Annotated in this window: 49 protein-coding genes, 1 tRNA gene, 2 pseudogenes and 1 riboswitch (1 of these 53 running past the window's edge); of the genes and pseudogenes, 14 read left to right on the plus strand and 38 right to left on the minus strand. The window is 44.8% G+C overall.

Going from position 1 to position 57,671, the window contains the following annotated elements; genetic code table 11:
* Nucleotides 1–431: 431 nt before the first annotated feature.
* From ptsG to yceD, 14 genes are all read right to left on the minus strand, one after another.
* Nucleotides 432–1,862, minus strand: a complete 1,431-nt coding sequence (gene ptsG, locus Q1A70_RS05905; RefSeq protein WP_299688091.1) for a PTS glucose transporter subunit IIBC — start codon at nucleotides 1,860–1,862, stop codon at nucleotides 432–434.
* A 447-nt stretch (nucleotides 1,863–2,309) separates the two neighbouring features.
* Nucleotides 2,310–3,074, minus strand: a complete 765-nt coding sequence (locus Q1A70_RS05910) for a YchF/TatD family DNA exonuclease (protein WP_299688088.1) — start codon at nucleotides 3,072–3,074, stop codon at nucleotides 2,310–2,312.
* A complete protein-coding gene (locus tag Q1A70_RS05915; RefSeq protein ID WP_299688085.1) occupies nucleotides 3,065–4,030 on the minus strand; it encodes a DNA polymerase III subunit delta' in 966 nt (321 codons plus the stop codon). The genes Q1A70_RS05910 and Q1A70_RS05915 overlap by 10 nt, the downstream gene beginning before the upstream one ends.
* Before the next feature lie 6 nt (nucleotides 4,031–4,036).
* Complete coding sequence (gene tmk, locus Q1A70_RS05920) at nucleotides 4,037–4,669, minus strand: dTMP kinase (protein WP_299688083.1); 633 nt, start codon at nucleotides 4,667–4,669, stop codon at nucleotides 4,037–4,039.
* Nucleotides 4,670–4,679: 10 nt separating this feature from the next.
* A complete protein-coding gene (mltG, locus tag Q1A70_RS05925) occupies nucleotides 4,680–5,696 on the minus strand; it encodes an endolytic transglycosylase MltG (protein ID WP_299688080.1) in 1,017 nt (338 codons plus the stop codon).
* Nucleotides 5,693–6,553, minus strand: coding sequence for an aminodeoxychorismate lyase (gene pabC / locus Q1A70_RS05930; protein WP_299688077.1), 861 nt, complete (start codon nucleotides 6,551–6,553; stop codon nucleotides 5,693–5,695). Before pabC ends, mltG begins: the two co-directional genes overlap by 4 nt.
* A gap of 104 nt (nucleotides 6,554–6,657) precedes the next feature.
* Nucleotides 6,658–7,902: a beta-ketoacyl-ACP synthase II gene (gene fabF, locus Q1A70_RS05935; RefSeq protein ID WP_299688074.1), complete on the minus strand. Its 1,245-nt coding sequence runs from the start codon at nucleotides 7,900–7,902 to the stop codon at nucleotides 6,658–6,660.
* A 93-nt stretch (nucleotides 7,903–7,995) separates the two neighbouring features.
* Nucleotides 7,996–8,229: an acyl carrier protein gene (acpP, locus tag Q1A70_RS05940; protein WP_004737381.1), complete on the minus strand. Its 234-nt coding sequence runs from the start codon at nucleotides 8,227–8,229 to the stop codon at nucleotides 7,996–7,998.
* Between the two features lie 166 nt (nucleotides 8,230–8,395).
* Nucleotides 8,396–9,130 carry a 3-oxoacyl-ACP reductase FabG gene (gene fabG / locus Q1A70_RS05945; RefSeq protein ID WP_299688097.1) on the minus strand — a complete coding sequence of 245 codons (735 nt, stop codon included), beginning with the start codon at nucleotides 9,128–9,130 and terminating at the stop codon, nucleotides 8,396–8,398.
* A 25-nt stretch (nucleotides 9,131–9,155) separates the two neighbouring features.
* Entirely contained in the window at nucleotides 9,156–10,079 is a 924-nt protein-coding gene (gene fabD / locus Q1A70_RS05950; protein ID WP_299688070.1) for an ACP S-malonyltransferase, read from the minus strand.
* Between the two features lie 79 nt (nucleotides 10,080–10,158).
* Nucleotides 10,159–11,109 carry a beta-ketoacyl-ACP synthase III gene (locus Q1A70_RS05955; protein WP_299688067.1) on the minus strand — a complete coding sequence of 317 codons (951 nt, stop codon included), beginning with the start codon at nucleotides 11,107–11,109 and terminating at the stop codon, nucleotides 10,159–10,161.
* 5 nt (nucleotides 11,110–11,114) lie between these two features.
* Nucleotides 11,115–12,140: a phosphate acyltransferase PlsX gene (plsX, locus tag Q1A70_RS05960; protein WP_299688064.1), complete on the minus strand. Its 1,026-nt coding sequence runs from the start codon at nucleotides 12,138–12,140 to the stop codon at nucleotides 11,115–11,117.
* 9 nt (nucleotides 12,141–12,149) lie between these two features.
* Nucleotides 12,150–12,320 carry a 50S ribosomal protein L32 gene (rpmF, locus tag Q1A70_RS05965; RefSeq protein WP_004737376.1) on the minus strand — a complete coding sequence of 57 codons (171 nt, stop codon included), beginning with the start codon at nucleotides 12,318–12,320 and terminating at the stop codon, nucleotides 12,150–12,152.
* Nucleotides 12,321–12,364: 44 nt separating this feature from the next.
* A complete protein-coding gene (gene yceD, locus Q1A70_RS05970; protein ID WP_299688060.1) occupies nucleotides 12,365–12,892 on the minus strand; it encodes a 23S rRNA accumulation protein YceD in 528 nt (175 codons plus the stop codon).
* A 149-nt stretch (nucleotides 12,893–13,041) separates the two neighbouring features.
* Between yceD and Q1A70_RS05975 the strand changes: the two genes are divergently transcribed.
* On the plus strand, nucleotides 13,042–13,623 hold the full coding sequence (locus Q1A70_RS05975) for a nucleoside triphosphate pyrophosphatase (protein ID WP_299688057.1): 582 nt from the start codon (nucleotides 13,042–13,044) through the stop codon (nucleotides 13,621–13,623).
* Nucleotides 13,624–13,780: 157 nt separating this feature from the next.
* On the opposite strand, the gene rluC is transcribed toward Q1A70_RS05975, so the two are convergent.
* Complete coding sequence (gene rluC, locus Q1A70_RS05980; RefSeq protein WP_299688054.1) at nucleotides 13,781–14,725, minus strand: 23S rRNA pseudouridine(955/2504/2580) synthase RluC; 945 nt, start codon at nucleotides 14,723–14,725, stop codon at nucleotides 13,781–13,783.
* Between the two features lie 618 nt (nucleotides 14,726–15,343).
* Between rluC and rne the strand changes: the two genes are divergently transcribed.
* The gene (gene rne, locus Q1A70_RS05985) at nucleotides 15,344–18,526 is read left to right on the plus strand and encodes a ribonuclease E (protein ID WP_299688051.1); all 3,183 of its coding nucleotides are present in this window, start codon (nucleotides 15,344–15,346) and stop codon (nucleotides 18,524–18,526) included.
* 257 nt (nucleotides 18,527–18,783) lie between these two features.
* Nucleotides 18,784–20,331: a SulP family inorganic anion transporter gene (locus Q1A70_RS05990; RefSeq protein WP_299688048.1), complete on the plus strand. Its 1,548-nt coding sequence runs from the start codon at nucleotides 18,784–18,786 to the stop codon at nucleotides 20,329–20,331.
* Between the two features lie 106 nt (nucleotides 20,332–20,437).
* Here Q1A70_RS05990 and Q1A70_RS05995 read toward each other — a convergent pair whose 3' ends face one another.
* Nucleotides 20,438–20,893, minus strand: coding sequence for a low molecular weight protein-tyrosine-phosphatase (locus Q1A70_RS05995; protein ID WP_299688045.1), 456 nt, complete (start codon nucleotides 20,891–20,893; stop codon nucleotides 20,438–20,440).
* Between the two features lie 84 nt (nucleotides 20,894–20,977).
* On the opposite strand from Q1A70_RS05995, the gene cobO reads away from it, so the two are divergent.
* Nucleotides 20,978–21,583, plus strand: a complete 606-nt coding sequence (cobO, locus tag Q1A70_RS06000; protein ID WP_299688042.1) for a cob(I)yrinic acid a,c-diamide adenosyltransferase — start codon at nucleotides 20,978–20,980, stop codon at nucleotides 21,581–21,583.
* Nucleotides 21,584–21,916: 333 nt separating this feature from the next.
* Here the strand turns inward: cobO and Q1A70_RS06005 are convergent.
* From Q1A70_RS06005 to apbC, 4 genes and pseudogenes are all read right to left on the minus strand, one after another.
* Nucleotides 21,917–23,431: pseudogene (locus Q1A70_RS06005) on the minus strand (AsmA family protein); the annotation flags it as partial.
* Nucleotides 23,420–24,292: pseudogene (locus Q1A70_RS06010) on the minus strand (AsmA family protein); the annotation flags it as partial. The pseudogenes Q1A70_RS06005 and Q1A70_RS06010, both read right to left, overlap by 12 nt.
* Nucleotides 24,293–24,392: 100 nt before the next feature.
* Nucleotides 24,393–25,034 (minus strand): uridine kinase, encoded by a 642-nt coding sequence (udk, locus tag Q1A70_RS06015; RefSeq protein ID WP_299688039.1) that lies wholly within the window; start codon nucleotides 25,032–25,034, stop codon nucleotides 24,393–24,395.
* A gap of 193 nt (nucleotides 25,035–25,227) precedes the next feature.
* Entirely contained in the window at nucleotides 25,228–26,304 is a 1,077-nt protein-coding gene (gene apbC, locus Q1A70_RS06020) for an iron-sulfur cluster carrier protein ApbC (protein WP_299688036.1), read from the minus strand.
* A gap of 156 nt (nucleotides 26,305–26,460) precedes the next feature.
* On the opposite strand from apbC, the gene metG reads away from it, so the two are divergent.
* Both metG and Q1A70_RS06030 read left to right on the plus strand, forming a co-directional pair.
* A complete protein-coding gene (gene metG, locus Q1A70_RS06025; protein WP_299688033.1) occupies nucleotides 26,461–28,521 on the plus strand; it encodes a methionine--tRNA ligase in 2,061 nt (686 codons plus the stop codon).
* A gap of 285 nt (nucleotides 28,522–28,806) precedes the next feature.
* A complete protein-coding gene (locus Q1A70_RS06030; protein ID WP_299688030.1) occupies nucleotides 28,807–29,286 on the plus strand; it encodes a DUF1456 family protein in 480 nt (159 codons plus the stop codon).
* Nucleotides 29,287–29,406: 120 nt separating this feature from the next.
* On the opposite strand, the gene fadR is transcribed toward Q1A70_RS06030, so the two are convergent.
* Nucleotides 29,407–30,246 (minus strand): fatty acid metabolism transcriptional regulator FadR, encoded by an 840-nt coding sequence (gene fadR / locus Q1A70_RS06035; RefSeq protein WP_299688027.1) that lies wholly within the window; start codon nucleotides 30,244–30,246, stop codon nucleotides 29,407–29,409.
* A 628-nt stretch (nucleotides 30,247–30,874) separates the two neighbouring features.
* On the opposite strand from fadR, the gene nhaB reads away from it, so the two are divergent.
* Nucleotides 30,875–32,467 carry a Na(+)/H(+) antiporter NhaB gene (nhaB, locus tag Q1A70_RS06040; RefSeq protein ID WP_299688024.1) on the plus strand — a complete coding sequence of 531 codons (1,593 nt, stop codon included), beginning with the start codon at nucleotides 30,875–30,877 and terminating at the stop codon, nucleotides 32,465–32,467.
* A gap of 138 nt (nucleotides 32,468–32,605) precedes the next feature.
* Nucleotides 32,606–33,115 (plus strand): disulfide bond formation protein DsbB, encoded by a 510-nt coding sequence (dsbB, locus tag Q1A70_RS06045; protein ID WP_299688094.1) that lies wholly within the window; start codon nucleotides 32,606–32,608, stop codon nucleotides 33,113–33,115.
* 77 nt (nucleotides 33,116–33,192) lie between these two features.
* On the opposite strand, the gene Q1A70_RS06050 is transcribed toward dsbB, so the two are convergent.
* Nucleotides 33,193–33,822 (minus strand): YecA family protein, encoded by a 630-nt coding sequence (locus Q1A70_RS06050; RefSeq protein ID WP_299688021.1) that lies wholly within the window; start codon nucleotides 33,820–33,822, stop codon nucleotides 33,193–33,195.
* 208 nt (nucleotides 33,823–34,030) lie between these two features.
* Here Q1A70_RS06050 and dusC point away from each other — a divergent pair, with 208 nt between their 5' ends.
* Nucleotides 34,031–34,987 carry a tRNA dihydrouridine(16) synthase DusC gene (gene dusC / locus Q1A70_RS06055; protein ID WP_299688018.1) on the plus strand — a complete coding sequence of 319 codons (957 nt, stop codon included), beginning with the start codon at nucleotides 34,031–34,033 and terminating at the stop codon, nucleotides 34,985–34,987.
* 64 nt (nucleotides 34,988–35,051) lie between these two features.
* Here dusC and Q1A70_RS06060 read toward each other — a convergent pair whose 3' ends face one another.
* Nucleotides 35,052–36,017 (minus strand): ABC transporter substrate binding protein, encoded by a 966-nt coding sequence (locus Q1A70_RS06060; protein ID WP_299688015.1) that lies wholly within the window; start codon nucleotides 36,015–36,017, stop codon nucleotides 35,052–35,054.
* Nucleotides 36,018–36,351: 334 nt separating this feature from the next.
* Nucleotides 36,352–36,804 carry a terminus macrodomain insulation protein YfbV gene (yfbV, locus tag Q1A70_RS06065; RefSeq protein ID WP_299688012.1) on the minus strand — a complete coding sequence of 151 codons (453 nt, stop codon included), beginning with the start codon at nucleotides 36,802–36,804 and terminating at the stop codon, nucleotides 36,352–36,354.
* Between the two features lie 339 nt (nucleotides 36,805–37,143).
* Between yfbV and Q1A70_RS06070 the strand changes: the two genes are divergently transcribed.
* Together Q1A70_RS06070 and pta are read left to right on the plus strand one after the other, a co-directional pair.
* A complete protein-coding gene (locus tag Q1A70_RS06070) occupies nucleotides 37,144–38,340 on the plus strand; it encodes an acetate kinase (protein ID WP_299688009.1) in 1,197 nt (398 codons plus the stop codon).
* 94 nt (nucleotides 38,341–38,434) lie between these two features.
* Entirely contained in the window at nucleotides 38,435–40,600 is a 2,166-nt protein-coding gene (pta, locus tag Q1A70_RS06075; protein ID WP_017632510.1) for a phosphate acetyltransferase, read from the plus strand.
* Between the two features lie 82 nt (nucleotides 40,601–40,682).
* Here pta and Q1A70_RS06080 read toward each other — a convergent pair whose 3' ends face one another.
* The 11 genes from Q1A70_RS06080 to moaA form a co-directional block, all read right to left on the minus strand.
* Nucleotides 40,683–41,621 carry a glutathione S-transferase family protein gene (locus Q1A70_RS06080; protein ID WP_299688005.1) on the minus strand — a complete coding sequence of 313 codons (939 nt, stop codon included), beginning with the start codon at nucleotides 41,619–41,621 and terminating at the stop codon, nucleotides 40,683–40,685.
* Nucleotides 41,622–41,988: 367 nt separating this feature from the next.
* A complete protein-coding gene (gene oppF, locus Q1A70_RS06085) occupies nucleotides 41,989–42,981 on the minus strand; it encodes a murein tripeptide/oligopeptide ABC transporter ATP binding protein OppF (protein ID WP_299688002.1) in 993 nt (330 codons plus the stop codon).
* On the minus strand, nucleotides 42,978–43,952 hold the full coding sequence (locus Q1A70_RS06090; protein ID WP_299687999.1) for an ABC transporter ATP-binding protein: 975 nt from the start codon (nucleotides 43,950–43,952) through the stop codon (nucleotides 42,978–42,980). Before Q1A70_RS06090 ends, oppF begins: the two co-directional genes overlap by 4 nt.
* Nucleotides 43,953–43,993: 41 nt before the next feature.
* On the minus strand, nucleotides 43,994–44,896 hold the full coding sequence (oppC, locus tag Q1A70_RS06095; RefSeq protein ID WP_299687996.1) for an oligopeptide ABC transporter permease OppC: 903 nt from the start codon (nucleotides 44,894–44,896) through the stop codon (nucleotides 43,994–43,996).
* 15 nt (nucleotides 44,897–44,911) lie between these two features.
* Nucleotides 44,912–45,832: an oligopeptide ABC transporter permease OppB gene (gene oppB / locus Q1A70_RS06100; protein ID WP_299687993.1), complete on the minus strand. Its 921-nt coding sequence runs from the start codon at nucleotides 45,830–45,832 to the stop codon at nucleotides 44,912–44,914.
* Nucleotides 45,833–45,929: 97 nt separating this feature from the next.
* Nucleotides 45,930–47,561 carry an ABC transporter substrate-binding protein gene (locus Q1A70_RS06105; protein ID WP_299687990.1) on the minus strand — a complete coding sequence of 544 codons (1,632 nt, stop codon included), beginning with the start codon at nucleotides 47,559–47,561 and terminating at the stop codon, nucleotides 45,930–45,932.
* Nucleotides 47,562–48,229: 668 nt separating this feature from the next.
* Nucleotides 48,230–48,685 (minus strand): molybdopterin synthase catalytic subunit MoaE, encoded by a 456-nt coding sequence (moaE, locus tag Q1A70_RS06110; RefSeq protein WP_299687987.1) that lies wholly within the window; start codon nucleotides 48,683–48,685, stop codon nucleotides 48,230–48,232.
* A gap of 2 nt (nucleotides 48,686–48,687) precedes the next feature.
* Entirely contained in the window at nucleotides 48,688–48,933 is a 246-nt protein-coding gene (gene moaD / locus Q1A70_RS06115) for a molybdopterin synthase sulfur carrier subunit (RefSeq protein WP_055319720.1), read from the minus strand.
* Nucleotides 48,930–49,409 carry a cyclic pyranopterin monophosphate synthase MoaC gene (gene moaC / locus Q1A70_RS06120; RefSeq protein WP_299687980.1) on the minus strand — a complete coding sequence of 160 codons (480 nt, stop codon included), beginning with the start codon at nucleotides 49,407–49,409 and terminating at the stop codon, nucleotides 48,930–48,932. The genes moaD and moaC overlap by 4 nt, the downstream gene beginning before the upstream one ends.
* Before the next feature lie 12 nt (nucleotides 49,410–49,421).
* Nucleotides 49,422–49,934, minus strand: a complete 513-nt coding sequence (gene moaB / locus Q1A70_RS06125; RefSeq protein ID WP_299687978.1) for a molybdenum cofactor biosynthesis protein B — start codon at nucleotides 49,932–49,934, stop codon at nucleotides 49,422–49,424.
* An 86-nt stretch (nucleotides 49,935–50,020) separates the two neighbouring features.
* The gene (gene moaA, locus Q1A70_RS06130; RefSeq protein ID WP_299687976.1) at nucleotides 50,021–51,010 is read right to left on the minus strand and encodes a GTP 3',8-cyclase MoaA; all 990 of its coding nucleotides are present in this window, start codon (nucleotides 51,008–51,010) and stop codon (nucleotides 50,021–50,023) included.
* Nucleotides 50,999–51,151: riboswitch (molybdenum cofactor riboswitch) on the minus strand. (Overlaps the previous gene by 12 nt.)
* A gap of 194 nt (nucleotides 51,152–51,345) precedes the next feature.
* Between moaA and Q1A70_RS06135 the strand changes: the two genes are divergently transcribed.
* Nucleotides 51,346–52,233, plus strand: a complete 888-nt coding sequence (locus tag Q1A70_RS06135) for a YvcK family protein (protein WP_299687974.1) — start codon at nucleotides 51,346–51,348, stop codon at nucleotides 52,231–52,233.
* A gap of 93 nt (nucleotides 52,234–52,326) precedes the next feature.
* Here the strand turns inward: Q1A70_RS06135 and luxU are convergent, their stop codons facing one another.
* From luxU to uvrB, 3 genes are all read right to left on the minus strand, one after another.
* Nucleotides 52,327–52,671, minus strand: coding sequence for a quorum-sensing phosphorelay protein LuxU (luxU, locus tag Q1A70_RS06140; RefSeq protein WP_299687972.1), 345 nt, complete (start codon nucleotides 52,669–52,671; stop codon nucleotides 52,327–52,329).
* Between the two features lie 19 nt (nucleotides 52,672–52,690).
* Nucleotides 52,691–54,079 carry a quorum-sensing sigma-54 dependent transcriptional regulator LuxO gene (luxO, locus tag Q1A70_RS06145; RefSeq protein ID WP_299687970.1) on the minus strand — a complete coding sequence of 463 codons (1,389 nt, stop codon included), beginning with the start codon at nucleotides 54,077–54,079 and terminating at the stop codon, nucleotides 52,691–52,693.
* Between the two features lie 353 nt (nucleotides 54,080–54,432).
* Complete coding sequence (gene uvrB / locus Q1A70_RS06150) at nucleotides 54,433–56,463, minus strand: excinuclease ABC subunit UvrB (protein ID WP_299687967.1); 2,031 nt, start codon at nucleotides 56,461–56,463, stop codon at nucleotides 54,433–54,435.
* Between the two features lie 509 nt (nucleotides 56,464–56,972).
* Here uvrB and Q1A70_RS06155 point away from each other — a divergent pair.
* Nucleotides 56,973–57,048: transfer RNA gene (locus Q1A70_RS06155), tRNA-Asn, on the plus strand.
* Between the two features lie 371 nt (nucleotides 57,049–57,419).
* Nucleotides 57,420–57,671 carry the 5' portion of an electron transport complex subunit RsxA gene (gene rsxA / locus Q1A70_RS06160; protein WP_299687963.1) on the plus strand. Its footprint extends 327 nt past the window's final position, so 252 of the gene's 579 nt are visible here — the first part of the coding sequence; its start codon is at nucleotides 57,420–57,422; its stop codon lies beyond the right edge, outside the window.

A 57,671-nucleotide genomic window follows, 5' to 3' on the forward strand; every position in this document is an offset into this window, starting at 1 on the left:
CCTTCCTTTGAGTTGTACTTCCTCAAAGTACTATGCCTTCTGCTGACTTCTTATAATCCATCACACAACATCGCTGCAGTATTAGTCTCGACTGAGACAGTTCATAAGATCTCCCGAGGTAAGACGTTGCTCTTTCCCTTGGTCGTGCCTGATTTACCTATATACACTTCCCGTCGAGGCATTGGGCCATTCTATCTATCGCTAGGTTACCCAAGTTATATAGGCCTACTATCAGATTTCTGTTCGTCACCACCAAGTTTTGTCATTTGCTCCCTTCAGATTTCACCTCACGGTGAACACCCTTGCATAGACTAACGGTTCTCGCTCGACTGAGCCCGTAGAGGACTTTCACCTCCTAGATCAACGCCATGCTCGGCGCACAAACAAAAAAGGAAACCTTGCGGCTTCCTTTCATTAATTGAATCAGTGAATTAACCGTTGTTACGGATCCACTCATCCATGTCTGTTTTCAGGTTATCAGACTTAGTACCGAAGATAGCTTGTACGCCACCGGCAACGACAACGACACCTGCAGCGCCTAGTTTCTTCAGCTTGTCTTGGTCAACCACTTCAGTATCAGCAACCGCAACACGTAGGCGAGTGATACAAGCATCAAGACCCGTGATGTTAGCTTTTCCGCCGAACGCAGCGACTAGTTCACCCGCAAGTTCAGTACCTGTAGCCACTGACTGCTCTTCAGAATCGTCTTCACGGCCCGGCGTTTTAAGATCGAGCGCTTTAATCACAGTGCGGAATACGATGTAGTAAAGTGCAGCGTAACCCATACCGCATACCACCATTAGGCCCATCTTAGACGCGTTGCCAGATAGAACTAGGAAGTCGATAAGACCGTGTGAGAAAGATGTACCGTGCACAAAACCTAATGTGTTCGCAAGAACGTAAGCAGAACCCGCTAGTAGCGCGTGGATTGCGTACAGTACAGGAGCAACGAATAGGAATGAGAATTCGATTGGCTCTGTAATACCAGTTAGGAATGACGTCAGTGCAGCCGATGCCATGATACCCATAACTTTCGCGCGGTTTTCAGGCTTAGCAGCGTGGGCCATAGCGATAGCAGCCGCTGGAAGACCGAACATCTTGAACATGTAACCACCCGCAAGCTGACCGAAGCCGTTGCCCGCAGCACGAGATGCGTCATCCGCCACTAGGTAACAAGTAAGAACACCATTTTGTGTTTCACCCGCCGCGTTAACACAAGTACCCGCTTCGAAGAAGAAAGGTACGTTCCAAACGTGGTGAAGACCGAATGGGATAAGTGAACGCTCGATGACGCCGTAGATACCAAACGCCACTTGTGGGTTTTGGTGAGCAGCCCAATCAGAGAATGCAGAGATAGCGCCGCCAACTGGTGGCCATACTACAGATAGTAGGATTGCAAGACCAATCGCAGAGAAACCTGTGATGATTGGCACTGCACGCTTACCAGCGAAGAAGCCAAGGTACTCAGGAAGTTGAATACGGAAGAAGCGGTTAAATGCCCAAGCCGCAACAGCACCGACTAAAATACCACCGAGAACACCCGTATCGATGCTCTCAACACCCATCACACCCGCCATTACGCTTAGCGTCGCAGTCATAATGCCGTAACCAACGATAGCCGCTAGACCCGCAACACCGTCGTTATTTGTAAAGCCAAGTGCAACACCTACCGCAAACAGCAACGCCATTTGACCGAAGACTGAACCACCTGCTTGCTCCATTAGATTGGAAACGATTTCTGGAATGAAAGGAAGATTCGCTGCACCGACACCTAGCAAAATACCCGCAACCGGTAAAACTGATACTGGAAGCATCAGAGACTTACCAACTTTCTGCAGACTAGCAAAAAGGTTCTTAAACATATTTATGCTCCTGATAAAAATAAATAATTATGTAGGTTCTAACGGCACACCCCCGTAGCCTATATGTTAGCACCCAATGAAAATGTAACCATGTGTTGCATTATATTTTCTGCCGCTAAATATATATTGATGGAGAACTAACTTTCTAGTCACTTACGATATTTAGTTTCAAAACACGTCTTGGATCACATGGAAAAACAGAGAAATGTAATGCTTTTCATTGATGTAATCTGTTGAAAAATAAGGTAATTTAAGTGCAACCTTATTATTTCACGAGATAAATAAAATAGAGATTGATGTTATTTTTAGTAACAAAATTACAAATCTTGTATATGATGCTCTCAAGTTCAACATAATTAGTAAACATTAAAAAAAGCCCAACTTTAGGTGATCAAAAACACAAAAAGGGAGCTTTCGCTCCCTTTTATTTGCTCATCTAACTTTCTATCACAAAAAAAGTCTCTGATAGTTTTTGGTTGTTTGTTCAGCAACCTCTTTCATCGATAAACCTTTCAATTGAGCAATATAGGCTGCAACCTCCACAACATAAGCTGGCTGGTTCTGTTTGCCACGGTAGGGAATAGGTGCCAAGTAGGGTGAATCCGTCTCAATCAATAATCGATCTAGAGGTAAACTCTTTACCACTTCTTTCAGTTCTGTGGCCTGTTTGAAGGTCACAATACCCGAAATTGAGATATAAAAACCCAATTCCATTGCGGCTTCAGCAAACGCCTGATCTTCGGTAAAACAGTGGATCACACCACCACACTTGTCCGCTCCACCATCACGTAAAATAGCCAGTGTATCTTCACGCGCATTACGAGTGTGAATGATCAAAGGCTTGTTTAACTCAACGGCTAACTCAACGTGCTGCTTAAATCTCAGCTGTTGTAGCTCTGCCGTCTCTGGTTGGTAGTGATAATCTAAGCCGGTCTCACCAATCGCTACTACCTTAGGGTTGCTCGCGTAATCACGCATTCTTTCTAAACAGAAATCGCTCTCTACATCAAGAGGATGAACACCACAAGAAGCGTTAACGTTATCAAACGGCGAGATCATCTCGAGCATATTTTCAAACGAATCTAATGTGACCCCAACAGAAAGCAGCTGGTCTACGTTGGCAGCCTTTGCCTTGTTAACCACATCTTCTACGCTGGTGTGTAAGTCTTGGTAATCCAGTTTGTCTAAATGACAGTGGGAATCTACGAACATGTTTCCTCGCAAGTGGCTATCAGCCAATTCATTATGAGTAGCTCGGTATTGAGCCCAGGGTGTTGTTTTAACTGCTCAATCAAGATAAGCAGTTTATTCGATGCGCCATAAGCGCTTTGATAAGACATCACCTCAACCAGTGTCTTTGCACTCGGAGTCATCGCTTGATTCTCCAAACCAAAATGCAGCTTCTGCACATCTGACAATAAATGCCAAAGCCAGCCAAGTTGAATCAAAGGGTCTTGACTAAGTTCTGCAGAGAACTTTAGCATGTTCACTTGCTCCCCTTTGATGATAGTCACAAAGCCATCTAACGCTTTGCTTGAGGCTTCGACGCCACCTTGCTCATACATCGCTTTGGCTTTCAGAGGCGCGTTATCATTGAGTGCCAAAATATACTGAGGAACGGCTTTGCCCACTTCCCCATCTAACCACGCCGATCCAACCTCCAATTGTGGACTCACCACATTGAATTGTTGGCAACGGCTAATAATAGTCGGCATTAAGCGATTACTGTTACGAGTAGACAGAATGAAGATGCACTTGCTTGATGGCTCTTCCAGAGTTTTCAGCAATGCATTAGAAGCTGATTCGTTCATCGCCTCTGCAGGATTAAGCAAGATAACGCGCAAACCACCTAACTGAGAAGATTCTTGCGCCCAGCGGTTACTGGCGCGTACTTGATCAACCGAGATCGATTTACCTTCTTTCTCCGGTGAAATAACATGAAAATCGGGGTGACTACCCGACTTCATTAATTCACAGCTGTGGCAAAACCCACACGACTCGCTTTCATAATTGGTGCACATTAATGCTTCGGTGAGTTGGCGGATCAATACATCAACGCCAAGCCCTTGTGGGGCATTAACAATAACAGAGTTAGGAAAGCGCTCAGCATCGAGACTTTTTTTCCACTCACTCCATACTGGCGTGAGCCAAGAATACACTTCAGCCATGTCTACCTACTGTTCGTCGAGCCAAGCACTGAGCGCGGCTTTGATATCAGCGGCCACTTGCTCAATCTCTTGCTGCGCATTAATCACCAATACAGATTCATCTTGCTCGGCAATCTCTAGGTAACGCTCACGCGTGCGGTCGAAAAATGAGATGTCCATCTTTTCAATTCTATCAAGCTCACCACGACCTCTAGCGCGCTCTAGCCCTACTCTAGGGTCTAGGTCTAAATAGAGCGTTAGATCGGGCCTAAAGCCGCCTAGCGTGGTGGCTTTTAATGATTCCATCGTAGTACGAGCGATCTGACGCCCGCCGCCTTGATAAGCCTGAGAAGACATATCATGGCGATCACCCAATACCCATTGACCACTGTCGAGTGCGGGCTTGATAACGTTCTCAACTAACTGAACACGTGCCGCGTACATCAGCAGCAGTTCCGTCATATCTTGAAGCTTCTCACCTTCGTGCTCTTCTTTTATTAAAGAACGCATCTTCTCAGCTAAGACTGTACCACCCGGCTCGCGAGTATTAACGATATCTTTAACGCCAGCGGTTTTTAATGTCTCGACGATGGCACTGATTGCTGTACTTTTTCCAGCACCTTCAAGGCCTTCAACTACGATAAACTTTGACTGATTCATAATGATTTCTTTATTTGTTTTTTCTTAATTGCTTTAAGTAAGCGCGCACAGCACGGTTATGGTCAGCCAAATTCTTTGAGAATACGTGACCGCCCGTACCGCTCGCCACAAAATACAGGTAGTTACTGCTCTCTGGGTTCAAGGCTGCATTAATCGACGCCTTACCCGCCATAGCAATAGGTGTTGGCGGTAGACCACTTATCGTATAGGTGTTGTAAGGTGTAGGTGTACGTAAGTCTTTCTTACGGATATTGCCGTCATAACTGTCACCCATACCATAGATAACCGTAGGATCAGTTTGCAGACGCATGCGCTTATTCAAGCGATTAATAAACACCGATGATACACGCTCACGCTCTGAAGCTACGGCGGTTTCTTTCTCAATGATAGAAGCAAGAATCAACGCTTCATAAGGCGATTTAAGCGGCAGATTTTCGGCTCTGTTTTGCCACTCTTGATTCACTACTTCCATCAGATTGTTGTGCGCACGCTTCAACAGCTCCAAATCGGTAGTGCCGTAAGTGTAATGATATGTTTCCGCTAAGAACAATCCTTCTAGCTTTTCATGATCGATACCCAGCTTTTGAGCTATCTCTTGTTCAGAGATACCCTCTAGTGTCTGCTGAATGAATTCGCTCTCTTTAAGCTGAACCAACCACTCATCAAAGCGACTGCCCTCAACAAAGGTAATCGTAAACTGGTGTTCTTTACCTTCTACTATCACTTGCAGCGTCTGCGCTAAGGTCAAGCCCGGCTCAAGCAAAAATGTGCCTGCTTTTACGTCTACCAGCTCAGGGTGTAACTTACGAATTAATTTCTCATAAGGCGATGCCTCAAATAACCCCTCTTTAGTTAACTGTGCGAGAACACGGTTAAAGCTGCTACCAGACGCAACCGTCACGACCTGGGGTTTTTCTAACTGAATAACTTGTTTCAGGTTGTCTTGCGCTTGGTTATAAACATAAAAACCAGCAGCAGCGGCTGCGATTAGGCACAAGATAATAAAAATAAATAACTTTTTGATCACGAGTTTAATTGTCCTTGAAGGCTACGAGTAACGGATCCAATGGTGAATTGGCTATCACAAATGCGGGTAACTGGGGCAACCCCCAAAATAGAATTAGTTATGAAAATCTCATCAGCTAGCATGAGCTGAGGTAGGCTGTAATCGCTAATTGTAACGGAAAGCTCAGCTTGATTCAGCGCGGTTAACACTTGCTTACGCATAACCCCCACTACACCACTTTTAGTGAGTTGGGGGGTGTATATCGTATGACCTTTACGCCAAAACAGATTAGCCATGGTGGTTTCAATCACATTGCCTGAGATATCAAGCACCACACCATCCACTTCATTAGCTTGATCCATTTCATCTTTCATCAAGATTTGTTCAAGGCGATTATTGTGCTTATGGCCAGCAAGCAATGGGTTCAAACCTAAAGCTTGTTGGCAGACACCAAGTTCAACACCAGAATCTTGCCACGCTGAATAATGGCTCGGAAAAGCAAACGTACTGATGATGACCGTAGGTTTAGCTATATTCTTGGCGCTATAACCTCTGCCACCAGAACCGCGACTAACGTGCAGCTTTATCCCAGCTTTTTGATCATGAGGCTTGTTTGTCTTATGCAGGCTCTTTGTCCCTTGAAGCTCGCTATCTTGGATATGTTGAAGTGCATTATCGAGCCAAACCCTAACCACGTCCCAATCAAGAGCAGTAATGCGTAGCGCTTTGAGGCATTCATCGACGCGGTGCTGATGATCGCGAAAATGTTGTATCTGCCCACCTTGAACAAGCATGGTGGTAAAACACCCATCCCCATACTGAAACGAACGATCCAAGATATCGACCGTTTGCTGGCTTTCACCATCAACCCAAAACATGTTTTTCCCCATAAAAAGAAACGGCTCAATGCTAAAGCATCAAGCCGTTTAAAAACAAGTCTAATTGTGACTATCTACGAGTGTTTACATCTTTAATAAAAAGATTAAATCTTTTTGAAGATCAAACAGCCGTTTGTACCACCGAAACCGAATGAGTTACATGCAGCATATTCCATGTTGCTAACTTCACGCGCAGTGTGAGGTACTAAGTCAATATCTAAGCCCTCTTCAGGATCATCTAGGTTGATTGTTGGTGGAACAATTTGGTCAACCAGAGACATAGCCGTGATGATAGCTTCAGCAGAACCTGCTGCACCTAGAAGGTGGCCTGTCATTGATTTGGTAGAAGAAACCAATACTTGCTTGCTGCCTGCTTCGCCAAGAGCACGCTTGATGCCCTTAACTTCCGCTACGTCACCTGCAGGAGTCGACGTACCATGTGCGTTTACATAACCAATTTGTTCACCAGTCACGCCCGCATCACGCATAGCCGCTTCCATTGCTAGTGCGCCACCTGAGCCATCTTCACTTGGAGATGTCATGTGGTAAGCATCACCCGACATACCGAAGCCAACGAGCTCACAGTAAATCTTAGCGCCACGAGCTTTTGCATGTTCGTACTCTTCAAGAACCATCATGCCTGCACCGTCACCAAGAACGAAGCCATCACGGCCTTTATCCCATGGACGAGACGCTTTTTGAGGCTCATCATTACGAGTAGACAGCGCTTTAGCCGCACCAAAACCGCCCATACCTAGTGGCGTTGATGCTTTTTCAGCACCACCCGCTAGCATTGCATCAGCATCACCGTAGGCAATCATACGAGCTGCGTGACCAATGTTATGTAGGCCAGTCGTACATGCAGTAGAAATCGCGATGTTTGGACCACGTAGACCACGCATGATAGACATGTGACCAGCAATCATATTTACGATTGTCGACGGAACGAAAAACGGGCTTATTTTACGAGGGCCTTTTTCAGTGAGAGCTTGGTGACCGGCTTCGATCAAACCAAGACCACCAATACCAGAACCGATAGCAACGCCTACACGTGAGGCGTTTTCTTCAGTAATAGTTAGGGCTGAATCATCTAAAGCTTGAATACCTGCTGCGACGCCGTATTGGATGAACAAGTCCATCTTACGGGCATCTTTTTTAGTCATATACTCTTCGCAGTTAAAGTCTTTAATTAGACCTGCAAAACGAGTTGAGAAATTGGTTGCATCAAAATGATCGATATTCACGATACCACTTTGACCAGCTAGCAGGGCTTTCCAAGAAGATTCTACAGTGTTGCCTACCGGTGACAACATACCCATGCCAGTGACAACTACACGACGCTTGGACACGATTTTACACTCCGGGGATTGAGGTGATTTAAGATGAGGATAGATGAGTTAGATAAAACTCAGGCGGTCGAGGTGACCGCCTGGGAGAGATTATTACTGAGCGCTAGTTACGTAATCGATAGCTGCTTGAACAGTAGTAATTTTCTCAGCTTCTTCATCTGGGATTTCAGTGTCAAATTCTTCTTCTAGAGCCATTACTAGCTCTACTGTATCTAGAGAATCTGCACCTAGGTCATCAACGAAAGAAGCTTCGTTTTTAACTTCAGCTTCGTCTACACCTAGCTGTTCAACAATGATTTTCTTTACGCGTTCTTCGAGGTTGCTCATTTTTTCTTTTCCTTTACAGAGTTCGCTTTATGCGATGTTTTCCGTAGTTTATTCAATCTATTGAAAGTTGCAAGGTCAACTTTTCTGGTCAAACCACAATTTTCACGATTTTAACCGAAATTACGTATGAACTTGACTTAAATCATGCACAAATGTTGCACACAATTTAAACCATGTACATACCACCATTGACGTGAAGTGTTTCACCTGTGATATAAGCTGCCGCAGGTGATGCCAAAAATACCACAGCTTCAGCGATTTCGCGAGGGTCACCGAGTCGACCTGCTGGTACATTCGCCAAAGTTGCTGCACGTTGGTCATCATTTAGCGCTTTCGTCATATCAGTTTCGATGAAACCAGGCGCAACAGTGTTCACTGTAACACCACGAGACGCCACTTCACGAGCCATTGATTTGGTAAAGCCAATAACACCTGCTTTTGCTGCTGCGTAGTTCGCTTGACCAGCATTACCCATAGTACCAACAACAGAACCAACGTTTACGATGCGGCCTTGACGCTTCTTCATCATGCCACGCAATACTGCTTTAGACATGCGGAAGATAGGCGTTAGGTTCGTATCGATGATGTCATTCCATTCATCGTCTTTCATGCGCATAAGCAGGTTATCACGAGTGATACCAGCGTTGTTCACTAGAATGTCAATTGCACCGAATTCATCGTTGATGGTTTTCAGTGTCGCAGCAATTGAGTCAGTGTCTGTGACATTAAGAGCAAGACCTTTACCGTTATCACCAAGGTACTCACTAATTGCAGCAGCACCGCCTTCTGACGTAGCAGTACCGATAACTTTAGCGCCACGCTCAACCAACAGCTCAGCGATTGCACGACCAATACCACGGCTTGCACCTGTTACCAGTGCAACTTTGCCTTCTAAATTCATCATAACTTCTCTATTAAATGGTTATTTACTTAGCTGCGTCTAGTGATGCAGTGTCATTAACTGCAGCCGCTGTCATAGTTTTCACAATGCGTTTTGTTAGACCAGTAAGAACTTTTCCCGGGCCTAGTTCAAGTAGTTTTTCAACGCCTTGCTCATTCATAGCTTGTACACCTTCCGTCCAACGAACTGGGCTGTATAGCTGACGAACAAGGGCGTCTTTAATTTTTGCCGGATCTGTTTCAGCAATAACATCTACGTTATTGATAACAGGCAGTGCCGGTGTGTTGAACTCTAGAGCTTCTAGAGCCACTGCTAGCTTGTCTGCTGCTGGCTTCATCAGTGCACAGTGAGACGGCACAGAAACCGGTAACGGAAGTGCACGCTTCGCGCCAGCTTCTTTACATAGAACACCAGCACGCTCTACTGCCGCTTTGTTACCCGCGATAACAACTTGACCTGGAGAGTTAAAGTTAACTGGAGACACAACTTCGTCTTGCGCAGCTTCTTCACACGCTTTAGCAATCGCTTCATCGTCTAGACCGATGATTGCGTACATTGCGCCAATGCCTGCAGGAACTGCTTCTTGCATCAATTGACCACGTAGTTCAACCAGCTTGATCGCTTCTTTAAAGTCGATAACGCCCGCACATACGAGTGCAGAGTATTCACCTAGGCTGTGACCTGCTAGATTTACAGGTTGCTCTAGGCCAAGCTCTTGCCATACACGCCAAATGGCAACAGACGCTGTTAATAGAGCCGGTTGAGTACGAAAAGTTTCATTTAGATTTTCTACTGGACCATCTTGAACCAATGCCCATAGATCGTAACCAAGTGCTTCTGAAGCTTCAGCAAATGTCTGTTTTACGACATCATACTGTGCGCCTAGGTCAGCAAGCATACCGATAGCTTGAGAACCTTGGCCTGGGAATACGATAGCAAATTTGCTCATTGTAATTATCCTTTAAGCAAAGCAAAAATTGAATAAGGCACATAAGTTATGTGCCTTGTTGGTTGGTTGTCGCTTGAGGTTAGAATTTAACTAACGCAGAACCCCAAGTGAAGCCGCCGCCAAATGCTTCAAGTAACAGCGTTTGGCCGCGTTTAATTCTTCCATCACGAACAGCTTCATCAAGGGCTGTTGGGACAGTAGCTGCCGACGTATTACCGTGCTTATCAAGGGTGATCACCACTTGATCAAGTGACATCGTCAACTTTTTAGCGGTTGCTGAGATAATACGGTAGTTGGCTTGGTGTGGGACTAACCAATCAAGCTCTGACTTATCCATATTGTTCGCCGCTAATGTGTCTTTAACCAGCTTAGAAAGCTGAGTGACCGCCACTTTAAAGACTTCATTGCCAGCCATATGCAGCCATTTGTCGACATCGCCGCCACGCTCTGGCACTTCTAAACTAAGAAGCTCACCGAATTTGCCGTCAGAGTAAATGTGTGTCGATAAAATGCCGGGCTCTTCGCTTGCGCCTACTACCACCGCACCTGCGGCATCACCAAATAAAATGATCGTAGAGCGGTCTGTTGGGTCACAGGCTTTTGACAATGCATCAGCACCAATAACCAAGACATTCTTGCACATGCCTGATTTAATATGTTGATCAGCAACAGATAATGCATAGACAAAGCCAGAGCACGCTGCAGCTAAGTCAAACGCAGGGCAACCTTTGATACCAAGCTTACCTTGTACCTGACAGGCTGAAGACGGGAAGGTATGGCTACTACTGGTGGTCGCAACAATAATTAAATCAATCTCTTCTTTGTCGATACCTGCCATTTCGATGGCATTTTCAGCAGCGTAAAACGCCATATCGGCAACGGTTTCATTTTCCGCTGAAATACGACGCTCTTTAATACCTGTTCTAGCAACGATCCACTCATCGCTAGTCTCTACCATTTTCTCTAAGTCTGCGTTTGTACGCACCTGAGATGGCAAGTAGCTGCCAGTACCTAATATTTTGCTATACATGAAGACTAATAATGCCTCTCGAGTAAAACCGCTTCCAAACGATCGCTAATGCGGCTGGGGACTTGTCGTTTGACCTCGTGTACTGCTTCACCAATCGCGTTGACGACTGCTGATACATCAGCACTTCCATGACTTTTAATGACAATGCCGCGTAATCCTAACAAACTTGCGCCGTTATACTGGTCGGGGTTCAAGGTTTTTAATTCAGTAAATAACTCAGAAAACAACATTCTGGCTATCCAACCCTTTATTGTTGACGCCATCATGCGTGTTTTTAGCTTATCAATAAAGAGCTGAGCGGTACCTTCGCACGTTTTTAAGCATACATTGCCGACAAAACCATCACATACGACGACATCAGCCGCATCTTGCAGGAGTTGATTACCTTCGATATAGCCGATGAAATTCACAGATTGAGTATTCGACAACATTTCAGCGCATCGTTTTACAAGGTCGTTACCTTTAATTTCTTCGGCACCGATATTCAAAATAGCAACACGTGGGGTTCGGCCTAAGTGCTGTTCGGCTAATGCACTGCCCATCACGGCAAACTGAAAAAGAGAATCTGCATCACTAGACACGTTGGCGCCCAAATCAAGCATCCACGTACGATTACCAGAGGCCGTCGGTAAGGCTGAGACCAAGGCGGGTCTATCAATACCAGGGAGAAGCTTGAGTCGGAAACGGGATAATGCCATCAGTGCGCCGGTGTTGCCGCCACTGACACAAGCATCAGCCTGTGATTCAGCAACCAGATCGATAGCAGCACGCATAGAACTGCCCTGACTGTTACGTAAGGCTAGTGAAGGTTTTTCAGAATTGGTGATAACTCGATCACTATGCTGGATACTCAAACGAGAATCAGGCATCCGACCTAATGAAGATAATTGAGATGTGATCGCGTTTCGATCACCTATGAGAATGACTTTTAGCTCTGGGAAATACGACAGTGCCTGCACGGCGGCAGGCACTGTTACACGAGGACCGAAGTCTCCGCCCATTGCATCAAGCGCAACGGTTAGATTTTGCAAAGGTCAACCTTACTTGTTGATAACCTTTTTGCCACGGTAGAAACCTTCGGCAGTCACATTGTGACGTAGGTGAGTTTCACCTGAAGTTGCGTCTACAGAAAGTGCAGCTGTAGTTAGCGCATCGTGTGAACGACGCATGCCACGCATTGAACGTGATTTCTTGCTCTTTTGTACGGCCATTGACCCTACTCCTATGTAAATTCTTAAAGATGCTGACGAATAAGTTAGCGCTTTAAGTTTTTTAAAACATCAAATGGATTCGGCTTTTTGTCTTCCCCAATTTCTTCAGGAAGTTCACCAAACACCAAGTTATTTGAGTTAACGCTACATTGCGCATCGTCGTGCATTGCTATTTGTGGCAATCCAAGAATGAACTCGTCTTCAACTAATTGAATCAGGTCTAACTCACCGTACTCGTTCAGATCTACCAAATCGTACTCTTCCGGTGCTTCCTCTTCACTTTTCTCGCTGTAAACAGGAGTATAAGTAAATTGGACATCGCACTCATGTGCGAAAACCTCATTACAACGTTGACACTCTAAATCGACTTCGACGTTAGCTTTACCAGAGATAACGACTAATCGTTGTTCATCAAGCCCAAATGACATTGAGACTTGCGCGTCACGTTTTACGCCTTCAGTTGCTTCGGTTAAACGCTTTAAAAGACTGACTTGAATGATACCATTCATATCGAGTCGTTTTTGAGCCGTTCTTGCCGGATCAACTGTACGCGGTATTTTTTCCTTTTGCATAGGGCGCGAATCTTATCTTCCAAATCATGTTTAGTCAAAGGAAATGGCAAAAAAAATGTACTTTCCTGCGTTTCCTGTTCAGAGCATTATGAATAGCAGGATAAGTTACGTTACCCTGAACTAAATGCTTACACGAATTGTAAATTAAAATGAGAAATTACCAACTAGTTTTAGCTTCTACATCACCATTTAGGCAAGAGATCCTCCAAAAACTCCAGTTAGAGTTTGTCACGGCTAAGCCGGATTGCGATGAAACGCCGCTTTCAGAAGAGACACCTCAACAGCTAGTGATGCGCCTTGCCGAAACAAAAGCCAAGTCTTGCGCGGTTGAAAAACCAAGCTTAGTGATCGGCTCTGATCAAGTGTGCGTCATTGACGGGGAAATCATTGGTAAGCCACATACTCGTGAAAAAGCGATTGAGCAGTTATCTCGCCAAAGCGGTAAGAGCATCACTTTTTATACAGGGATAACCGTATGGAACAGCGAAACCAATAAAGCCGATACTCGTTTAGATACCTTCGTCGTGCATTTTCGCGATTTAACTGAGCAACAGATCATTTCTTATGTTGAGAAAGAACAGCCTTATTACTGCGCCGGCAGTTTTATGTGTGAAGGATTAGGTATTGCGTTATTTAAGCAAATGGAAGGTAAAGACCCAAATACGTTGATCGGCTTACCTCTGATCGATCTGGTCGATATGTTAGAAGCGCAAGGAATGAGCGTACTATAACGGATACTCTCTCTTTGTTGAGGAGGATTTGCTTAGAATGACTAGGCGACTTCCCCCTCGCTGCGATAAAAACAAAAAAGGTTGACGATATTCGTCAACCTTTCCATTTGACACGTCTGATGCTCAATTCACGAAAAATTAATGATCTCGTATCTTGTTAAAGCTTACGTAAACCAGTTAAGGCTTTCTCTAGTCGTCTTTCCATTGGCGCTGAGATATCCATCTTCTCTTCAGTGCCTGGGTGGGTGAACTTGATGTTGGCTGCATGTAGGAACAGACGATCAAGACCAACCTTGCCCGTGTAAGCATCAAAACGACGATCACCGTAGCGGTCATCCCAAGCAATAGGGTGACCCGTATACTGAGTATGCACACGTATTTGGTGGGTACGACCTGTAATTGGACTTGCTTGAACCAATGTCGCCTCTTGGAATTTCTCTAAAACCTTAAAACGCGTCTCAGAGGCCTTACCATTCGGGTTGACGCGAACAATGCTATTCACTTCATTTTTCAACAAAGGTGCATTTACGACTTTGCAGCTGCTCTTCCATTCGCCCATCACTAACGCGAAGTAGTATTTTTGAACCGTTTTTTCACGGAACTGCGCTTGAAGGTGTCTTAGCGCTGAGCGCTTCTTAGCAACAAGCAAAATACCAGACGTATCTCTATCGATACGGTGCACTAATTCAAGAAAACGCGCGTCAGGTCGAAGGGCGCGTAATGCTTCAATCGCGCCAAACTTTAACCCACTACCACCATGAACGGCAGTGCCAGACGGTTTATTAAGAATAAGCATGTGATCATCTTCATAAATGATGCACTGCTCTAGCTCCGAAACCTTGTTGAGTTTCGTGCTTGGCACGTTATCTTCAACTTTTTCTTCAATCGTGACTGGCGGGATACGAACTAAATCGCCTGCTTTTAGTTTGTATTCTGCCTTGATGCGTTTTTTGTTTACGCGGACTTCGCCTTTACGCACAATTCGGTAAATCATGCTTTTCGGGATATTTTTTAATTGGTTGCGTAAAAAGTTATCAATACGCTGACCAGCCATATCTTCGTCAATGTCGACAAATTGGACTTGGGTTCTTATTTCGCTCATCCGACTATTGTATCACTGTCACTTTTGATAATTGAGACTTTCTTAGCCCTATCGCCAAGTTATTTATCGACAACCTCTCGTCTTCCACGATCTGATAGCGGGTGAAATTCTATATTTCTTTGATTCTTCGAACAAAAAAGCATCAAGATTCCTGCAAATTAAAATATCAATTGATAAATTATTTATAGACAGTGAGTTAGAGGTATCAAAACTCAAACAAAAAATGTTTTTTTTAGTGCATTCCGACAAAGCAGATTGCTGTGTTTAGCGACCGCTGCTATAGTTCACAGCTGCTAATAATGGTTTGACTAAAATTTAAACAGCCTGCCATTCACAAGCAAGTAAATGAGTAGATAACTCCGATTAGACAGTGCAGCAATTGGCGTAAGACACGGTCATCAGAGCTCCTTATCGCTCTACTCACGTACGCTCATGTTGAGTATTCACCGCCACATCGCGGATCATAGGCTAACTCCCTATGATGACTGACGTGCCCCAGAGCATCCCTCTCCAGCCGGGAGGCTGCACCGATAAAGCCATGGGATCTGGCACCATGAGAAACGAAACAAAGCGATAAGACCAATGATGAAAATAAGAAAAGACAATGAGTATTTCTAAATGAAAAGAATGTTAATTAACGCAACTCAAAAAGAAGAGTTGCGTGTCGCTTTGGTTGATGGACAGCGACTGTTCGATCTAGATATCGAAAGTCCAGGTCACGAGTCAAAGAAAGCGAATATCTACAAAGGACGTATTACCCGTATTGAACCTAGCCTAGAAGCGGCATTTGTTGATTACGGTGCAGAACGTCACGGTTTCCTACCTCTTAAAGAAATTGCCCGCGAATACTTCCCTGAAGGTTATACATACCAAGGCCGTCCTAGCATTAAGGAAGTGCTAAAAGAAGGCCAAGAAGTTATCGTACAAGTTGAGAAAGAAGAGCGTGGTAGCAAAGGTGCTGCACTGACAACTTTCATTTCTTTGGCTGGTAGTTACTTAGTTCTTATGCCTAATAACCCTCGTGCTGGCGGTATTTCTCGTCGTATCGAAGGTGATGAACGCACCCAACTGAAAGCAGCATTAAGCACTCTTGAGCTCCCTCAAGGCATGGGCTTAATCGTGCGTACTGCGGGTGTTGGCAAAAGTGCAGAAGAGCTAGAGTGGGACTTGAACGTTCTGTTGAATCATTGGGGTGCTATCAAGCAAGCCTCTGAGTCCAATGCAGCGCCTTTCCTCATTCACCAAGAAAGTAACGTTATCGTTCGTGCGATTCGTGACTACTTACGTCGTGATATTGGCGAGATTCTAATCGACAGCAACACTATTTTTGAACGTGCTCAGGCGCACATTCAATTAATACGCCCAGATTTCATGAATCGCGTTAAAAAATACGATGGTGAAGTGCCACTATTCAGCCACTACCAGATTGAAAGCCAGATCGAATCTGCTTTCCAACGTGAGGTTCGCCTTCCGTCTGGTGGTTCTATCGTAATCGATCCAACAGAAGCACTGACTTCTATCGATATCAACTCTGCTCGTGCAACAAAGGGCAGCGATATTGAAGAAACAGCGCTTAACACGAACCTAGAGGCAGCGGATGAAATTGCACGTCAGTTGCGTCTACGTGACCTAGGTGGTCTGGTTGTTATCGACTTTATCGATATGACTCCGGTTCGCCACCAGCGCGAAGTAGAAAGCCGTCTACGTGATGCCGTTCGTTTAGATCGCGCACGTGTTCAGATTGGTCGTATTTCTCGCTTTGGTCTTCTAGAGATGTCTCGTCAACGTTTGAGCCCATCTCTAGCAGAAGCAAGCCACCACATTTGTCCTCGTTGTACAGGTACTGGTGTTGTTCGTGATAACGAATCTCTAGCACTGTCTGTTCTACGTTTGATCGAAGAAGAAGCTCTGAAAGACAACACAGCGCAAGTACTTGCTGTTGTGCCTGTGCCAATCGCTTCTTACCTTCTGAACGAAAAACGTCGCTCAGTAAACCACATCGAGAAGAACCAAGAAGTTAAGATCACTGTCGTTCCTAACTCTGACATGGAAACGCCATACTTTGAGGTTATCCGTGTTCGTGAAGGTGAAGAGTTCGACCTACTGTCTTACTTACTGCCTAACAAGTTAGAAGCACTAAAAGAAGCAGAAAGCAAAGAGCCAGCTGAACAGACTATTCGTCCTAAGAAAATCGAAGAACCTGCTCTAAAAGGCTTCGCAGCTCCTGCTCAATCAGCACCAACTCCTGCTCCAGCCCCTAAAGCTGTAGAAGAGAAGGAAGCTGAACCTGCTGCAACTCAAGAACCAGGCCTAATTGGTCGTTTCTTCAAAGCTATCGGTAGCTTCTTATTTGGCTCTTCAACGCAAGAAGAGAAAAAAGAAGAAGAGAAGAAAGAAGAAGAAAAACCTAAAAATAATCGCAACAACGGCAAACGTCAACGCCGTGATCGCAACGATAACCGTCGTCGTAACCAACGTGGTGAGCGTGGCGAACAACGTAGCGAACGTGGTGATAATCGTAACGAAAATCATGACAACAAACGTCGTCGTAAGCCAACTCGTGATGAGAAACCTGAAGAGCAAAAAGAAGTCGCTCCACAGCCAACTCGTCAGCCTCGTAAGCCTAAGCAAGACCGTCGCAATAAGCCACGTGACGAGCAGAAGCAACGCGAAGAGCAAGCTCCATCTAAATTAGCAGAAGAAGGTCTACAGCTCGCGGCAGAAGCTCAAGCTGATAAGCCAGAAGCGCCGAAGGCTAAGCCAGAAGCGAAAGCAGCTAAGATTAAAGAGCGTCGTCAGCGTCGTAAACTGAACAAACAAGTTCGTATTAAAGACCAAAAAGCTCAAACAGAAGCAACAGAAAGCGATCCAAAAGAGCAAGCTGTTGTGAAAAAGGCCTCTGTTACAAAAGAACAATTTGTAGCGAAGGAGCAATCTGTAGCTCAAGAGCAAAAAGTTGCGAAGCAAACTGGCGCAGCTCAAGCAAATAATGAGCAAACAGAACAAGAAGAGCCGAAACAACGCCGTAATCGTCGTTCTCCACGTCACCTACGTGCAAGTGGTCAACGTCGTCGCCGCGGTCGTGATCGTCGCCCTAACCCATTCCGCCTACGTAAAGGTGGAGTAGCATCTCCTGAGATGGCTATGGGTAAAGTGATGCCTCGTTTCATTGCAAAACCTCACCACAAGCAGGCAAAACCTGAAGTGGCTGAAGTACAAGTAGCAGCTGAAGCTCAAACCCCTGTTCAAGAGCAAAATGTTGCTCTAGAGACAGCACCACAAAACAATATAGTGATAACTGGCGGTTTTGCTCGCCCTGAACTTGCTATGGGTAAAGTGATCATCCGCCGTGACGAAGCCGTTATTACTGAAGAAACAGCGACTGAACAAGCCAAGGTTGAAGCTCAGGCAACTGAAGCACCAGCAGCGGTTGAAACTGCACCTATGGTTGTTGAAACTGAAAAAGTAGAAACACCTGTAGTAGCAGAAGCTGTGCAAGCAGATGAAGCAACACCGGTTGTTGAAGCTAAAGCCGCTGATTCTGATGCTCCTAAAGCTGAAAGTGTGAAGATTGAAGAAGCACCTGCTGTAAAAGCACAAGCTCCTAAAGCTACACCGAAGGCGGCAGTTGCTAAGAAGCAAGCGGGTTCACCAATGACGAAAGCTCCTGGTCCACAAGAGATCAAAGAGATTGAGGTTGTTGCTGCTCCGTTCCGCGCTGAGCGCTTTGCTTCGAAAGGAGCAGGCAGTCAATCAGCGTCGAATAAAGCTGGCGCTGGCATGACTAAGCCTAACTACTAGTGTTTATTCATAGTTAATCATAAGTCAATTGAATCAAAGGCTGCTTTTAAAGCAGCCTTTTTCATATCTAATAACTAAATGAAAATTAACAAACATTTTACAAAAACTTAGCTTCAACCTTGAACTTAGTCACATTATTGCGTAGCATTCGGGCACTTGTCTTTTCGACACATCACTATTGCTGCTTTTTTCCATCACTGTTTAGCTACGCAATACACTCGTGTCGGTAAATCCACCTTAAGCATAGCTGAGCAAACATGTTCGAATTCCCACAATTTTCAAAGCTCTCTGTAAAGAATGACGTGCTTTCAGGCCTTACCGTAGCCCTAGCTCTGGTACCAGAAGCCGTTGCATTCGCCTTTGTCGCTGGCGTTGATCCTATGGTCGGCCTTTACGCAGCATTCATCGTTGGTCTTATCACCTCAATTTTTGGCGGCCGCCCAGGTATGATCTCAGGGGCAACTGGTGCTATGGCCGTGGTCATGGTCAGCCTCGTCACGAGCCATGGTGTGCAATACCTATTTGCGGCCATTATGTTGGCTGGCCTTTTGCAAATTGCAGCTGGCGTATTCAAACTGGGTAAATTTATCCGCATCGTTCCACATCCAGTCATGATTGGTTTCGTCAATGGCTTAGCTATCGTTATTTTCTTAGCCCAGCTTGGGCAGTTTAAAGCACCAGATGTAACGGGTACATTAACTTGGTTACCGAGCAGTCAAATGACATTAATGCTAGGTTTAGTCGCCCTTACCATGGCGATTATCCACTTCCTACCTAAGCTAACAACGGCAGTACCCTCTTCATTGGTTGCTATCGTGACAGTGACCGCTTTGGTAGTCGGCCTTGATCTAGAAACCCGCACTGTTGTTGACTTCTTACGTGCAATGTCTGGTGATGAAGCAGCAACACTCGCAGGCTCTCTACCAACGTTCTCAATTCCAGTTGTCCCGTTTAACCTAGAGACGCTCTATATCATCTTACCTTACGCAGTGATCCTTGCAGCGATTGGGCTAATCGAATCACTACTGACTCTGACGGTACTTGATGAGATGACCAATACGCGTGGTCAATCCAATCGTGAATGTGTGGGGCAAGGTATGGCTAACGTCACCTGTTCAGTATTTGGTGCTATGGGTGGCTGTGCGATGATCGGTCAATCGATGATCAACGTAAACTCAGGTGGCCGTGGTCGCCTTTCAGGTATCGTAGCGGCAGTTGCATTGCTGATGTTCATCCTATTCGGTTCTGCACTGATTGAAATGATCCCTCTAGCAGCACTGGTGGGCGTGATGTTCATGGTCGTTATCGGTACCTTTGAATGGGCAACCTTCAAGCTTGCACGCCGTGTCCCTAAACAAGACTTCTTCGTTATTGTTCTGGTGACGGTAGTCACTGTCATGACTGATCTTGCAGTGGCAGTATTTGTCGGTGTAATTGCCTCTGCATTAATGTTCGCATGGCAACACGCGAAGCACATCTATGCCGACACTTGTATCAACGAAGCGGGCTCCAAAGAGTACAAAGTAAACGGCCCAATCTTCTTCGGTTCAACGGCTAACTTCCTTGAGCTGTTTAACGCACATGAAGATCCACAGGATGTTATCGTCGATTTCGCTAACTCACGTGTAACAGACCACTCAGCGATTGAAGCGATTGACACAATTGCTGAACGTTACGCTACACAAGGTAAAACGCTGCACCTACGCCACCTAAGCCAAGACTGTGTTGCTATGCTACACAAAGCCGGTAGCTTAGTAGAGGCAAACGTAGCAGAAGACCCAATCTACAAAGTAATGTCTAAGTAATCTTAGCCATTACTTTACGCTAGATTCAGAAAGGCCGACATTGAATGTCGGCCTTTTTTTTATATCGTAAACCTTTAAATCAGAGCGCCCAACTGCGAACCTAGCCTCAATGCGACAATGAATTCAGTAGCGCTTCGCTAGACGCTTCAATTATGTCCAACACCAACTCAAAACCATTTCCCTCACCATAATAGGGATCGGGGATCTCTTGATAGTCTGACTCGCCAAAACTCAAAAATAACGCAAGCTTATAATGTAAGTGGGTTGGGCACTGGCTCATTAAGTCATCTAAATTCGCCTTATCTGCCGCCAGTATCAAGTCAAACTCTTGAAAGTCATTGCTCACTATTTTACGGGAAGTAATTCCTTTAAAGCTGTAACCGCGCTTCTCACCCGCGGATTTAGAACGTGGATCAGGAGGGTTACCTTGATGAAAGCCAATCGTCCCCGCAGAGTCGACCACAACGTCAATATCCAGTTGTCGCGCTTTCTTCCTTAGCACTGCTTCACCTGTTGGCGAACGGCAAATATTCCCCATACAAACCACGAGTATCTTTTTCATCCCTAATCACCTGTTCTAACAATGGTTTTTGCTATCGTTAACTTAGGCTATGATAAGCGCAATCACAACTTAAAAGGATTTGTTATGTTGAGCGAAGACAACAAAGAACAACGCCACAGAGCAAGACAACAGAAAGTAAAAGAGCAAGTCGATGCACGTGTCGCAGCAGCGCAAGAGGTCAAAGGCCTATTGCTGGTCATCACTGGCAACGGGAAAGGGAAATCAACATCCGGTTTCGGTACCATTACGCGTGCGGTCGGCCACGGGAAAAAATGTGCCGTCGCTCAGTTTGTAAAAGGAACATGGGATAACGGAGAAAAGAATGTTCTCCAAAAACTCGATGTAGAGTTCCAGGTGATGGGTACCGGCTTTACGTGGGAAACTCAAAACAAGGCTCAAGATATCGAAGCCGCACAGCGCGTATGGAAAGAGTGCCAACGCATGTTAGCCGATGAGTCGATTGATGTGATTCTGTTTGATGAACTCACTTACATGGTGAGCTACGGCTACATAGAACTGGATGAAGTGGTAGAAGCTCTGAACAAGCGTCCGAAAATGCAATCCGTGATCATTACAGGCCGTGGAGCACACCGCACTTTAACGGATATGGCCGATACAGTGTCTGAGGTCCGTAATGTGAAGCACGCTTTCGAATCGGGTGTTAAAGCGCTAAAAGGCGTTGACTGGTAATCGCATTTAACCAGAGGTCCCCGACTCGGTCATTCTTCCCTCTCGAAGATGATAACCACTAGGCCGTTACGCTCTTGAACAAAGGACGACGGCCTGTCGTCATTTCCTAGAACGAGGAACGAGTGTCATAGGGAATCTCTTTAATAGCGAGACTCTAAAAGTAAGCACTGATGCATCTACGCTTCCCTCGCGAGGGCGAATACCTGTCGTCATTCCCTAGAGCGAGGAACGAGTGTCATAGGGAATCTCTCTCAGGTATTATCGAAGCCAAAATAAAAAGCGCCATTCCTACAACAGGAATGGCGCTTTATTCATTTTCAAATGAGATGAAGATTAGTTAAACAGGCCTTTTAGTAAGCCGTTGACTGCTTCTCTTGTTTTCTCATCCTTGATCTTGTCGCCATACTTCTCGTCGAGTTTTTCGATACCGCGATCTATCTCTTTCTGTGCTTTTTGTTTCAACACATCATCAAAAACCAGCGCAAATTTCGGGGCAGCCCACTGGCCAGTTACCTTAATTGGGATAGTCACATCTTTCAGATCGTCGATACTCTTACCGCCCTGACCTTCAAGTGAACCCACAATTGATGTACGCACAAGGAAGTCGACGGTTTCATTGATGAAATTCGCTTTGCCTTCCCCTGCCACACGTAACAGAGGTGACTGCGCCGACAAATTATTCGTTGAAACCCAACCTTTATCCACTTTCAGTGTCGCTTTCATCGCACTGAAGTCAGTTTTTTGAGATTCAGTTGTATTTTCAACTTTCTCACCTTTGATTTTAGCGTAGTTGTCACGAATGAGTTGCGCGACGTTGATACCATTAACCGCACCGTCTTCAAAATTTATCGCGATGGTACCCACTAAGTTGTTCTTGATGCCTGTCGGTGTCAAGCTTACCCCTTTAACATTCACATCGATGTTGCCCGTGCCTTCCAGCATATCGTTAGCTGCCACATCGATAAGTAAGGGTTGAACTTTGACACCTTTGATTTTTTTGATCGCCGTGTAAGTCGCTGGTGTTTTACGAGCATCGAGCTTAGCCGTTGCTGAAATCGACCCATCATAAAGGTTCGATGTGAACGAGGTGAGTTCAGCGATACCACGATTGACAGAGAATGCCGCTTTGACGTTCTGCATTTTCGCATTGCTCGCCTTAAGCTTATCAATTGTGATGTCACCTTTCACATCTAACGTTGTTAGTGATGACAGATCCGGTTCTGTTTCTTTTGCAGGTGCTGAATCGCCCGTATTTGACGTTGAACCACCAGCTGACTCTGAAGGTGCTGTGCTTGCAGTTCCCGCTGTGTCCCCTAAACCTAAGAATTCATCTAAATCGATGTTAGGGCTATGAAGAGAAAAACGAACCTTGGGTATTTCAGATAAGGTGATGCCTGCTTTACCGTCTAGTGCAATAGCGTTTGCCTGCAATTTCTCTAACACAAAACTCAAATGACTCTTGGTAAGATCAAAGCTTAGCTCTGACAGCATATCGACTTTCATTGGAGACTGGGGAAGCGTATCCCCTTTGAAAGTTGAATCGAGCGTCAGTTGGTTTAAGGCAACTTTTGACATCGCGCTATCAACCATGAGTTCACTACCGCCTTTCAGATCAAGGTCAAGATCTGCAGCTTTACCTTTCACTGCAAATGACAGCTTGTTCGTTCTATCAAATGCAAATCCGTCTAATGTCACTTTAGCGTTTTCAATCAGCGTCGCACCATCACTAAAGCTAGCCGATAGGTCAACATTCGCGAGTTCATACTGAGTTAAGTCCTGCGACAGCTTAAACTCCGTATCCCCCTGTGCAGAAAAGACCTGCTGTGCGTTCTTTCCTTTTACAGAAAAGTTCAGCGCATTCATTCGATCAAATGCGAAACCATCAAGCACTAATTTTGCTTGCTCAACGACTAGCGGGCCATCACTAAAACTCGCATCTAGGTTCACATTTCGCAGCTCATACTCTTTAAAGCCTTCAGACAACTTAAACTCTGCACTGCCTTCTGTGACAAATTTTTGTTTGTTTTTTTCACCTTTTGCAGCAAAGTTAGCCGTCGTCCATGTTTGAATGGCAAACTTAGATAGGTTAAGTGATACATCATAAAGCTTAGTGAAACTGTCATTCTTACGATCTTGAATTTCAACCGCAGCGTTAGAAATTGTCACTCCAGCTAGATTGATTGCCCACGCAGCTGTTTCAGGCTCCTGCGTATTCACTTGTTGCGTTGAGTCACTTGCCTGAACTGTTGGTGTCGCTGTTTCTGTCCCACCTTCTGGTTGTGTTTCATCCGCAGCCAGTGCTTGAGATTGTTTCGTCGTCAGTGCATCAATATTCTGGCGACCATCTTTGAGTGTCTCGAGCGAGAATTCCGCACCATCTAGTGTAATATTGCCAATTTCCAACTGTTGACTGAACAGCGGCATAACCGACACATCAATACCAACAGTATCGACTTTGAACATGTTCTGATTGGTAAAGCCTTCTGGGTTACGAAGCTCAGTTTTTCCCACTTCAAAGCCAATGGATGGGAAGAGTTGCCAGCTGATATCACCTTCCATCACCAGTTCTAGGCCTGTGTATTTTTGGGCTTGTTCGACAATTAGTGGCTTAAATTGGTTGGGATTAACTAACAGCACTAATGCCAGGATTGCTGCAATGACAACAAATACTGGTACGGCTATGAAAATGAGTAGTTTCTTCATCCGCATATTCCTTTCTTAGATTCCAAAAGAAAGTGGCACTATAAAAGTGCCACTGATTCGATAAAAAATAAAGCTAAGTGAGTCACTTAGGCAGAATTTTATTCGATTAAGACTTCAACAACTTGGCAATGTGCGCTTTTAGCACATCAATCGCAATACGGTTTTTACCACCACGTGGAACGATGATGTCTGCGTGTTGTTTTGAAGGCTCGATAAACTGCATGAACATTGGACGTACGGTTTCTTGATACTGCTTGAGTACGGTATCCATGGTACGACCACGCTCTTCTACATCACGCTTAACACGACGAAGTAGACAGATGTCTAATGGTGTATCCATAAACACACTAGCATGCATCAGGTTACGAAGACGTGGGTCTGTTAGAAGCAGAATACCTTCCAAAATGATCACTTTCTTAGGGGTAAGTGTAGTCGTTTCAGAAGTACGTGTGTGCTCGGTGTAGCTGTACTCAGGAACTTCTACTGCTTTACCACTCATCAACTGCTGCAAATGGTCACATAACAGATCGTGATCAAGTGCATTTGGGTGATCGTAGTTAGTTTTAACACGCTCTTCCATGCTCAAGTGACTTTGGTCGCTGTAATAGCAATCTTCCGTGATAACACCAATTTGATGGTCGCCTACTTTTTCGCGCAGCTCATTATAAATCGTACTAGCAATCAGGCTTTTTCCAGAAGCTGAAGCGCCTGCGATACCTACGATGACACATTGATTATTATCAGACATTATTTTGCACCCGATATGGTTTGGTGGTGGGAAGAGATAAACCGCGTAATTATAGGGGCTAACGCACATAGATTCTAGTCGACATACAGGCTAATTACCGTCAAATGAATGATCTCAATACATTTAACGAAGATAATCATGCCTATCCCACAGCTTCACTACAACGACTTGCAGATCCCCATCAATACTCGTTCTAGTCGACCATTGAAAAGTTAATCGCTTCCGGCCTTGCTTTGCCTGTCCAGAACATTTTCGCAGCCACATTTTCAGCCAGCTCTAGATAGTGGCGCGTATGTTCACTATCAGGGCGACGAATCACGGTTGGGCAACCAGCATCAATGTCTTTACGTACATCAATATGAAGCGGAATCTGCGCTAAGATATCGAGGTAGAACTCTTCCGACATGGCTTCAGCACCACCCGCACCAAAGATATGCTCTTTCTCACCACAGTGGCTACAAATATGGTAGCTCATGTTTTCGACTAAACCAGCTACTGGCACACGCACTTTATCAAACATCGCAACGCCTTTACGCGCATCTGCTAATGCCAAATCTTGAGGTGTAGTCACCACGACAGCGCCTGTCACTGGGATCTGTTGTGATAATGTCAGCTGAATATCACCGGTGCCCGGCGGCATATCGATAACAAGATAATCCAACTCAGGCCATACGGTTTCATTAACAAGCTGACCTAGAGCCTTCGCCGCCATAGGACCACGCCAGATTGCTGCGTCGTCTTTCGACACCAGATAACCAATCGAGTGGGTAAAAATGCCATGCGCCTCGATTGGCATCATCCACTTATTGTTCTGTACTTCGGGCGTTGCGTCTAATTGGCCGAGCATCATTGGTACAGAAGGGCCATAGATATCGGCATCCAATAAACCCACTTTTGAACCAGACTTAGATAAAGCCAAAGCAAGGTTGACTGAAGTGGTCGATTTGCCCACCCCACCCTTTGCCGATGTCACGGCAATGATGTTCTTCACACCCTTCAATGGTGTCGCAACCGTGGTTTCTAACGCAGACGGCTTCACCTTCACTTCAAATTGGAAGACACTCACAAGCTTTTGCTCAATCTGAGCATTAATCCAATCTTCAATATCAACAGCAAGCTGGTTGGCAGCGAAAGGCAAGGTAATAACAAACAATCCGCGGGGATCAACAGAGACGATATTTTGGTGTAGCGCCCACTCTGGGGTGAGGATTGGTGATTCAAACTCATTCAACCATGAACAGAAATCTTGCTTCGAAGTAAATTTATGCATTGGGGCTCCTTTTTTATTTATGCTATCACCCACGAGATGAAGACTGAACCCCTAAAAAACTAAGGGAATCCTTGACCTGATAACTTGGCGTATCTCACGTTATAAAGTAGTATTACAAATCAAATTTATACCTATCAACAAAGCGAATTATTAAGTATGGCAACTGATCCAAGAAAACTTTTGGTAACTTGTGCGCTTCCGTACGCTAACGGCTCAATTCACCTTGGTCATATGCTTGAGCATATTCAAGCGGATATCTGGGTTCGATACCAGCGTCTACGTGGTAACACTGTAAACTTCATCTGTGCTGACGATGCTCACGGCACGCCAATTATGCTTAAAGCTCAACAGATGGGTATCACACCAGAAGAGATGATCGCTGCTGTTAGTGAAGAGCACCAAAAAGACTTCGCTGGCTTTGATATCAGCTTTGATAACTACCACAGCACACACAGCGATGAGAACCGTGAACTGGCTTCTCAAATCTACCTAGAACTTAAAAAGAACGGCTTCATTTCTAGCCGCACTATTTCTCAGCTTTTCGATCCTGAGAAAGAGATGTTCCTACCTGACCGCTTCGTAAAAGGAACTTGCCCTAAGTGTAAGTCAGAAGATCAGTATGGTGATAACTGTGATAATTGTGGTGAGACATACAGCCCAACGGAGCTGATTAACCCTAAATCAGCGGTTTCTGGCGCAACCCCAGTAATGAAAGACTCTGAGCACTTCTTCTTCGACTTACCTCAGTTCGAAAGCATGCTGAAAGAGTGGACTCGTTCAGGCTCTCTGCAATCAGAGACAGCAAACAAGATGCAAGAGTGGTTCGAGTCGGGTCTGCAACAGTGGGATATTTCACGCGATGCTCCTTACTTTGGCTTTGAGATCCCAGGTGAAAAGAACAAATTTTTCTACGTATGGCTCGATGCTCCTGTCGGTTATATGGCGTCATTCAAGAACCTATGTAACAAAACAGAAGGCTTGGATTTCGACGAATACTGGAAGAAAGACAGCACTACAGAGCTTTATCACTTCATCGGTAAAGACATCGTTTACTTCCACAGCCTATTCTGGCCAGCAATGCTAGACGGCGCGGGTTTCCGTAAGCCAAACAACGTATTTGTACACGGTTACGTAACGGTGAACGGCGCGAAGATGTCTAAGTCGAAAGGCACATTCATCAAAGCAAGTACGTACCTAAACCACCTAGACCCTGAGTGTCTTCGTTACTACTACGCTGCTAAGCTAAACAGCCGTATCGATGATTTAGACCTTAACCTTGAAGACTTCACTCAACGTGTAAACGCTGATGTAGTCAACAAGATTGTTAACCTAGCTTCTCGTAACGCTGGCTTCATCACTAAGCGTTTTGAAGGCAAGCTTGCTGCTGAATTTGCAGAACCAGAACTTTACAACGAATTCGTTGCTGCTGCTGAGCGTATCGGTGAGCTATACGAAACTCGTGAATTCAGCCGTGCTATCCGTGAAATCACGGCACTAGCAGACAAAGCTAACCAGTACATCGACGAAAAAGCACCTTGGGTTCTTGCAAAGGAAGAAGGCAAAGAAGCAGAGCTTCAACAAGTATCTTCTGTCGGTATTAACCTATTCCGCGTACTGATGGCTTACCTGAAACCAGTGATGCCAGAGCTTGCAGCTCGCACTGAGGCTTTCCTAAACGAAGAGCTAACGTGGGAAGCGATTGCGACTCCGCTAACTGATCACGAGATCACTAAGTTCAAAGCGCTATTCAGCCGTATTGACCCTAAGAAAGTGGAAGCAATGGTTGAGTCTTCTAAAGAAGATGCAGCCGCTGAAGCAGCAGCGAAAGAGAAAGCAGAAGCTGAAAGAGAACAAGCAAGCCAAACTGAGCTAGACAAAGAGCCAATCGCAGACGAGATTGAGTTCGATGCCTTTGCTGCAGTAGACATGCGTATTGCTCGTATCATCTCTTGTGAAGAAGTACCAAAAGCGAACAAACTACTTAAGTTCCAATTGGACATCGGTGGTGAGACTCGCCAAGTATTCTCTGGCATCAAATCAGCATACAAACCTGAAGAGCTAGAAGGCAAGCTAACCGTAATGGTAGCTAACCTAAAACCTCGTAAGATGAAGTTTGGTATGTCTGAAGGCATGATCCTGGCAGCTGGCCCTGGCGGCAGCGACCTATGGATCCTTGAGCCACACGAAGGTGCTCAACCTGGTATGCGTGTAATGTAATTCTGGCTCAAGTCAGATAACAAACACTGATAACGAAATCCCTAATGCACTTTTAGCTTAAAAGAGTTAATAGACATTGGGGATTTTTTATATCTACCGAAAATAAGCGTTCTCTGTTAGAGTCGCCGTCAACTATGCTAAGTAGAGCACCTCATCGTTTATCTACGCCAGCTTTTATCGAGATCAATGTTTATCGATGACAATATTTGTAGATAGCAATATTTTCAGATGACAGTACGCCGATAAAATTAGCTTTACTCTCCAAACCCTCTTTAGGAATTCTCAGTGACTAACAACGAAATCTTGCGTCGTATTCAACACGCACTAAACCTTAAAAACGCACAAATCATCAAAGCGATTGAGCAAGCTGATGTGACCGTTGCTCATGACCAAGTGATTAACTGGCTAAAAGATGACAACGACAAGTCATGCTCTAAGATGAAAGATAAAGAGTTAGCGGTATTCCTAAATGGTTTCATCAACCTGAAGCGTGGCAAAAAGGAAGGCGAGCAACCTAAACCTGAAGTTGCACTGACGAACAACATGATTTTCATGAAGCTTCGTATCGCATTAAACATGAAAGCTGAAGATGTTTTGGACATACTAGAAGTCGTTGGCATTAGCTTGAGCAAGTACGAAATCGGCGCTTACTTTCGCAAACCAGAAAACAAAAACTACAAAGTGTGTGAAGACCAACTGCTTTGTGATTTCCTAAATGGTGTTCAGTTTACTAACCGTCCAGATTCAGAAGAGTTCGTGGCTTAAGTTATTAAGCCACTCTAGCAAAATACAAAGCTCTAGTGAAATACAAAAGCGGCGAGATAATTGAATTATCTCGCCGCTTTTTCTTTGTTCTTACTTTAGAGACTGACTAAGTTAAAAGGATTAGCTGTCGTCTTCAGTAAAGTTCGTTGGCAACGTCGTTTTCATTTCATTCCAAACCTGCGCGCTTGCAATGCCGTAGTTACGGATCACCAATGGCAAGTTTTCACGCTGGCCGCTCTCACAAATAACGAACAGCTCTTTATAGAAATCCATCGCTAAACGTCTTGCTTCTGGGTTAGAGAAGTAGTAGCTACCAATACGATCGTACAGTTTACGTACACCGTTAAAAATCAGGCCATAAATTTGGTTGCCGGAATGGAACGCTAAGCGTTGGAAAAGCATGTAATCATAGAAGTTGAACGTCTTCGCAATTAAGATCGTCTGGCGCCTTACTTCATCTTTCTCTGAGTCAACTTTTACCGCTTGTTTAATTTTATCAGCATAAGGAGATGACTCTAAGAATTCATCCCAGCTGGGTGCTGTCAGCAGCGCTTCACAAGACTCAATCACGTTAGAGATCGTACGCTCTGAAGCTTCCTTATTCGCTTTGAATGCATAACGCATAAAGATCGGGCTGATATTAGTACGAGCAGCAAGTAGGTCTTCGACCATTTTGCTTGCGTTATCAACGTCAAGCGTCATCAGTGTATCAAGGATATGAAGGCCTGAAGTCTCCATAAACTGGTTAACTTTCGTAGGTTTACCGTGCTGGATAGTCAACCAACCATCACGAGCAAGACGCTGAAGAACTTCACGTAATGTTGTGCGGGTTACGCCAATTAATTCAGAAAGCTCACGCTCTGCGGGTAAAATTGAGCCAGGGGGAAAACGGCCGTTCCAAATACTTTCAATAATATACTTTTCTGCAAAGCCTGCCGGGCTCTTCGCCTTAATGACCATCTACAATCCAATCTATTTACTTTATTTTAATTAACTCATCATACCACTAGTCTCACCTAGCTGAAACACTTCAAAAACTTTACTCACACAAACCAATTGTAGAGCGAAAACTCTAAATAATTATGGCCGTTTTTATTTTACATATTGGAACTTAACCACTAAAAACCATCAATTAATCCATTCTTGCAAGCACTATAATCCAATAAAAATCAACACTATAACTGTTAATTTCAACAAGCTAAAATTGCAACGTTTGATTCCAATAATGATATGTAAATGCATACTATTATGTTTATTTCAGTCATTTCATTGAAATATTGATTCTAGTCGGTTTTTTATCACACTTTAGTGGTATGCTTGCGCTACTTTGATCGCGTTTCTTAACAAAAAAGATGTATTTTTAGGACTATATGAGTTTTCTTGTTGACTAAATGTTGTCTAGTAGTAAAGTTTCGTTCAAATAAGCAGTGCTTGAGTATCTAAGGAAGTGACTTAGCAAGACCACAGAACATTGCATGGAATGTTGTTTTTCTAAGTGACTGTTAGTTATAACGAAATAAGTCTATAACTCGATTCTCAATCATGTTGTATTGCTTTCTATTCATAATCAACATAAAAGAGTATTAACATGCCGATGTCTCTCGGAAACGCTTTTATCAAAAACTTCCTTGGTAAAGCTCCTGATTGGTATAAACTTGCCATCATTTCCTTTTTGATCATAAACCCGTTTGTTTTCTTCCTAGTTGACCCATTCATCGCGGGTTGGTTATTGGTGGTTGAATTTATTTTCACCTTGGCAATGGCTCTAAAATGCTATCCTCTTCAACCCGGTGGTCTATTGGCTATTGAAGCCATTGCGATTGGCATGACCAAACCTGAAATGGTATACCACGAACTCCAAGCAAACCTACCCGTATTACTTTTATTGGTGTTTATGGTTGCTGGTATCTACTTCATGAAACAGCTTCTGCTGTTCATTTTCACTAAGATACTCCTTGGTATCCAATCTAAAATTTTACTGTCTGTCGCTTTCTGTATCGCCGCAGCCTTCCTGTCCGCTTTCCTAGATGCTCTTACGGTCATTGCCGTGGTTATCAGCGTTGCTGTCGGCTTCTACTCTATTTACCACAAAGTAGCATCAGGCAAAGGCTCGACATCGTCACACGACCATACTGATGATGAAGAAATATCAGAGTTAACCCGTGACGATTTAGAAGACTACCGTGCCTTCTTGCGCTCATTGCTGATGCATGCAGGCGTTGGTACAGCACTCGGTGGTGTAATGACCATGGTCGGTGAGCCACAAAACTTAGTGATTGCCAAGCAAGCAGGATGGGAGTTCGGTGAGTTTATTCTTCGTATGCTACCCGTGACTCTCCCTGTATTCATTTGCGGTATTCTAACTTGTGTATTAGTCGAAAAATTCAAGATATTTGGCTATGGTGCTAAGTTGCCGAATAGCGTTCGCCAAATCTTGGTTGAATTCGATAACAAAGAACGAGCAAACCGTACTAAACAAGATGTTGCAAAGCTTTGGGTTCAAGGGGCGATCGCCGTTTGGCTGATTGTTGGTCTTGCACTTCACGTTGCTGAAGTAGGCTTGATTGGCCTTTCAGTGATCATCTTAGCAACCGCGTTTACTGGTGTTATCGAAGAGCATTCAATGGGGAAAGCCTTTGAAGAAGCTCTACCATTCACAGCACTTCTAGCGGTCTTTTTTGCAGTTGTAGCGGTGATCATCGAACAATCCCTATTCAAACCCGTGATCGATGCAGTACTGCACGTTGAAGATAAAGGCGCACAGCTTGCGCTATTTTACATTGCCAACGGTATCTTATCGATGGTTTCAGATAACGTGTTTGTTGGTACGGTCTACATTAACGAAGTGAAAACTGCATTGGTTGAGGGAGTGATTACTCGTGATCAATTCGACCTTCTTGCTGTCGCTATCAACACAGGTACAAACCTACCTTCGGTTGCTACACCGAACGGACAAGCTGCATTCCTATTCCTATTGACGTCAGCACTTGCACCGCTAATCCGACTCTCTTACGGTCGTATGGTTTTCATGGCTTTACCATATACCATTGTCTTAGCACTTGTAGGGCTTGCCGGTATTGAATTCTTTGTTGAACCAGTGACAACATGGTTCTATAACGCTGGTTGGGTCATTCAGTATACCGGTGAAGTTATGGCGCCAATGATGTCTAGCGGTCACTGATTCACGGCGTGTTGCATAAGTGTATCTAATTAATAAAAAATAATAGTTGATTAGGAAACTTATCCAAGATAAAAAGCTCTGAGTATTCAGGGCTTTTTTATTTTCATAGACAGGATCGAATTCGTGAATCTTCTTATAATGCTCAAAGACTTCTCTAAGAGACGTTTATCTTGGCTTTTGTTACTAGGCTGTATTGTCTTTTTTGAGGCATGTGCGCTTTTTTTCCAGCACGTGATGATGCTCGGACCTTGCGTGATGTGTATCTATGAACGCGTTGCTATGCTCGCTATCGGTATCGCTGCCGCAATTGGTGCCATTGCACCGAATAACCCGATTTCACGTTGGTTAGGCTTGGCTGGCTGGGGGGGTGGCGCATACAAAGGTTTAATGCTAGCTTTAGAGCACGTAGATTACCAGTTTAATCCATCTCCTTTTGCTACCTGCGACTTGTTCGTTACTTTCCCAAACTGGGCACCTTTAAACCAATGGGCTCCGTGGATGTTTGAAGCATACGGTGATTGCAGCAAGGTGGTATGGCAATTCTTAGACCTATCTATGCCGCAATGGCTCGTTGTTATCTTTGCCGGTAATTTAGCTGCTTTTGGTTTTGTGGTCATATCTCAATTTGTAAAATCGAAAAATAACTAATAGCAAGCCGTTGAAATGAGAACAATAAAAAGTCGACCGCAAGGTCGACTTTTTATTGATTAAACTTTGTTGCTCAATCAACGCAATTCGCTACTTTTACCACAACATTGCTTAAACTTTTTACCGCTTCCACATGGGCAAGGGTCATTACGTCCGATATCTTTAAATGGATTGACACTCTGTGACTTGTTCCCCAACATAGCCTCATCAGCGGCGAGTGCCACCTCAGAAATCATTAAGTCAACTTGCCCTACTAAATCAGAAAGCGCAGGTGGATTGTCAAGCCCAGCAGCAATCATCTGCTGTTGAGTCTGCTCTTCATCAATCGCTAACATCAAAGTGGTCAGCAGCGCTTGCAGCATACGTAAGGTGCCATCTGCAACCGTTACTTTTTGCCAATGCTCTTCCACTGTTGGCCAAACCATCATAAAACCTTCCGCAAAGTCTGCGAACAGCTCATTAAAGTCACCATCAGCAAATACATCGGCTAATAGGTATTCACTACGTTTAATCAGATTATGCTGACGGTTGATCTGTTCAGTCACCATGCTAACAAGTGGCTTTCCAGCTTCAGGGGCTACTATCGCTAACCACACTTCCGGATCGAGTGGCTCCGTCGCTAAGTTAGATGCAAGGATTGAGCCTTCAATGAATTGGGGCGTAATGTCGGTGATTGACTCTGGGAGGTCGAGTAATTGATATGTCATGACAGCTCTAGATATTGGGCATTTTTGATATTATAACGTCATCAACATTTAAATGTCGCCATTAACCGCCTAAACACTTCAACGCTTCAACACTTCAACACTTCAACAACGCCACAATAGCTGCAGCACACTCATAGTGACAATCCGGTAAGCACACCGTACAATCACGCCTCCTAATTTTCGGTACACTCAGTTTCGGTAGAGCAATATGCGAGTAATACTAGGCCCTATGGAGGGCGTACTAGACAACCTAATGCGTGAGATTCTTACAGAGATTAATGATTATGACCTTTGTGTGACAGAATTCGTCCGTATTACGGATCAACTATTACCGCCGCATGTGTTTCACCGCTTGTGCCCTGAGCTCCATCAAGGATCTCAAACCATGGCTGGCGTACCTGTTCACGTTCAACTATTAGGGCAACACCCTAAATGGATGGCAGAAAACGCAATCCAAGCTGCAAATTTAGGTGCAAAAGGTATTGACCTAAACTTTGGTTGTCCGGCTAAGGCAGTCAACAAAAGTAACGGGGGTGCTTCGCTACTCAAAGAGCCAGAGTTGATTTACCAAGTGGTAAAAGCCTGCAGAGAAGCCGTGCCTGAACATATTCCTGTATCAGCGAAAATACGCTTAGGCTGGGAACACCCAGATGAGTGCTTTGAAATTGTCGATGCCATTGAACAAGCAAAAGCCGATGAGCTGACGGTGCATGCAAGAACCAAAACCGGTGGTTACAAGGCCAGTGAAATCAAGTGGGATTACATCAATCAGATCCGTCAGAAAACCTCTCTGCCGTTGATTGCGAATGGTGAGATCTGGAACTATCAAGACGGCCAAGATTGCATCAAAGCGACGGGCATTGACTCACTAATGGTCTGCCGTGGTGCGTTCAATGTTCCAAACCTTGGTAACGTCGTTAAACACAACCACCAGCCAATGCCTTGGCAACAAGTTATTGCCCTGCTGCTGCGTTACTCTGAGTTTGAAATTGAGGGTGATAAGGGTCTGTATTATCCAAACCGTGTAAAACAGTGGTTTGTGTATCTACGTAAAGAGTACCCGGAAGCTGAAGCGTTGTTTAGAGAGATCAGAACCTATAAAAAAGCAGCGCCGATTGTCGAGCAGATCAAACTCTACCAAGAGCAATATAACCAAGCCGTTTAAACCTCCAAACGAACCGGCGCTTCGCACCTTGCGAAGTGCCAAATTGATAATCTCATTGCAAATATCACTCAACGGCTGACGCACGGTCAATCACAGACTGTGGCAGTGTTACGCCAAGTTCGCGAGCCGCGTTTACGTTCACGGAAAGATGAGAGCTGAGTGCGGTTTTGACACTCAACTTACCCGGTTTTTGCCCATTCAGTATCGCCGCGACATAATCTGCGGTTTGTACACCGACCTCATAATAATCGAGCCCTAAGCCGGCAATCGCTCCCTGCCTGACATAAGATGTTGCTCCTGCAACCACTGGGGTTCTTTGCTGGTTCGCCGCCCCTATCAGCCCTTTCATCGCGCTTGCAACGGTATTATCGGTCAATGCATAGATAACATCTGATTTCTCAGCAACCGCTTGTGCTTTTGCTGCGACATCATCGGCGGTCAACGCCTTTTCAGTGTATAGCGTGAAGCCAAAATCTCGCGTCGCCTTTTTCAGTAACTCGACCAACGCAACAGCATTCGCTTCCGCAGGGTTATATACAACACCAATCGAGATCGCGTTTGGCATAAGCTCCCTGATGAGCAACACATGCTGGGAGACCGGGGATAGATCAGAAAGGCCAGTGACGTTTCGCCCTGGCATTTCTAGCTGTTTAACAAGCCTTGCACCTATTGGATCTGTCACCGCAGTAAACACTATCGGTATAGAGCGAGTTGCTGACACTAAGGCTTGGGAAGTTGACGTCGCAATACCCACAAGAACATGGGGATTTTCGCTGACTAGCTCTCTGGCAATTTTTGCCGCTTGAGCCGAGTTACCGTCAGCGATCTGATAGGAAAATTCTAAATTCTTACCGGGCTGATAACCTTTAGCGATTAACCCATCAAGAAGGCCTAAACGTGTCGCATTCAAGTCTGGGTGAGCGACAACCTGTGAAACCGATACCTTGGCAACATTTGCCAATACGCTGGCAGTGCATAGCAATAGAAATGCGCTCAATACAATCGTGAATACTTTTGTTATCGCCCCCATTAACACTCCCTGAGTCAGCCCTTGCTGCAAAAATCAGCTCGAAAGATCAACACGCCCTAGTTACTCGAAGAACACGCCACAACTACTATTGATATTACTAGCAGTAACCACATGAGATCGGAAATGTTATTTAACAAAAACACAACAACCCTCAAGTTATGCGTAAAAATTAGACGTTTTTTTTAAACGGCAGATTGCCATCAAGCATAAGTCGCTATTACACATAAATAGAAAAGGACAAATGAAGAAAGAGAGGGTTAATGAAGCTGAGAACGTACTCTTCAATTAGTACACATACGTTCTCAAGATCACAGGGAGGAATACCACGCTCTTTTTAGAACCAACGTTCCATAGAAGATTTATCTAGCTGGCGAAAGGCGCGATTCAAGATGATCGCCAGCTCTTTATAGCGAGGGCGTGACTTCATTGGCTCTAACGCAAACCCCGTTTCGGTGATTTTCTCATGCAGCTCTCGATACCAAGAAACTAACGCTGGCGGAAGTTGGGTGTTTGAGCGATTACCCAACCACCACATACCTTGAAGCGGTAAGCTAATTGCAAACAACGCCATCACGACAGCTTGTGGCATCGCTTGGTAATTGCTAAAAACCATTTGCGTAAGAATGCTAATGGCGGCTATCGCAGGCATGACCTTAACACCAAAGCGTGTCGCTTTAATGATGCGCTGCTCAGGGAAAATAGCGTTTAACTCTTTTCGAACAGGCCAGAGATCCATGTACTTTTGACCTTCTTTTAAGCTGCCCGCTAAACCAACTCTATTACTCATATGAGTCTCCCATTAAAAAAAAATTGAAACCATCAACTAAAAACACAAAAAATTGACGGAAAATAATATTCTTTCAAATTTTTTTGTTATATTTGCACAATATCGTTATTATTTGTAGACCTCAATCTCATTGTTGCCGTTATTTGCAATTTAAGCAACTTTGAGAAGACTTCTGCACGGAATGCACAAGCCTCTTTTCCAAAAATAGGCTTCACTTTTATACGGAAATTAACGTTTTTTAACCAAGGCTAGTACGCAAGCGAGTGAGCTTCGTCTATTCTTGAGAGTAATTTTCATCCTTCACTGATTTCGATCAGAAAAATTAACAGGTAGTCATTAATGTCTAAGCTAGTTTTAGTTTTAAACTGCGGTAGTTCTTCTCTTAAATTTGCTGTGGTTGACGCAGAAACAGGTGCAGAACACCTATCAGGTCTTGCTGAGTGTCTTCACCTTCCTGAAGCACGCATCAAGTGGAAACTTGATGGTAAACACGAAGCTCAACTAGGCAACGGTGCAGCACACGAAGAAGCGCTAGCGTTCATGGTTGAAACTATTCTTGCTTCTAAGCCTGAGCTTAAAGCTAACCTTGGCGCTATCGGTCACCGTATCGTACATGGTGGCGAGCAGTTCACTTCTTCTGCACTTATCACTGATGAAGTACTTAAGGGGATTCAAGACGCTGCGACTTTCGCACCTCTTCACAACCCTGCTCACATCATCGGTATCGAAGCTGCTAAGCACAACTTCCCAGAACTTCAAAACGTTGCTGTATTCGACACTGCGTTCCACCAAACTATGCCTGAAGAGTCTTTCCTATACGCTCTACCGTACAACCTGTACAAAGAGCACGGCATCCGTCGTTACGGCATGCACGGTACTTCTCATCTATTCATCACTCGTGAAGTTGCAGGTCTACTAAACAAGCCAGTTGAAGAAGTAAACATCATCAACTGTCACCTAGGTAACGGCGCTTCTGTATGTGCAATCAAGAACGGTCAATCTGTAGATACTTCTATGGGTCTTACTCCTCTTGAAGGTCTTGTAATGGGTACTCGTTGTGGTGACCTAGATCCTGCGATCATCTTCCACCTGCACGATGCCCTTGGTTACTCTGTTGAACAAATCAACACTATGCTAACTAAAGAGTCTGGCCTGCAAGGTCTAACTGAAGTGACTTCTGACTGTCGTTTCGTTGAAGACAACTACGGTGAGAAAGAAGAAGCGACTCGTGCAATGGACGTATTCTGTCACCGCCTAGCTAAGTACGTTGCAGGCTACACTGCAACTCTAGAAGGTCGTCTAGACGCAATCACTTTCACTGGCGGCATCGGTGAGAACTCTGGCCCAATCCGTGAAATGGTTCTAAATCGCCTAGGCATCTTCGGCATCGAAGTAGACGGTGAAGCAAACCTTAAAGCGCGTTTCGGCAAAGAAGGGACTATCACTACCGCTAACAGCCGTATCCCAGCAATGGTTATCTCTACTAACGAAGAGCTAGTGATTGCAGAAGATACTGCTCGCCTAACTGGCCTTTAATTTAAAAAACAGGTGAGGTTCCCCCTCACCTGTTTGCTTTTAATTCAGCTGCCCCCAGCTGAGACTTTCTATTATATTTCGAGGTCTTCCGACTATGTCTCGTACCATTATGCTTATCCCTACAAGCGCTGGTGTTGGTCTTACTAGTGTTAGCATGGGTGTTCTTCGCGCTATGGAGCGCAAGGGCGTAAGTGTTTCTTTCTACAAGCCAATCGCTCAACCTCGCAGCGGTGGTGATCAACCCGATCTAACGTCTACTATTATCAGCGTAAACAGCGACATTAAGATTGGTGAGCCAATCGCAATGACTAAAGCTGAAGCTTTGATCGGTAGCGAAAAAATGGACGTACTTCTTGAGTCTGTTGTTGAGCAATACAACAAGATCAACAAAGACGCAGAAGTAACGCTAATTGAAGGTCTAGTACCTACTCGTAAGCACCCATTTGCTAACCAAGTAAACGCGGAAATCGCGAAGACACTTGGCGCGGAGATCGTATTCGTTGCGACTCCTGGTACTGACAACCCTACGCAGCTTAAAGAGCGTATCGAAGTAGCATGTTCTAACTTCGGCGGTACTAAGAACAAGAACATCAAAGGCGTAATCATCAACAAACTTAACGCTCCTGTTGATGAAGCTGGCCGTACTCGCCCTGACCTATCTGAAATCTTTGACGATGCAGATACAGCTCAGCAAGCGAACCTTGAAGTAATGCAAATTTTCAACTCTAGCCCTATCCGTGTTCTTGGCTGTGTGCCATGGAGTATCGACCTAATCGCAACTCGTGCGGTTGATATGGCTAAGCACCTTAACGCTGAAATCATTAATGAAGGTGAAATCGCGACACGCCGTATTAAGAGCATCACTTTCTGTGCACGTTCTCTACCGCACATGATTGAGCATTTCAAGCCAGGTTCACTGCTAGTAACTTCTGCAGACCGTCCTGACGTTATCGTTGCTGCGGCTCTTGCTGCGAAAAACGGTGTTGAAATTGGCGCAATCCTGCTTACTGGCGGTTACGACATCCCTGAAAGCATTGCTAATCTATGTGCACCAGCATTCGCTTCAGGTCTACCGATCTTCAAAGCGCAAGGTAACACTTGGCAGACGTCTCTTAACCTACAGAGCTTCAACCTAGAAGTTCCTGCAGACGATAAAGAACGTATTGAGTTCGTTAACGATCACGTTGCAAGCCACATCGATGGCCCTTGGATTGACTCTCTATCTGAAGGTACTCAAGGCATCCGTCGTCTAAGCCCACCAGCATTCCGTTACCAACTAACTGAATTCGCTCGTAAAGCGGCTAAGCGCATCGTTCTTCCTGAAGGTGATGAGCCACGTACAGTTAAAGCTGCGGCTATCTGTGCTGAGCGCGGTATCGCGACTTGTGTACTTCTTGGTAACCCAGAAGAAATCCGTCGCGTTGCAGCGCAGCAAGGTGTTGAACTTGGCGCTGGCGTTGAAATCATCGATTCTGCATCAGTTCGCGAGAACTACGTCGCTCGTCTAGTAGAACTTCGTGGCGCTAAAGGTATGACTGAAGTTGTAGCTCGTGAGAAGCTAGAAGATTCAGTATTCCTAGGTACTATGATGCTTGAAGCTGGTGAAGTTGACGGCCTAGTTTCTGGTGCTGTTCACACAACGGCGAACACTATCGTTCCTCCGTTCCAGATCATCAAGACTGCTCCTGATGCTTCTATCGTATCTTCAATCTTCTTCATGCTTCTGCCTGATCAAGTTCTTGTATACGGTGACTGTGCGATCAACCCAGATCCAACAGCTGAACAGCTTGCTGAAATCGCTATCCAATCTGCAGACTCTGCTGCGGCATTCGGTATCGACCCACGCGTTGCTATGATCTCTTACTCTACTGGTGAATCTGGTAAGGGTGCAGACGTAGATAAAGTACGTGAAGCAACTAAGATTGCTCAAGAGAAACGTCCTGATCTAGTGATCGACGGTCCTCTACAGTACGACGCTGCTATCATGGAAAACGTTGCTGCTTCTAAAGCACCAAACTCTCCAGTAGCGGGTAAAGCGACTGTATTCGTATTCCCAGACCTAAACACGGGTAACACGACTTACAAAGCGGTACAGCGTTCAGCAGACCTAGTATCTATCGGTCCAATGCTTCAAGGTATGCGCAAGCCAGTAAATGACTTGTCTCGTGGCGCTCTAGTAGACGACATCGTTTACACAGTAGCTCTAACGGCTATCCAAGCAGACCAAGCAGCTCAAGCTGAAGAAAAAGTAATTAACTAATTTTTCTTTAGTAGAAAGCAAAAACCCTAGATGTTTATCTAGGGTTTTTTTATGTCTGGAGTAAAGGAACTAACTGTTAAGCCTAGCCTCGGCCATGCGGAGACTCTAAATCTAGCGCTGGTCCTTTAGGGACAACCTGAGTTGGGTTAATGCCCGTATGACTGTAATAGTAGTGACGTTTGATATGGTAAAAATCCGTCGTCTCTTTGATGCCTTCGATCTGATACAGCTCTTTTAAGTAACCCTGAATATTTTCATAGTCCGCAATTCGCTGCTTGTTACACTTGAAGTGACCTACATACACAGCATCGAATCGAACCAAAGTCGTAAACAACCGCCAATCCGCCTCTGTAATCTCATTACCTACCAGATAACGGTGTTCGCTAAGATGGGCGTCCACTTTGTCTAACGCTTCAAATAACGCATCATACGCTTCTTCATAAGCCTCTTGTGTTGTCGCAAAGCCGGTACGATAAACGCCGTTATTGATGTTTCGATAGATATAGTCGTTCCATTCGTCAATCTTGCTCGCCAACTCCGATGGGTAGTAGTCATCTGTGTTGCCCGTTAGCTCATTAAATTCTGAGTTAAACATGCGGATGATTTCAGACGACTCATTACTCACAATGGTATTGGTTTTCTTATCCCATAAAACAGGAACCGTGACTCGACCTGAATAGTCCGGTTTGGCTTGAGTGTAGATTTGGTGCATACGAGTGTGACCGAACAGAGGCTCAGGTAAACCCATTTGCCAACCTTCACTCATCATATCAGGGCAAACTACTGTCACGTCAATATGATCGGTTAGGTCTTTCAGTTCACGGAAAATCAGCGTGCGATGCGCCCACGGACAAGCTAACGATACGTATAGGTGGTAACGACCACTTTCTGGCTCAAATTGCGCACCGGCTTTATTCTCAACCCAGTGACGAAAGCCCGCATCTTCACGAACGAACTTACCACCGCTTTCTTTGGTGTCGTACCACACATCGTGCCACACACCTTCAACTAACTTACCCATATCCAAACCTCTGTCATCCAAACTTTTATATACCAATCACAGTAAGTAAATGTTCAGAAATAGCGCAGAGAAAAGACTTGAGAACAAGGAAGAATTTTTCTGTTAGTAGTTATTCTACAATCAAAAATTCTAACGCCGTTATCGAGCGTTTTAACAAGCTAGGATGAGCAGTTATTTACTACGATTGGTATTAGTATAAAAAAAGCCAACTTTTTCAAAACTAGAAGAAGTTGGCTTAGTTGTTCAAATATTTTGATGAAGCGTGTTGAGCGGAATTCAATAAGCTTAAACCTGAGACAAAAAAAGCGCGACTCTAATAACTAGTCGCGCTTAAGTCAGTCTCAGGCTGAACCAGTTGAAATCGGTTCTAAACTTGTACGTTCAAGCAAGAGACTGCGTGTACGTGATCGCCTTGAATGCTTGGCTTAGTTTGCGCACAAAGCTGCGTTGCTTGTGGGCAACGTGTACGGAATACACAACCCGACGGAGGATTGATTGGAGATGGTAAATCCCCTTCCAGCATCTGAATGGTTTTGCTGCGCTCCAAACGGGGATCAGGAATTGGTACCGCTGACATCAAGGCTTTGGTGTACGGGTGCTTAGGAGCAGCAAATAAAGCATCCGATTCTCCCAGCTCTACCGCGTTACCTAAGTACATCACCAACACGCGGTCAGAGATGTGTTTAACAACCGACAAATCGTGCGCAATGAATACCAAAGACAAACCTAGTTCTTTTTGTAGCTCTTTCAGAAGGTTAACAACTTGAGCTTGGATCGATACATCAAGAGCTGAAACTGGCTCATCACAGATGATCATCTTAGGCTTCAAGATAAGCGCGCGAGCAATACCAATACGCTGACACTGACCACCCGAAAACTCATGTGGGTAGCGGTTGATAACGTTTGGCAGTAGGCCAACCTTAGCCATCATCTCTTTGACTCTGTCCTTTACTTCCTGTTTAGAAAGCTTTGGGTAAAACGTTTCTAGAGGTTCTGCAATGATGTCACCAACTGACATGCGCGGGTTAAGCGATGCAAGAGGGTCTTGGAAGATCATCTGAATCTCTTTACGAGTTTCACGACGCTGTACTTCCTCCATTTTAGTGAGGTCTTGACCCAACCACATGACTTCGCCATCAGTTGCTTCAACCAAACCAATGATGGCACGGGCAAACGTTGATTTACCACAGCCAGACTCCCCCACTACGCCCAGCGTTTCGCCTTCATAAAGGTGCACACCAACACCGTCAACCGCTTTCAGTTTTGAAGGCTTTGCCCAAGGCCACACAGATTTAGCGGCAATGTTAAAGTGAACTTTTAAGTCTTTAATATCTAATAATAACTGCTTATCTACACTCATTTTGTCCAAGCCTCCCAATCAGAAAAACAGGCACGCTGACGGTCACCATTACCAAATGGTGTCAGAATCGGTGCTTCTTGCTTACAACGATGTGTCACACGGTGACAACGCTCTTGGTAAGGGCAACCGGGGGGTAGGCGAAGTAAGTTTGGCGGGTTGCCCGGGATCGTTGGCAGAATTTCCCCTTCAGTATCAAGGCGAGGAATCGCTTTCAGCAGACCTTCTGCATACGGGTGGCTTGGCTCGTAGAAGATTTCATCAACTGTGCCGTATTCCATGGTACGACCGGCGTACATCACCAAAACCTTGTCACATGAGCCAGCAACCACACCCAAATCGTGGGTGATCATGATGATTGCCGTATTGAACTCATCTTTAAGCTCATTCAACAATTGCATGATTTGTGCCTGGATAGTCACATCCAATGCCGTGGTCGGTTCATCTGCGATAAGCAGTTTAGGACGACACAGCAGCGCCATTGCGATCATCACACGTTGACGCATACCGCCAGAAAACTCGTGTGGGTACATGGTAATACGCTTACGTGCTTCCGGAATTTTCACCGCTTCAAGCATGCGCACTGATTCTTCAAACGCTTCTGCTTTACTCATGCCTTTGTGCAGCATTAGCACTTCCATCAACTGATCACTTACTTTCATGTAAGGGTTCAGTGATGTCATAGGATCTTGGAAGATCATCGCGATCTGTTCCGCGCGAACCTTGTTCAGCTCTTTCTCTGGCAGGTTAAGGATCTCTCTTCCTTCGAATTTCGCGCTACCTGAGATAATGCCGTTTTTTGCCAGCAAGCCCATGATAGAGAATACAGTTTGTGATTTTCCTGAACCTGACTCGCCCACAATACCCAGCGTTTCGCCTTGGTTTAGTGAGAAGTTCAGGTCATTTACTGCGGTTACGATACCATCTTGCGTGGTAAATTCGACACGCAGATCTTTGACATCTAATAAGCTCATTATTGCTTCCTTAATCTTTGATAGCGTTATCTGCTATTTCGTTATCTGTCTTTTGGATCAAGCGCATCGCGCAGACCATCACCTACGTAGTTAAAGCAGAACAGGGTTACTACCATGAATATCGCAGGGAACGTCAATTGCCAGATAGCAACTTCCATTGTTTGCGAACCTTCTTGAAGCAATGCGCCCCAGCTTGTCATAGGCTCTTGAACACCAAGACCAAGGAAAGATAAGAATGATTCTGTCAGGATCATACTCGGAATCAGTAGCGTCGAGTAAACTGCTACAATGCCTAGCACGTTAGGTACGATATGGCGTGTAATGATCTTCCATTTGCTCACACCGCATACGTGTGCCGCTTCAATGAACTCTTTACTGCGCAGACTGAGCGTTTGACCACGTACAATACGTGCCATGTCTAGCCAAGCAATTGCACCAATGGCAACGAAGATCAGAACGATGTTTCGACCAAAGAATGTCACTAAAACGATAACTAAGAACATGAATGGTACTGCGTACAAAATCTCGAGAATACGCATCATAACGCGGTCAGTACGGCCACCGATAAAGCCAGAGGTTGCGCCGTAAAGGGTACCAATAAGTACTGCGACGAACGCACCTAGTACACCTACCATCAATGAGATACGCCCACCAATTAAGGTACGCACATACAAGTCACGGCCTAAACTGTCTGTTCCAAACCAGTGTTCACCACTTGGACCCGCATGCATTGCATACCAGTCGGTATCATCGAATGCGTGCTGAGCCAGCATCGGTAAAAAGGTAACAGCCAGTACCATAATCGTAAGAATGAATAAGCTGACCATTGCCGCTTTATTACGCATGAAACGAATACGAGCGTCCTGCCACAAACTGCGACCTTCAATTTCTAAGCTCTCCGAGAACTTTTCGATCGCTTCTAAGTTTTCTTTTTTCTTCAACATAACCATGCGTTCCTGTTAGTAGCGAATTTTCGGGTCGATCAACGCTAGCAAAATATCAACAATTGCGTTGAACAAGATGAATAGGAAACCAATCAAAATGGTTACACCCATAACTAACGAATAGTCACGGTTGAACGCAGCGTTAACAAACAGCTTACCGATACCTGGCAGGCCGAAAATGGTTTCCACCACAACAGAGCCGGTGATGATACCGACGAAAGCCGGTCCCATATAAGAAACAACAGGCAACATCGCAGGCTTAAGTGCATGTTTTAAAACAATGTAGCGATAGCTCAAACCTTTCGCACGCGCGGTACGAATAAAGTTACTGTTGAGAGTCTCGATCATGCTACCGCGAGTGATACGCGCAAAGGTTGCTACATACAGGAGCGACATGCCAATCACTGGTAGTACTAAGTACTTCAAACTACCATCATGCCAGCCGCCCGCCGGGAATAGATCCCAGTGAAGCGAGAACAGGTATATCAATGCAGGAGCAAGTACAAAGGAAGGCATTACCACCCCGAGCATGGCGGTCGACATTATGGTGTAATCGACCCAAGTATTATGCTTCAAGGCTGCAATGGTTCCGACGGATACCCCCATAATCAAAGTAAAGATAAAGGCAATAACTCCGACTTTCGCAGACACAGGCAGTGCCACTGAAATCAGTTCATTCACCGTATAATCTTGGTATTTAAAAGAAGGGCCAAAATCACCTTGTAAGATGTTTGTCAAATACGTGGTGTATTGTTCAAATACTGGTTTATCCAAGCCGTATTTAGCTTCGATGTTCGCCATGACCTCTGGTGGAAGTGGGCGCTCGCTTGAAAAAGGGTTTCCTGGTGCAAAGCGCATCAAGAAAAAAGAGACGGTAATCAATACCAACAAGGTTGGTATTGCTTCAAATATCCGTTTAAGTATGAATTTAATCATAAACTCATCCATCCAGTCTGTGACAATTAAAAATAAAAAGAGACACTGCGCGCGCATTGACGCACACAGTGTCTTAGTTAGTTATATTTTTTGGGAATTATTGTGCTTTGATGTAAAGATCTTTTGAGTAGATCTTATCTTCTGCGTTACCTTCTGGGTAACCACCTAACTGTGTAGATACTAAACGAGTTTTCACATACTGATAGATAGGTGCAATTGGCATATCTTTAGCCAAAATGTTTTCAGCTTCGATGTACAAAGCCGTACGCTCTTGTGCAGAAGTAGAGTTTAGTGCTTTGTCGATGATGGCATCGTATTCTGCACTCTTATAGTGTTGGCCAGCAGTCGTATTACCACTCACCATTAGAGTTAGGAAAGAAGACGCTTCATTGTAGTCACCACACCAACCGGCGCGTGCAACGTCAAAATCACCACCATCTTTGCTGTCTAGGTAAGATTTCCACTCTTGGTTTTCAAGCTTCGCGTTAATACCCAGCTCTTTCTTCCACATAGATGCAATTGCAACTGCAAGCTTCTTGTGATTTTCAGAGGTGTTGTACAGCAAGCTAAACTCAAGCGGGTTGCTCTTCGAATAGCCTGCTTCTTCAAGAAGACGCTTCGCTTCTGCGATACGCTCTTTCTGAGAAAGCTGACCGTACTCTGGAGTCACAGGGTCGAAACCTGCAGTGATTTCAGGAGTTAGGAAGTAAGCTGGCTTTTGACCTTGACCTAGAATCGCATTAGTTACGATATCTCGATCCATTGCGTAAGACATAGCTTTACGGACACGAGCATCATCAAACGGCGCTTTTTGTGCGTTGAACTGGTAGTAGTAAGTACACAAGTCACCCTTGATGTTGACTTGCTCAGCATGATCTTTTTGCAAACGGCGGAAGTGCTCATTAGGTACTTCGTTTGTAAAGTGCAACTCACCAGAAAGGAAGCGGTTCATCTCTGCTACCTGATTCTCAATCGGTAGGAAAGTCACCTTGTTGATGACAGTCGAATCGTTATCCCAGTATTTGGTATTCGGCACCAATTCAAGACGCTCATTGATCACCCAGTTGTTTGGTACGTAAGCACCGTTACCAACAAAGTTTTCTGGTTTAGTCCACTGATCACCAAATTTTTCTACTGTCGCTTTATGTACTGGCATCACTGTTGTGTGACCCATCATCATTACGAAGTAAGGAACCGCTGTATCCAGTGTTAGCTCTAATGTGTAGTCGTCGATGGCTTTAACACCGAGTTCACTCTTGTCTTTCTTACCCGCTACGATGTCTTTCGCATTCACCATCTTAGTATATTCCATATACCAAGCGTATGGAGAAGCGGTCGCAGGATCAACAGCACGTTGGAAGCTGTAGACAAAGTCGCCAGCTGTTACAGGATCGCCGTTAGACCATTTTGCGTCTTTGCGTAGGTGGAAAGTAAATGTTTGGTTGTCTGTCGTTTCCCAGCTTTCAGCAACACCAGGGATAGTGTTGCCTTCGCTATCTTGGTTCACTAGACCTTCTAGAAGATCACGGATTACGTGAGATTCTGGTACACCTTGTGACTTATGCGGGTCAAGAGTCGCAACTTCAGTACCGTTACCACGAACCAGTTCCTGAACTTTAGCCAATTCAGTACCAGCAGGAACATCAGCAGCGATAGAAGTAGTAGAAGCGGCAGCCACTGCCAAACCAGCACCTAGAAGAAGGGCCTGAGTGATTTTATTCTTGTACATTTAGTAAACTCCAAGTTTTTATATTGCATCCATGACATCTTTGTTAGGTTCACTGAACGGCAGTAATTTAGATTTATTTAGCTTAAAAAGTAAGCATAAAAAACTAAAACCTTATAAAGATTGAGGCACACACTATCAACCATTGAAGTAATTTGCCATAAACAACCAGCAAAAAATCGGATAATTCTCCAAATTACTTGAATCGTCAGTGTTAATATCTAATATAAGCCTAAAATGCAGTGTTTTTTGCATAAGGTTTCATTAAAAAATAGCCTTTAGTGTTGATACATCTGTCTTGATACATTTATTTAGCATCTTATGCTAGATCAACGCCGACAAGTTAACATTAATGCCACTCCAAATCCAATTGAACACTACATATCATCTGATTTGACCACACTAATTGTGAAGATTGTCACCCTATATAAAACAGCTTAACGTACTGCACCAAAGCAGATGAAAAACCGCACCAATACGGACAAAATCAATACGGGAATTTCTATGCTCTATATACGATTAAGCATTCATCAACGTACGGGGAATTTATAAATCCTTTTATAGCACCCACAAAAAAACCGACGCTTCAAACGTCGGTTTTTACTGTCTTTTCGCTGGGTGAGCGATCAGTTAGAAAGCAATCTACTGAGAAAAAAGAGTCATATTAGAAGCTACTGTTCCCAGCGCTCTGCTGCTTTGGTATCTGAATCTCGAGAATCAACCCAACGCGTTGCTTCCGTGGTGCGTTCCTTTTTCCAAAACGGCGCTTTGGTTTTCAGGAAGTCCATTACAAACTCACACGCTTCAAAGGCAGCGCCTCGGTGTGCACTAGATACACCAACGTAAACAATCTGGTCACCGATATCGAGGTCACCCACGCGGTGAATCACTCGCATCTTCTGAATAGGCCAGCGCGATTCAGCTTGATCACAGATCTCGCTCAGTGATTTCTCTGTCATACCTGGATAGTGCTCCAGAGACAAACCAATCACATTGTCGCCAAGGTTCATGTCGCGAACTTTGCCAACGAAAGTCACAATCGCTCCGGCAACTGTACCTTGAGCCAAGTAGTCGTATTCGTCGCCTACAGAGAAGTCCTCTGCTGTCACTAATACTCTTGGATCCATGCTTAGCCTCCGGTCACTGGTGGGAAGAAAGCGACTTCATCGCCGTCTTTCACTTCAGTCGTTAGAGGTACGATGGATTGGTTAAGCGCAGCCAGAAGCTTGCCCTCTTCCAAAGCGATATCCCACTTACCTTCTTGTTCTACAAGGTGGCTGCGAATCGCTTCAATCGTTTTGAACTGTGCATCAACTTCAACGCTGTCCACACCAACAAGTTCACGCGTTTGAGCAAAGAAAAGTACTGTAATCATGATTCCACCTTAAAGTGACCAGATTTACCACCCGTCTTCTCTAACAGGCGTACATGTTCAATCACTATGTCTTTCTGAACAGCTTTACACATATCGTAAATCGTTAACGCGGCAACAGAAGCAGCCGTCAACGCTTCCATTTCTACGCCAGTCTTACCTGCAAGCTTACATACCGACTCGATACGTACTTTGTTTTCAGACTCGATAGCTTCAAGCTGCACTTCTACCTTAGTTAATAGCAGAGGGTGACACAGTGGAATCAGATCCCACGTCTTTTTAGCCGCTTGAATACCCGCAATACGTGCCGTTGCAAATACATCACCCTTATGGTGGCTACCAGAGACGATAAGCTCTAGTGTTTCCGCTGACATTTGAACGAATGCTTCCGCTCTCGCTTCACGCACGGTTTCAGCTTTAGCGGATACATCGACCATGTTCGCTTCGCCAGATGCGTTAATGTGTGTAAATTGGCTCATGCTCAAACCACCTTATACCGAAAGATGTGGCATAAAGTTACAAGGGCGGTGGCTCGCGTCCATCTGCTGCTTGATGATCTTAGTCCAACCCGTGCGGCATGCACCCGTTGAACCAGGCATCGCAAAGATAACGGTATGGTTAGCAAAACCCGCAATCGCACGCGATTGAATCGTCGATGTGCCAATTTCTTCGTAAGACACTTGACGGAATAGCTCACCAAAGCCTTCTACTTCTTTGTCGAATAGTGGCTTCAGTGCTTCAGGGGTACTATCACGTGATGTGAAGCCAGTACCACCAGTGATCATAACAGCTTGTACGTTTTCATCAGCAATCCACTGAGAGACAATCGCACGGATCTTGTACATGTCATCGATAACGATTTGCTTATCAACCACGTTATGACCGGCTTCTTTTGCGTGCTCAGCTAGGTAACCGCCTGACGTGTCATTTTCTTCTGTACGCGTATCTGAAACCGTTAGTACTGCGATGTTTGCTGCTTGGAATTTGCTTTCTGCGTGACCCATTTGTTCACCTATATAAATTTTTCATTAGACTGATTCGCCCAGCCTAAAGAAGCTGAGCGATAAAATGCTTTAGAGTATATAGCGGGTTAACCGCCGATTGACGCCAAGTTTGGAGTCATGCCGCTGTTGCCATCATGTAAGAAGTGGCTAACGGACTTGGTTTGAAGCTGAGCCTGAATTCGATCAATGAGCTCTTGTTCTTGTTGATCTTCTTGAATCAGATCTCTCAGTTCCACACCGTGGTCGCCAAACAGACATAGGTGAAGTTTACCTGTCGCAGACACACGCAGGCGGTTACAACTCTCACAAAAGTCTTTCTCGTAAGGCATGATCAAACCAATTTCACCCTTGTAGTCTGGGTGGACAAACACTTGTGCAGGACCATCATTAACGGCTTTGACTTTCAACAGCCAACCGTTAGCAATAAGCTGATTGCGAATCGCAACGCCCGATACATGGTGTTTATCAAACAACTCATCCATCTCGCCGGTTTTCATCAACTCGATAAAACGTAATTGAATGGGTTTATCTTTGATCCAATTAAGGAAGGCTGGTAATTCCTGACTGTTGAGGTCTTTCATCAATACAACATTGACTTTGACTTGTTCATAGCCAACCTCAAACGCTTTATCAATGCCTCGCATCACCTCAGTAAACTTATTCTCACCAGTGATCTGATGGAACATACGTGAATCTAGGCTATCTACGCTGACGTTTATATGAGTTAAACCAGCGTCACGCCATTGCCCTACTTGTTTCTCCATGCGATAGCCATTGGTCGTCATGGCTACTTTTTCGATGCCTGGAGTAGAAGCAACGGTATGTATGATTTCAGGAAAGTCTTTACGTAAACTCGGCTCTCCACCTGTAATGCGGATCTTTGACGTACCACAATCAGCAAACGCTTTAACAACGCGTTTGATCTCTGGAGTGCTTAAAAAAGACGAGTTTTTATGCCCTGATGGCTTATAACCATCTGGCAAGCAGTAAGTACATTTAAAGTTACAGACGTCTGTAACCGACAAGCGCAAGTAATAAAACTTGCGATGGAATCTATCTTCGAATTGTTGCGCCACGGAACACCTTTCCAAACACGGGAGGCATAATCATTTCCAATTAAGCCCTTGTGACAACATGTCACTGGCTCTTGATGCTTATCGGTACAGCAAATTCCACTGTGCGACTTAGCAGTCGAGAGCTCGGAGTTATGGCAACTGCACACTAAATATACACGTGCAGTAGCTGCGTAATAAAATACTTAATATTGGTACGTGAATCTAGCTTTGATGGTAAAAAACGGGCCACATCAGCAAAAAAAACATGTCCAACCCTCAAATAAACTCTTGTTGAGTATCAGACAAGAAGCATTTAACCTAAATTATAGTTGGTAATAATCAAACAAGAGCAAAAAATGAATATTTACTCTTCGAAGAAAGTCGTCGCAATCGGTGGTGGTCATGGCTTAGGGCGCATGCTGGCTGCATTAAAAGATTTTGGTACCAACGCAACGGGCATCGTTGCGACAACCGATAACGGCGGTTCGACTGGCCGAATTAGAGATTGCCAAGGCGGCATTGCGTGGGGAGATACTCGCAACTGTATTAACCAGCTGATCACCGAGCCTTCTATCAGTTCGATGATGTTCGAATATCGCTTCCGCGGCCAAGGTGAGCTAGATGGGCACAACTTAGGTAACTTGATGCTAACCGCACTGGACAACCTTTCCGTTCGCCCATTGGAAGCCATTAATCTGATTCGCAATATGCTCAAGGTCGATGTCAATATCGTCCCAATGACAGAGCACCCTTCAGACCTCACGGCTTTATCAATCGATGGTCGCTGGGTGACGGGAGAAACTAACGTCGATGACATGACCGAAAAGCTGCGAATGATGGATTTGTCGCCCGAAGTACCCGCGACCAAAGAAGCCGTCTCCGCCGTAGAGCAAGCTGACTGCATCATATTAGGGCCTGGAAGCTTTCTGACCAGTGTTATGCCGCCACTCCTGCTGCCAGAGATTGGTATGGCGATCGCTAAAAATACCAAGGCTAAGGTTATCTTCGTCGAAAACCTGTCCCCCGAGCACGGTCCTGCAGGTAAAATGACGCTTCAAGAACAATTGGAGTGGTGCGAGCGAACCTGTAAGGCAAGAAAAATCGATATCGTATTGGGTAACGCGCCACACCCGGAACTTGAAAAACGCTGGTACTGCGTAACCACAGACCTTGCCTCTGCCAACCGAGATTGGCGACATGACCGCCGCAAACTGCAGCAGGCCATTGAAGCTCAACTGGCTTAAGTAGATAGGATAAAATCGGTAATCACTAACAAAGGAGCGCTAGGCTCCTTTTTATTCCTGCTGCTACCCATACTCTATATAACGACCCACACTCTAAATATCGGCAATCAACTGCTGGTATTCTTGATAGGTGGATAACAAAAGCGTCTGCATATCTTGGCAATCAACCTCTGTAACAGGCAATGCCTTCTTCACTTTTGCATCCAAGCCAATCGCAAAACTACACAATGAATCGGCACCAAAGCTCGCAGCACTGCTCTTAAGTGCGTGGCTAATGTCCGCCAAATACCTTGATGTATCCGACTCTTTATTAACCTCTAAATGGTCATAGTAACCTTTCAATTCACCTAAAAAGATATCCAATAACACCGGGACATTTTCCTGCCCTATTTCACTGGCAAGCTCATTCACTTTTTGCTGATTCAATACTTTCATCATGACTCTTTCTTATTATTGACTACTGCTTAGCATTCCACGTTTGTAACTTACGGTATATCGTCGATGGACTGACATCTAAGAAACCGGCCGCACGCGGAATATTGCCATCACACGCTTTAATGGCCTGTTCAATCGCTGTTTTCTCAGTGATCCACAATGGGAAAATATCTTGGACCGTGATGTCTTCACTCTGCTTCTCTTTTAGTCGCAGGCTGTTTTCAATCGGTTGGTTCAGCGGTGGAGGCAACATACTCAAGGTGATCTCTTGACCATTGTTCAGCACGACCACGTTTCGCAATACGTTTTGTAGCTGGCGCACATTACCTGGCCACTCGTATTGGTTAAAGCGGTCGAGCACTTCCTGAGAAAAGCGCACAAATGCTTTCCCTTCCTCTACGGACATATAACCCAACAAAGAGTACGCAATTTCAATCACATCCTCACCACGCTCACGCAATGGGGGTAAGTGCAGAGGAATCACATACAAACGGTAGTATAAATCTTCTCTAAAGCGGCCCTCTTGAACTTCTTTCCATGGGTCACGGTTGGTTGCACAGACGAAACGAACATCGACACTCTTCATCTTCGACGAGCCGACTTTTTGAAAAGTACCCGTTTGAATGAAGCGGAGTAACTTGGTCTGCAGTTCAAGATCCATCTCGCACAGCTCATCAAGAAACAGGGTTCCGCCATCGGCAAGCTCTGCCGCACCTTGACGATCGGTTGCTGCGCCAGTAAAGGCCCCTTTAACGTGGCCAAACAGCTCACTTTCGATCAAATCTTTTGGAATCGCCGCACAGTTAATGGCGATGAATGGCTTGTCTCCACGCTTGCTCGCCGCATGTATGGCTTCTGCACACACCTCTTTACCCGTACCACTTTCACCGGTAATGAAAATACTGGCTTTACTCGTTGCCGCCGAGTCAATGGTTCGATAGACCTGCTGCATGGTATGACTACTGCCGATGAAACCCTGATAATTCTGATTACCCGGATGTTCAGTACTATTTTTGAGCTTAGTCGCTTTACGTATCGCGTTGTTCACCGTAATACGCAGTCGATCAGCTTCACAGGGTTTGATGAGAAAATCTTGGGAGCCATGACGCATTGCTTCTACAGCGGTATCAATCGAACCGTGGGCTGTCATAAAAATAACCGGAACTTCAGAGTATTTCTGTTTGACCGCAAATAGCACGTCCATTCCCGTCATATCTGGGAGGCGTAGATCGAGCAAAATAAGGTCAGGGATTCGATGATTCAAGCTCTCGATGGCATCGCGACCCGTGCCAACAATGTTGATGTCAATTTCAAGTGGTGTAAGGTACGAGCGGTATAATGCCGCAACCGAGGCGGTATCCTCGACCATCAACAAATACTTTGATTTGTTATCTAACGTTTGGGATTGCATATTCTAGCCATTTATAATTTGCATTTATTATCATAGTCGCATTACGCATTGCATTGTGCAAATCCATGGCCATATTTTGATTGTATTTATTTACGATATTCAAACAATCAATGACTTATCTAGATGGCATGAAGGATGCAACTGTACAAATGACCTTATGGTCACCTAGCCAACTGACGTTGTTCGTGGACTGATTGTCCACAAAAGTAGGCCAGTAGAACAATTACTACTGGCTGTTTTTTTGTCTGAACACTCTCAATGCGTTGATTTTCTCGTCACGGACATTTTTCATCGATATAAAGTTTCACCGTGAAAGCTTTTTGATCGAGCATACTTTCCCATAACCAAAAAAGTTAACTATTGGCGATGAACTGCTTTCTTAGCTGCTCAATTTCATCACGCTTCTGCGCCGCCAATTCAAACTCCAAATTCTGAGCGTGCTGATACATCGCCGCCTCCAGCTTACTGATCTCTTTATCAAGCTGTTGTGGTGTTAGCACGGCATAACTTTGAGAAGGCTCAGCCACCTTAGATAGTGGAACTTGCTTGGATTGACGCTGCTGTTTCGACTTGGTGATGTCACCTAGCTCCATAATGTCTTTAATATTGCGCTTCAAAGCTTGTGGCGTGATACCTTGCTCTTGATTGTAGGCTTGTTGTTTCTCGCGGCGACGCTCGGTTTCATCAATTGCTTTTTTCATCGACTTAGTTATCGAGTCACCGTACAAGATCGCTTTACCTTCAAGGTTACGTGCAGCACGACCAATGGTTTGGATCAGAGAACGTTCAGAACGCAAGAAACCCTCTTTGTCTGCATCTAGAATCGCCACCAGCGATACTTCTGGCATATCCAAACCTTCACGAAGTAAGTTAATGCCCACTAACACATCGAACTCGCCCAGACGTAGGTCTCGGATGATCTCTACACGCTCAACCGTATCAATATCCGAGTGCAAGTAACGCACTTTAACGCCATGCTCGCTTAGGTATTCGGTTAAGTCTTCCGCCATTCGCTTAGTCAACGTAGTAACCAAAACACGCTCTTCTTTCACTGAACGGGTTCTGATTTCAGACAACAAATCATCAACCTGAGTCGCAACAGGTCTTACTTCAATAAGTGGATCTAACAAGCCAGTAGGACGAACCACTTGATCAGCAATCTCGCCATCTGATTTTTCAATTTCGTAATTACCTGGAGTGGCAGAGACAAAAATCGTTTGCGGCGCGATAGATTCAAACTCGTCGAACTTCATTGGTCGGTTATCCAATGCAGAAGGCAGACGGAAACCAAACTCAACTAGGGTTTCCTTACGCGAGCGGTCACCTTTATACATGGCGCCAATTTGCGGCACGGTCACGTGTGACTCATCGATAATCAACAGACCATCATCAGGTAAGTAATCAAATAATGTCGGAGGCGCTTCCCCTTCCGCACGACCACTTAAGTATCGTGAGTAGTTTTCGATACCAGAACAGAAACCAAGTTCCGTCATCATCTCGATATCAAACTGAGTTCTCTGAGAAATGCGCTGCTCTTCCAAAAGCTTGTTGTTGTCTTTTAAGTATTGAGCTCGGTCTCGAAGTTCATCTTTAATATTCTCAATCGCCTCAAGGATTTTCTCTCTTGGGGTTACATAGTGAGTTTTGGGATAAACCGTAAAACGGGGTAAGTCTCTTTGTTTAACCGCACCAGTTAGGGGATCAAAGATGCTAATGCAGTCGACTTCATCATCGAACATTTCAATTCGCACGGCATCTTGGTCAGATTCAGCCGGGAAGATATCAATCACTTCACCACGAACACGGAACTGACCCCGCTCGAACGCAACGTCGTTTCTTGAATATTGCAGCTCAGCCAAACGGCGCAAGATATCACGTTGGTCCATGACCTCGCCGCGACTCAAGTGAAGCATCATCTTCAGGTAAGACTTAGGATCACCCAGACCATAAATAGCCGATACAGACGCGACGATGATGGCATCTTTTCGTTCTAGCAAGGCCTTGGTTGCTGAAAGTCGCATCTGTTCAATATGGGCATTTACAGAGGCATCTTTCTCGATGAACGTGTCTGTGGTTGGAACGTAGGCTTCCGGTTGGTAGTAATCGTAGTAAGAAACGAAATACTCCACGGCATTATTTGGAAAGAAAGACTTCATCTCACCATACAGTTGAGCCGCCAGCGTCTTGTTCGGTGCAAGCAGAATTGCAGGTCTTTGAGATTGGGAAATGACGTTGGCAAGAGTAAAGGTTTTCCCCGAGCCCGTTACCCCTAATAGAGTTTGATGTGCCAAGCCCGAATCTAATCCATCCAGTAATTTGGTTATCGCCGTCGGCTGATCTCCGGATGGGCTGTAGTCCGATACCAAGTCAAAGAGTTTGCTCATAGGTCGCCATTTCCATACTGTTTATTTAATCAGGGCATTGTGACTCTAGGAGGAGCAGTGTTGCAACCATTATCTAGAGAAATGCATCTTAAGATTAGAGAACAATGATAGCTTTTGTGGTTATAACTTGATATTATCCGTCCCCCTACAAACCTCCCCCCACTAAATCACTCATTTTTTAATCCACTACTTTTCCCCAAAAAAATGAGAAAAACCGCTTGTTTTACAGCTTTCATTATAATCTTTAAAAATCACACAATAGCAAAAAACCGTCATTCCCCCTTTAAATACATTACGTTAGCTACATTTTTAACATTTCCAGATTTATACCATATATTGTTGCTAAAGCCTTACGCACACACTTATCCACAAATTTGGTGGATAACTAAAGCAAAGCTAAATCTGATAAGGCATTCCAGAAAGTAAAGTTTTTTATCTTACTTTTTCCTGCTATTTTTTATTGACAGGAAATATGAGTATTATTAGAATTCTCGTCGCTAACAAGCAATTCCCCCTTAGTTCAGTTGGTAGAACGGCGGACTGTTAATCCGTATGTCGCAGGTTCGAGTCCCGCAGGGGGAGCCAAATTTAGAAAAGCCGCATCACTTGATGCGGCTTTTTGCGTTTGGGGCATAATAGAGTCCTAGATACTGGGTTTACTTAATCTAATGACCATAAGCCCTATCGAAAGGTGTCGCCCCGCCAAGACAAATTGATTTCACTCGTTGGCACTCTTTACAACAAAGAAAATAAGATGGATTAAATGCGTTACCATTCGGTTAATCTTATTTTTCATTCCCACAGAATACCCATCTATACTTAAGCTGCTCTACCGTAATCAAACGGTTACTCGTTGATTTTTTCATCAAGTGCCTAAATCCCTAGTGATCCTTGGTTGTTATTAGGTGTGCAAAACAGGATAATATCGGGATCGGAATTTCAAGAATTAATCCATTATGACCGAATACCTTTTGTTGTTGGTTGGCACCGTGTTAGTCAACAACTTTGTGCTAGTTAAATTTTTAGGACTGTGTCCATTTATGGGAGTCTCCAAGAAACTGGAGACTGCGATTGGTATGGGCCTAGCAACAACGTTCGTTCTGACGTTAGCCTCGGTATCTGCCTACCTAGTAGAGACCTACATCCTTACCCCCTTGGGTATTGAATACCTGCGTACCATGAGTTTCATCTTGGTTATCGCGGTGGTT

It is taken from the genome of uncultured Vibrio sp. (assembly GCF_947488985.1).
GTDB lineage: Bacteria > Pseudomonadota > Gammaproteobacteria > Enterobacterales > Vibrionaceae > Vibrio.

Excerpts from the sequence above, each read along its gene's own strand:
- moaD (WP_055319720.1), bottom strand. The coding sequence starts at position 48,933 with ATGATTACAGTACTTTTCTTTGCTCAAACGCGTGAACTTGTTGGTGTG.
- moaE (WP_299687987.1), bottom strand. The coding sequence starts at position 48,685 with ATGGATCCAAGAGTATTAGTGACAGCAGAGGACTTCTCTGTAGGCGAC.
- dusC (WP_299688018.1), top strand. The coding sequence starts at position 34,031 with ATGCGAGTAATACTAGGCCCTATGGAGGGCGTACTAGACAACCTAATG.
- Q1A70_RS06060 (WP_299688015.1), bottom strand. The coding sequence starts at position 36,017 with ATGGGGGCGATAACAAAAGTATTCACGATTGTATTGAGCGCATTTCTA.
- yfbV (WP_299688012.1), bottom strand. The coding sequence starts at position 36,804 with ATGAGTAATAGAGTTGGTTTAGCGGGCAGCTTAAAAGAAGGTCAAAAG.
- nhaB (WP_299688024.1), top strand. The coding sequence starts at position 30,875 with ATGCCGATGTCTCTCGGAAACGCTTTTATCAAAAACTTCCTTGGTAAA.
- Q1A70_RS06050 (WP_299688021.1), bottom strand. The coding sequence starts at position 33,822 with ATGACATATCAATTACTCGACCTCCCAGAGTCAATCACCGACATTACG.
- rne (WP_299688051.1), top strand. The coding sequence starts at position 15,344 with ATGAAAAGAATGTTAATTAACGCAACTCAAAAAGAAGAGTTGCGTGTC.
- Q1A70_RS06105 (WP_299687990.1), bottom strand. The coding sequence starts at position 47,561 with ATGTACAAGAATAAAATCACTCAGGCCCTTCTTCTAGGTGCTGGTTTG.
- uvrB (WP_299687967.1), bottom strand. The coding sequence starts at position 56,463 with ATGAGCAAACTCTTTGACTTGGTATCGGACTACAGCCCATCCGGAGAT.
- fabG (WP_299688097.1), bottom strand. The coding sequence starts at position 9,130 with ATGAATTTAGAAGGCAAAGTTGCACTGGTAACAGGTGCAAGCCGTGGT.
- Q1A70_RS06135 (WP_299687974.1), top strand. The coding sequence starts at position 51,346 with ATGAATATTTACTCTTCGAAGAAAGTCGTCGCAATCGGTGGTGGTCAT.
- oppF (WP_299688002.1), bottom strand. The coding sequence starts at position 42,981 with ATGAGTGTAGATAAGCAGTTATTATTAGATATTAAAGACTTAAAAGTT.
- luxO (WP_299687970.1), bottom strand. The coding sequence starts at position 54,079 with ATGCAATCCCAAACGTTAGATAACAAATCAAAGTATTTGTTGATGGTC.
- Q1A70_RS06070 (WP_299688009.1), top strand. The coding sequence starts at position 37,144 with ATGTCTAAGCTAGTTTTAGTTTTAAACTGCGGTAGTTCTTCTCTTAAA.
- fabD (WP_299688070.1), bottom strand. The coding sequence starts at position 10,079 with ATGAGCAAATTTGCTATCGTATTCCCAGGCCAAGGTTCTCAAGCTATC.
- metG (WP_299688033.1), top strand. The coding sequence starts at position 26,461 with ATGGCAACTGATCCAAGAAAACTTTTGGTAACTTGTGCGCTTCCGTAC.
- rpmF (WP_004737376.1), bottom strand. The coding sequence starts at position 12,320 with ATGGCCGTACAAAAGAGCAAGAAATCACGTTCAATGCGTGGCATGCGT.
- Q1A70_RS05955 (WP_299688067.1), bottom strand. The coding sequence starts at position 11,109 with ATGTATAGCAAAATATTAGGTACTGGCAGCTACTTGCCATCTCAGGTG.
- pta (WP_017632510.1), top strand. The coding sequence starts at position 38,435 with ATGTCTCGTACCATTATGCTTATCCCTACAAGCGCTGGTGTTGGTCTT.
- Q1A70_RS06080 (WP_299688005.1), bottom strand. The coding sequence starts at position 41,621 with ATGGGTAAGTTAGTTGAAGGTGTGTGGCACGATGTGTGGTACGACACC.
- Q1A70_RS05915 (WP_299688085.1), bottom strand. The coding sequence starts at position 4,030 with ATGGCTGAAGTGTATTCTTGGCTCACGCCAGTATGGAGTGAGTGGAAA.
- pabC (WP_299688077.1), bottom strand. The coding sequence starts at position 6,553 with ATGTTTTGGGTTGATGGTGAAAGCCAGCAAACGGTCGATATCTTGGAT.
- rluC (WP_299688054.1), bottom strand. The coding sequence starts at position 14,725 with ATGAGCGAAATAAGAACCCAAGTCCAATTTGTCGACATTGACGAAGAT.
- acpP (WP_004737381.1), bottom strand. The coding sequence starts at position 8,229 with ATGAGCAACCTCGAAGAACGCGTAAAGAAAATCATTGTTGAACAGCTA.
- udk (WP_299688039.1), bottom strand. The coding sequence starts at position 25,034 with ATGTCTGATAATAATCAATGTGTCATCGTAGGTATCGCAGGCGCTTCA.
- luxU (WP_299687972.1), bottom strand. The coding sequence starts at position 52,671 with ATGATGAAAGTATTGAATCAGCAAAAAGTGAATGAGCTTGCCAGTGAA.
- yceD (WP_299688060.1), bottom strand. The coding sequence starts at position 12,892 with ATGCAAAAGGAAAAAATACCGCGTACAGTTGATCCGGCAAGAACGGCT.
- apbC (WP_299688036.1), bottom strand. The coding sequence starts at position 26,304 with ATGCATAAATTTACTTCGAAGCAAGATTTCTGTTCATGGTTGAATGAG.
- moaB (WP_299687978.1), bottom strand. The coding sequence starts at position 49,934 with ATGGGTCACGCAGAAAGCAAATTCCAAGCAGCAAACATCGCAGTACTA.
- fadR (WP_299688027.1), bottom strand. The coding sequence starts at position 30,246 with ATGGTCATTAAGGCGAAGAGCCCGGCAGGCTTTGCAGAAAAGTATATT.
- cobO (WP_299688042.1), top strand. The coding sequence starts at position 20,978 with ATGTTGAGCGAAGACAACAAAGAACAACGCCACAGAGCAAGACAACAG.
- Q1A70_RS06090 (WP_299687999.1), bottom strand. The coding sequence starts at position 43,952 with ATGAGCTTATTAGATGTCAAAGATCTGCGTGTCGAATTTACCACGCAA.
- oppB (WP_299687993.1), bottom strand. The coding sequence starts at position 45,832 with ATGATTAAATTCATACTTAAACGGATATTTGAAGCAATACCAACCTTG.
- moaC (WP_299687980.1), bottom strand. The coding sequence starts at position 49,409 with ATGAGCCAATTTACACACATTAACGCATCTGGCGAAGCGAACATGGTC.
- Q1A70_RS05995 (WP_299688045.1), bottom strand. The coding sequence starts at position 20,893 with ATGAAAAAGATACTCGTGGTTTGTATGGGGAATATTTGCCGTTCGCCA.
- Q1A70_RS05990 (WP_299688048.1), top strand. The coding sequence starts at position 18,784 with ATGTTCGAATTCCCACAATTTTCAAAGCTCTCTGTAAAGAATGACGTG.
- Q1A70_RS05910 (WP_299688088.1), bottom strand. The coding sequence starts at position 3,074 with ATGTTCGTAGATTCCCACTGTCATTTAGACAAACTGGATTACCAAGAC.
- ptsG (WP_299688091.1), bottom strand. The coding sequence starts at position 1,862 with ATGTTTAAGAACCTTTTTGCTAGTCTGCAGAAAGTTGGTAAGTCTCTG.
- Q1A70_RS05975 (WP_299688057.1), top strand. The coding sequence starts at position 13,042 with ATGAGAAATTACCAACTAGTTTTAGCTTCTACATCACCATTTAGGCAA.
- oppC (WP_299687996.1), bottom strand. The coding sequence starts at position 44,896 with ATGTTGAAGAAAAAAGAAAACTTAGAAGCGATCGAAAAGTTCTCGGAG.
- dsbB (WP_299688094.1), top strand. The coding sequence starts at position 32,606 with ATGCTCAAAGACTTCTCTAAGAGACGTTTATCTTGGCTTTTGTTACTA.
- tmk (WP_299688083.1), bottom strand. The coding sequence starts at position 4,669 with ATGAATCAGTCAAAGTTTATCGTAGTTGAAGGCCTTGAAGGTGCTGGA.